Annotated in this window: 50 protein-coding genes, 1 tRNA gene and 1 pseudogene (1 of these 52 running past the window's edge); 46 read left to right on the top strand and 6 right to left on the bottom strand. The window is 65.6% G+C overall.

Annotated elements, in window-relative coordinates; translation table 11 throughout:
- A protein-coding gene (locus LU493_RS14910) for an NRDE family protein (protein ID WP_275288584.1) crosses the window boundary here: on the bottom strand, positions 1-194 show its 5' end (the start). Its footprint begins 571 nt before the window's first position; the window shows 194 of its 765 coding nt (coding positions 1-194); the start codon lies at positions 192-194; its stop codon lies off the left edge, out of view.
- Positions 195-301: 107 nt separating this feature from the next.
- On the opposite strand from LU493_RS14910, the gene LU493_RS14905 reads away from it, so the two are divergent.
- The 9 genes from LU493_RS14905 to LU493_RS14865 all read left to right on the top strand — a co-directional run bounded on the left by LU493_RS14905 (position 302) and on the right by LU493_RS14865 (position 10557).
- Complete coding sequence (locus tag LU493_RS14905; protein ID WP_275288583.1) at positions 302-1405, top strand: response regulator; 1104 nt, start codon at positions 302-304, stop codon at positions 1403-1405.
- Positions 1402-2196 carry a sulfite exporter TauE/SafE family protein gene (locus tag LU493_RS14900; RefSeq protein WP_275288582.1) on the top strand — a complete coding sequence of 265 codons (795 nt, stop codon included), beginning with the start codon at positions 1402-1404 and terminating at the stop codon, positions 2194-2196. Before LU493_RS14905 ends, LU493_RS14900 begins: the two co-directional genes overlap by 4 nt.
- Before the next feature lie 105 nt (positions 2197-2301).
- On the top strand, positions 2302-3099 hold the full coding sequence (gene lgt / locus LU493_RS14895; RefSeq protein ID WP_275288581.1) for a prolipoprotein diacylglyceryl transferase: 798 nt from the start codon (positions 2302-2304) through the stop codon (positions 3097-3099).
- 111 nt (positions 3100-3210) lie between these two features.
- Positions 3211-4059 (top strand): thymidylate synthase, encoded by an 849-nt coding sequence (locus tag LU493_RS14890; RefSeq protein ID WP_275288580.1) that lies wholly within the window; start codon positions 3211-3213, stop codon positions 4057-4059.
- Complete coding sequence (locus LU493_RS14885) at positions 4056-4595, top strand: dihydrofolate reductase (protein WP_275288579.1); 540 nt, start codon at positions 4056-4058, stop codon at positions 4593-4595. The genes LU493_RS14890 and LU493_RS14885 overlap by 4 nt, the downstream gene beginning before the upstream one ends.
- Before the next feature lie 27 nt (positions 4596-4622).
- Positions 4623-5702, top strand: coding sequence for a ProQ/FINO family protein (locus LU493_RS14880; RefSeq protein WP_275288578.1), 1080 nt, complete (start codon positions 4623-4625; stop codon positions 5700-5702).
- 403 nt (positions 5703-6105) lie between these two features.
- The gene (locus LU493_RS14875) at positions 6106-7182 is read left to right on the top strand and encodes a porin (protein WP_275288577.1); all 1077 of its coding nucleotides are present in this window, start codon (positions 6106-6108) and stop codon (positions 7180-7182) included.
- A gap of 101 nt (positions 7183-7283) precedes the next feature.
- The gene (locus LU493_RS14870; RefSeq protein WP_275288576.1) at positions 7284-8351 is read left to right on the top strand and encodes a hypothetical protein; all 1068 of its coding nucleotides are present in this window, start codon (positions 7284-7286) and stop codon (positions 8349-8351) included.
- Positions 8352-8574: 223 nt separating this feature from the next.
- Entirely contained in the window at positions 8575-10557 is a 1983-nt protein-coding gene (locus tag LU493_RS14865; protein ID WP_275288575.1) for a diguanylate cyclase domain-containing protein, read from the top strand.
- Between the two features lie 4 nt (positions 10558-10561).
- Here LU493_RS14865 and LU493_RS14860 read toward each other — a convergent pair.
- Positions 10562-10638: transfer RNA gene (locus LU493_RS14860), tRNA-Arg, on the bottom strand.
- Positions 10639-10800: 162 nt separating this feature from the next.
- Between LU493_RS14860 and LU493_RS14855 the strand changes: the two genes are divergently transcribed.
- Both LU493_RS14855 and LU493_RS14850 read left to right on the top strand, forming a co-directional pair.
- Positions 10801-11529 (top strand): methyltransferase domain-containing protein, encoded by a 729-nt coding sequence (locus tag LU493_RS14855; protein WP_275288574.1) that lies wholly within the window; start codon positions 10801-10803, stop codon positions 11527-11529.
- Between the two features lie 160 nt (positions 11530-11689).
- Complete coding sequence (locus LU493_RS14850) at positions 11690-12691, top strand: methyltransferase (RefSeq protein WP_275288573.1); 1002 nt, start codon at positions 11690-11692, stop codon at positions 12689-12691.
- Positions 12692-12805: 114 nt separating this feature from the next.
- Here LU493_RS14850 and greB read toward each other — a convergent pair whose 3' ends face one another.
- On the bottom strand, positions 12806-13351 hold the full coding sequence (greB, locus tag LU493_RS14845) for a transcription elongation factor GreB (RefSeq protein WP_275288572.1): 546 nt from the start codon (positions 13349-13351) through the stop codon (positions 12806-12808).
- A gap of 342 nt (positions 13352-13693) precedes the next feature.
- Here greB and LU493_RS14840 point away from each other — a divergent pair, with 342 nt between their 5' ends.
- From LU493_RS14840 to cysN, 7 genes and pseudogenes are all read left to right on the top strand, one after another.
- Positions 13694-14329 (top strand): hypothetical protein, encoded by a 636-nt coding sequence (locus LU493_RS14840; protein WP_275288571.1) that lies wholly within the window; start codon positions 13694-13696, stop codon positions 14327-14329.
- 80 nt (positions 14330-14409) lie between these two features.
- Positions 14410-15057: an NUDIX domain-containing protein gene (locus LU493_RS14835; RefSeq protein WP_275288570.1), complete on the top strand. Its 648-nt coding sequence runs from the start codon at positions 14410-14412 to the stop codon at positions 15055-15057.
- Between the two features lies 1 nt (position 15058).
- On the top strand, positions 15059-15505 hold the full coding sequence (locus LU493_RS14830) for a DUF1249 domain-containing protein (RefSeq protein WP_275288569.1): 447 nt from the start codon (positions 15059-15061) through the stop codon (positions 15503-15505).
- Positions 15505-16236, top strand: coding sequence for a metallophosphoesterase (locus LU493_RS14825; protein WP_275288587.1), 732 nt, complete (start codon positions 15505-15507; stop codon positions 16234-16236). The genes LU493_RS14830 and LU493_RS14825 overlap by 1 nt, the downstream gene beginning before the upstream one ends.
- A gap of 116 nt (positions 16237-16352) precedes the next feature.
- Positions 16353-17324 carry a sulfate adenylyltransferase subunit CysD gene (cysD, locus tag LU493_RS14820; protein WP_275288568.1) on the top strand — a complete coding sequence of 324 codons (972 nt, stop codon included), beginning with the start codon at positions 16353-16355 and terminating at the stop codon, positions 17322-17324.
- A gap of 82 nt (positions 17325-17406) precedes the next feature.
- A pseudogene (locus LU493_RS20065) lies at positions 17407-17610 on the top strand (four helix bundle protein); the annotation flags it as partial.
- A 75-nt stretch (positions 17611-17685) separates the two neighbouring features.
- Entirely contained in the window at positions 17686-19113 is a 1428-nt protein-coding gene (gene cysN, locus LU493_RS14815) for a sulfate adenylyltransferase subunit CysN (protein ID WP_275288567.1), read from the top strand.
- A 134-nt stretch (positions 19114-19247) separates the two neighbouring features.
- Here the strand turns inward: cysN and cmoB are convergent, their stop codons facing one another.
- Together cmoB and cmoA are read right to left on the bottom strand one after the other, a co-directional pair.
- Positions 19248-20240, bottom strand: a complete 993-nt coding sequence (cmoB, locus tag LU493_RS14810; protein ID WP_275288566.1) for a tRNA 5-methoxyuridine(34)/uridine 5-oxyacetic acid(34) synthase CmoB — start codon at positions 20238-20240, stop codon at positions 19248-19250.
- Between the two features lie 2 nt (positions 20241-20242).
- Positions 20243-20986: a carboxy-S-adenosyl-L-methionine synthase CmoA gene (gene cmoA / locus LU493_RS14805; protein WP_275288565.1), complete on the bottom strand. Its 744-nt coding sequence runs from the start codon at positions 20984-20986 to the stop codon at positions 20243-20245.
- 86 nt (positions 20987-21072) lie between these two features.
- Between cmoA and pgi the strand changes: the two genes are divergently transcribed.
- From pgi to leuA, 10 genes are all read left to right on the top strand, one after another.
- On the top strand, positions 21073-22758 hold the full coding sequence (pgi, locus tag LU493_RS14800; protein WP_275288564.1) for a glucose-6-phosphate isomerase: 1686 nt from the start codon (positions 21073-21075) through the stop codon (positions 22756-22758).
- A 66-nt stretch (positions 22759-22824) separates the two neighbouring features.
- Positions 22825-23439 (top strand): YqiA/YcfP family alpha/beta fold hydrolase, encoded by a 615-nt coding sequence (locus tag LU493_RS14795; RefSeq protein ID WP_275288563.1) that lies wholly within the window; start codon positions 22825-22827, stop codon positions 23437-23439.
- A 126-nt stretch (positions 23440-23565) separates the two neighbouring features.
- Positions 23566-25446, top strand: coding sequence for a DNA topoisomerase IV subunit B (gene parE / locus LU493_RS14790; protein ID WP_275288562.1), 1881 nt, complete (start codon positions 23566-23568; stop codon positions 25444-25446).
- A 143-nt stretch (positions 25447-25589) separates the two neighbouring features.
- A complete protein-coding gene (gene parC / locus LU493_RS14785) occupies positions 25590-27851 on the top strand; it encodes a DNA topoisomerase IV subunit A (protein ID WP_275288561.1) in 2262 nt (753 codons plus the stop codon).
- A 143-nt stretch (positions 27852-27994) separates the two neighbouring features.
- Positions 27995-29206, top strand: a complete 1212-nt coding sequence (gene serB, locus LU493_RS14780; RefSeq protein WP_275288560.1) for a phosphoserine phosphatase SerB — start codon at positions 27995-27997, stop codon at positions 29204-29206.
- Positions 29207-29216: 10 nt separating this feature from the next.
- Positions 29217-30077: an ion transporter gene (locus LU493_RS14775; RefSeq protein ID WP_275288559.1), complete on the top strand. Its 861-nt coding sequence runs from the start codon at positions 29217-29219 to the stop codon at positions 30075-30077.
- Positions 30078-30157: 80 nt separating this feature from the next.
- Positions 30158-31201, top strand: coding sequence for a M4 family metallopeptidase (locus LU493_RS14770; RefSeq protein ID WP_275288558.1), 1044 nt, complete (start codon positions 30158-30160; stop codon positions 31199-31201).
- Positions 31198-31554: a protealysin inhibitor emfourin gene (locus tag LU493_RS14765; protein WP_275288557.1), complete on the top strand. Its 357-nt coding sequence runs from the start codon at positions 31198-31200 to the stop codon at positions 31552-31554. Before LU493_RS14770 ends, LU493_RS14765 begins: the two co-directional genes overlap by 4 nt.
- Before the next feature lie 147 nt (positions 31555-31701).
- Positions 31702-31872 carry a hypothetical protein gene (locus LU493_RS14760; protein WP_275288556.1) on the top strand — a complete coding sequence of 57 codons (171 nt, stop codon included), beginning with the start codon at positions 31702-31704 and terminating at the stop codon, positions 31870-31872.
- Positions 31859-33565 carry a 2-isopropylmalate synthase gene (leuA, locus tag LU493_RS14755; protein ID WP_275288555.1) on the top strand — a complete coding sequence of 569 codons (1707 nt, stop codon included), beginning with the start codon at positions 31859-31861 and terminating at the stop codon, positions 33563-33565. The genes LU493_RS14760 and leuA overlap by 14 nt, the downstream gene beginning before the upstream one ends.
- A gap of 115 nt (positions 33566-33680) precedes the next feature.
- On the opposite strand, the gene epmB is transcribed toward leuA, so the two are convergent.
- Entirely contained in the window at positions 33681-34706 is a 1026-nt protein-coding gene (epmB, locus tag LU493_RS14750) for an EF-P beta-lysylation protein EpmB (RefSeq protein ID WP_275288554.1), read from the bottom strand.
- Positions 34707-34814: 108 nt separating this feature from the next.
- On the opposite strand from epmB, the gene efp reads away from it, so the two are divergent.
- From efp to LU493_RS14660, 18 genes are all read left to right on the top strand, one after another.
- Positions 34815-35381, top strand: coding sequence for an elongation factor P (efp, locus tag LU493_RS14745; protein WP_275288553.1), 567 nt, complete (start codon positions 34815-34817; stop codon positions 35379-35381).
- A gap of 239 nt (positions 35382-35620) precedes the next feature.
- Positions 35621-36595: an EF-P lysine aminoacylase EpmA gene (gene epmA, locus LU493_RS14740; RefSeq protein ID WP_275288552.1), complete on the top strand. Its 975-nt coding sequence runs from the start codon at positions 35621-35623 to the stop codon at positions 36593-36595.
- 676 nt (positions 36596-37271) lie between these two features.
- A complete protein-coding gene (gene tssB, locus LU493_RS14735; protein ID WP_275288551.1) occupies positions 37272-37784 on the top strand; it encodes a type VI secretion system contractile sheath small subunit in 513 nt (170 codons plus the stop codon).
- Positions 37785-37814: 30 nt separating this feature from the next.
- Positions 37815-39302 carry a type VI secretion system contractile sheath large subunit gene (gene tssC / locus LU493_RS14730; RefSeq protein ID WP_275288550.1) on the top strand — a complete coding sequence of 496 codons (1488 nt, stop codon included), beginning with the start codon at positions 37815-37817 and terminating at the stop codon, positions 39300-39302.
- 4 nt (positions 39303-39306) lie between these two features.
- The gene (tssE, locus tag LU493_RS14725) at positions 39307-39741 is read left to right on the top strand and encodes a type VI secretion system baseplate subunit TssE (protein WP_275288549.1); all 435 of its coding nucleotides are present in this window, start codon (positions 39307-39309) and stop codon (positions 39739-39741) included.
- A gap of 7 nt (positions 39742-39748) precedes the next feature.
- On the top strand, positions 39749-41512 hold the full coding sequence (gene tssF, locus LU493_RS14720; protein ID WP_275288548.1) for a type VI secretion system baseplate subunit TssF: 1764 nt from the start codon (positions 39749-39751) through the stop codon (positions 41510-41512).
- A complete protein-coding gene (gene tssG, locus LU493_RS14715) occupies positions 41476-42495 on the top strand; it encodes a type VI secretion system baseplate subunit TssG (RefSeq protein ID WP_275288547.1) in 1020 nt (339 codons plus the stop codon). Before tssF ends, tssG begins: the two co-directional genes overlap by 37 nt.
- 4 nt (positions 42496-42499) lie before the next feature.
- Positions 42500-43822: a type VI secretion system-associated FHA domain protein TagH gene (gene tagH, locus LU493_RS14710; RefSeq protein WP_275288546.1), complete on the top strand. Its 1323-nt coding sequence runs from the start codon at positions 42500-42502 to the stop codon at positions 43820-43822.
- Positions 43819-44373, top strand: a complete 555-nt coding sequence (gene tssJ, locus LU493_RS14705) for a type VI secretion system lipoprotein TssJ (protein ID WP_275288545.1) — start codon at positions 43819-43821, stop codon at positions 44371-44373. The genes tagH and tssJ overlap by 4 nt, the downstream gene beginning before the upstream one ends.
- Positions 44373-45707, top strand: coding sequence for a type VI secretion system baseplate subunit TssK (gene tssK, locus LU493_RS14700; RefSeq protein WP_275288544.1), 1335 nt, complete (start codon positions 44373-44375; stop codon positions 45705-45707). Before tssJ ends, tssK begins: the two co-directional genes overlap by 1 nt.
- Before the next feature lie 3 nt (positions 45708-45710).
- Positions 45711-46523 carry a type IVB secretion system protein IcmH/DotU gene (icmH, locus tag LU493_RS14695; RefSeq protein WP_275288543.1) on the top strand — a complete coding sequence of 271 codons (813 nt, stop codon included), beginning with the start codon at positions 45711-45713 and terminating at the stop codon, positions 46521-46523.
- Positions 46524-46560: 37 nt separating this feature from the next.
- Positions 46561-49200 (top strand): type VI secretion system ATPase TssH, encoded by a 2640-nt coding sequence (gene tssH, locus LU493_RS14690; protein ID WP_275288542.1) that lies wholly within the window; start codon positions 46561-46563, stop codon positions 49198-49200.
- A gap of 1 nt (position 49201) precedes the next feature.
- Positions 49202-50818, top strand: a complete 1617-nt coding sequence (locus LU493_RS14685; protein WP_275288541.1) for a sigma-54 interaction domain-containing protein — start codon at positions 49202-49204, stop codon at positions 50816-50818.
- Entirely contained in the window at positions 50815-51492 is a 678-nt protein-coding gene (vasI, locus tag LU493_RS14680) for a type VI secretion system-associated protein VasI (RefSeq protein WP_275288540.1), read from the top strand. The genes LU493_RS14685 and vasI overlap by 4 nt, the downstream gene beginning before the upstream one ends.
- 11 nt (positions 51493-51503) lie before the next feature.
- Positions 51504-52931, top strand: coding sequence for a type VI secretion system protein TssA (gene tssA / locus LU493_RS14675; protein WP_275288539.1), 1428 nt, complete (start codon positions 51504-51506; stop codon positions 52929-52931).
- A 46-nt stretch (positions 52932-52977) separates the two neighbouring features.
- A complete protein-coding gene (gene tssM / locus LU493_RS14670; protein WP_275288538.1) occupies positions 52978-56631 on the top strand; it encodes a type VI secretion system membrane subunit TssM in 3654 nt (1217 codons plus the stop codon).
- Positions 56615-57229: a GNAT family N-acetyltransferase gene (locus tag LU493_RS14665; RefSeq protein WP_275288537.1), complete on the top strand. Its 615-nt coding sequence runs from the start codon at positions 56615-56617 to the stop codon at positions 57227-57229. Before tssM ends, LU493_RS14665 begins: the two co-directional genes overlap by 17 nt.
- Positions 57230-57260: 31 nt before the next feature.
- A complete protein-coding gene (locus LU493_RS14660; protein ID WP_275288536.1) occupies positions 57261-57548 on the top strand; it encodes a type VI secretion system PAAR protein in 288 nt (95 codons plus the stop codon).
- The last annotated feature ends 123 nt before the right edge of the window (positions 57549-57671 follow it).

The raw sequence follows: 57671 nt of genomic DNA, 5'->3' as shown, positions 1-57671 counted from the left end.
GCGGCGAAGCGGCCTCGCTCGTGCATCGCCAGCCAGCCTCCGCCAGCGGTCAGGTCGCGTCCGCCGATGATCGAGGGGGCCCCTTCCCAGGCACCGAGTGGCGCCGTCGGACGGGCATGGAATTCGTCGCGGTTTGCCACCAGGCGTAGCGGCACCGCGCTCGAGGGGCGGAAGTCCAGAGCGATCAGACACATGGTCGTGAGCGTAACCCGCCCACGGCGCGCTGGGAAGCGAAGCCATGACAGGGGCGTCTTCCCGGCGTACACTCCCTCAACATCATCGACCCGTTACAGGGATGATCATGCGAGTCGAGACACGCAAGGAACGCTTCTGGTCACGGCTGGTTGCCCCCATTCTCTGGCCGGTATTGCTCGCCCAGTCGCTGCTCGTGGCACTGGGGCTGGCGGTAGGCCTGATCTGCTGGTGGCTGATGCCGACCCAGGCGTCCTGGAGTATCACGTTCTGGTTGCTGCTGGCGCTGCTGTCGGGGGGTGGCCTGAACGTGGCCGTCTTTCTGATGCTGCTGAAACAGCGCTTGCGTCGATGCGAACACGACATCGAGGCGCGTCTCGCCAACCTGGCCGATTGCCTGACCCGCCATGCCGACGCCACGGTCGTGCCCCGCGATACCTCACGTTCACCGATGACGCGACTCGATGACATGGTGTCGGCCATCGACGCACTGATCGAGCAGTGGCAGGGGGAGATGACCCGGACGCGCCAGTCGGAACGTCGCCTGGCCGAAGAGTCGCAATCGCAACGCGGCAGGGTGGAACGTCTGGAAGCCGAGCGTGAGCGGGCCAGGGAGGCCTCGCGCCTCAAGTCCGATTACCTCGTTCATCTGCAACAGGCGTTGATGCCCTCGCTGACGGCTCTGGAGGAGGCTCTCGATGACGAGCGTCGTCGCCCGGAAGCCGCCGAGACGTTGCGTGAACAGCTGGCCGATGCCATGGCGCTGCTGGAGACGCTGGGCGAGCCGACGTCTCCGGAGGGCGAGCCGGGTGCCAGGGTACTGATCGTCGACGACGGTCCGGTCAACCTGATGCTGGCGCGTCAGGTGCTGGAGCGCCAGGGGCTCCAGGTCATCACCGCCTCCAGCGGTGCGGAGGCCTTGCAGCAGCTGGACGAAATGCCGATCGACCTGATTTTCATGGATATTTTCATGGCCGATATGGATGGCGTCGAAACCTGTCGGGTCTGGCGCGAGCGCGAGGCTTCGATCCCCGAGCGCCCGCGCAGCGTGGTGGTGGCGTTGACCGCCAATGCCGGCGAGGCCGATCGTCGGCGCTTCGAGCAGGCCGGCATGGACGACTATCTGGCCAAGCCCTATCGACCCCAGGACCTGCTGCAGACCGTACGCCAGTGGCTGCCCGGGACACTGGAGGAAAGCGGGGACCGGTCTTGAGCATCCTGGCGCTATGGCTGGGGTACCTGGCTCTGGGAGGTCTCGCGGGCACCCTGGCCGGCCTGTTCGGTATTGGTGGCGGATTGATCATCGTGCCGGCCCTGGTGTTCGCTTTCGACCTCCAGAGCGTGGCGCCCGAGGTCAGCATGCATCTCGCGGTGGGGACGTCCCTGGCGACCATCGTGGTGACCGGGGCCTCCTCGGCCTGGGGGCACTACCGGCGGGGCAGCGTGTGTCGAGAGTGGTTTCTGGCGCTGCTGCCCGGCCTGATGCTGGGTGCCGTCACCGGCGTGTTCGTGGCCGGCAACCTGTCGGGCGGTCGGCTCGGGATGCTGTTCGGCATCTTCATGCTGCTGGTGGCGGCCAGGATGCTGCTGGGGATGCGCCCCAGGCCCGGCGGATTGGCGCCGGGGCGTGGCATCATGATGCTGGCCGGGGGCGTAATCGGTGGGGTGTCGGCGCTCTTTGGCATCGGCGGGGGAACCCTGAGCGTGCCCTGGCTGTCTCGGTGCGGGGCGACGATGACCCAGGCGGTGGGAACGTCCTCGGCCTGCGGGCTGCCGATCGCCCTGTTCGGTGCCGCGACCTTCATCATCGTGGGATGGCAGGCCCCGGGGCTGCCGTCGGGGGCGCTCGGCTATGTCATGTGGCCGGCCTTCCTCGGCATCGTGCTGGCGAGCGTGCCCTGCGCACGACTCGGGGTCTGGCTGGCGCATCGTATGCCGGGGCACCTGTTGCGGCTGGCGTTCGCCGCCCTGCTGATGGTGGTCGGGTTCAAGTTTTTGATTTAAAGCTTGAAGAAAGGCCTTGACCCCAAGGTGTCGGATGGGGAGCCTTTGGCTTCCAGCTTCCAGCTTCCAGCTTCCAGCTTCCAGCTTCCAGCTTCCGAGGATTCCATGCTGACTTATCCCTCCATCGACCCCGTTGCCGTCTCTCTGGGGCCTTTTCAGGTGCATTGGTATGGCCTGATGTACGTGATCGGTTTCATCGCTGCCTGGTGGTTGGGGAGGCAACGCGCCGAACGCATCGGCCTGACGCGCGACGACGTGGGGGACCTGTTGTTCTATGGGGCGCTGGGCGTGGTGCTGGGGGGGCGCCTGGGGTATGCACTCTTCTACGGCGTGGAGCAGTGGCTGGCCGACCCGTTATGGATCCTGCGTATCTGGGACGGCGGGATGAGCTTTCATGGTGGCTTGATCGGCGTGCTGCTGGCTACCTGGTTCTTCGCCCGCCGCAAGGGGCTGGCCTTCTTCACGCTGACCGATTTCGTCGCGCCTCTGGTTCCTGTTGGCCTGGGAGCGGGGCGCATCGGCAATTTCATCAACCATGAACTGCCCGGGCGCCTGACCGATCTCCCCTGGGGCATGCCGTTTCCGGGCCTGGGCCCCGAGCCGCGCCATCCCTCGTCGCTCTACGAGGCGCTGCTGGAAGGGCTGGTGCTGTTCGGTGTGCTGTGGTGGGTCTCGGCGCGTCCGCGCCGCCGTGGCCTGGTGTCCGGGCTCTTTCTGGTGCTCTACGGTCTCTTCCGCTTCGCGGTGGAATTCGTGCGGCGGCCGGATCCCCAGCTGGGTTTCATCGCCTTCGACTGGCTGACCATGGGCATGCTGTTGTCGCTGCCGATGATCGTCGCCGGGGGGCTGCTGATGCTCTGGTCGCGTCGTCAGCCGATCCCGGGCGCAGCCCGGGAGCTTTAAGCTGGAAGAGCGGCGCTTCGCGCCTGGAAGCTTGAAGCTGGAAGAAAAACCCTTGACCCCATGCCGTCGGGGGGCATGCTGCCTTCCAGCTTCCAGCTTAGCCTGTGTAGAATGAGTGTCCCATTTCCCAGCTTCGATGATGCCGTGGACACTCTTCCCCCCCTGGAACAGCCTTATCTCGACTTGATGCGCGCCGTGCTGGAGCATGGTGTCGAGCGCGATGACCGCACCGGCGTCGGTACCCGTTCGCTGTTCGGTCATCAGATGCGTTTCGATCTCTCGCGCGGGTTCCCGCTGATCACCACCAAGAAACTGCATCTGCGCTCGATCATCCATGAGCTGCTGTGGTTTCTGGCCGGTGACACCAATATCGCCTACCTCAAGGAAAACGGGGTGAAGATCTGGGACGAGTGGGCCGACGAGAACGGCGACCTGGGACCGGTATACGGCTACCAGTGGCGCAGCTGGCCCGACCCGCGTGGTGGGCATGTGGACCAGATCGTCGGCCTGCTCGAGCAACTGCAGCGCAATCCGCAATCGCGGCGATTGATTGTATCGGCCTGGAACCCTGCCCTGGTCGATGAGATGGCCTTGCCGCCTTGCCACTGCCTGTTCCAGTTCTATGTGGCCGAGGGGCGCCTGTCCTGCCAGCTCTATCAGCGCAGTGCCGATATCTTCCTCGGGGTGCCCTTCAACATCGCCAGCTACGCGCTCTTGACACGGATGATTGCCCAGGTGGCCGGCCTGGAGCCGGGCGATTTCGTGCATACCCTCGGTGATGCGCACCTGTATCTCAACCATCTCGAACAGGCCGAGCGCCAGTTGGCACGGACGCCGACTCCCGCGCCTCGACTGACGCTCGATCCGAGCATCGACGATCTCTTCGCCTTCCGCTTCGAGCACATCGCCATCGACGGTTATGACCCGCACCCGCACATCAAGGCGGAGGTGGCCGTATGATCGATACCACTCTGGTGCCGGTGGCGATGATCGCCGCCATGTCCAGCAATCGGGTGATCGGTGTGGACAACCAGCTCCCCTGGTACTTGCCTGAGGATCTCAAGTTTTTCAAGCGCATGACCCAGGCCAAGCCCCTGGTGATGGGGCGCAAGACCTTCGCGTCGATCGGTCGGCCGTTGCCTGGTCGACTCAATATCGTGGTCACGCGGGATACCGGTTTTCAGCCCGAAGGCGTGAGGGTCTGTCATGATCTGGCCTCGGCGCTGACGCTGGCGGATCAACAGGCGACCATCGATGGCGTCGACGAGATCATGGTGATGGGCGGCGCCCAGATCTATGCTCAAGCACTGGCGCATGCCAGCCGCCTTTACCTGACGGAAGTCGCGGTCGAACTGGACGGAGACGTGCACTTTCCGGTTCTGGACATGGCCGAATGGGAAGAGCAGCAGCGTGTGCCCGGCTCGCCCGGCGACGGGCAACCGGCCTATGATTTCGTGTCGTATCGGCGCCGGGGTTTGCCAGAGGCCGACGACTGACACAGACTGTCAGGATGGATGGCGCACTTGGAGGATCAGGACTTGATCGAGGAACGCTCAACGCGCCTGATGGTGGCGCTGGAGGGGCGCGCCGAGGCCTTGCTCGAAGCGTTGCGGGAAGCGCGCGTTCAGCGAGAGGCGATGTCCTCAAGGCTCGACGAGCTGGAACGTCAGCGGCAGTCGCTGGAGACACGCAATGCCGAGCTGACGGCCGAAGCCAGGGAAGGTGACGCCGAGCGCGAATCGCTGGAGCAGCGTGTGTCGGAGCTCCAGCGTCGCCTGGCCGACGTCGAGGCCTCCTGCCTGGAACTGCTCGAAGAGAATCGTGAACTCGACGAACAGAATCGCGAGCTCGAGGCCCATAATCGCCACCTGCGCGAAGACCGGGAGGTGACGGGCGAGCGGGACACCGCCTCGTTCTTCCAGCGTCGGGGACGGCCCGCCCAGGGACTTTCGGCCCTGATCGGGCACCGTCATCGGGATGACGAGCCCCCGAAAGACGACGCCGTGCCCGACGAGGCACCGGCGTCCGAGCCCGCCCCGACGTCGTCGCCCGAGAGCACAGAGGTGTCGTCGAGCCGGCAGGATGCCCTGCCGAGCATCGAGGAGGCGCCGTCTCCCCAGGCATTGCTCGAACAGTGGTATCAGCGTTATCCGGACGCCTTCTTCAAAGGGCATACGCGACCGCTTCAGGTGGGGATTCACGAGGCGCTGGCCGAACGCGAGTCCTGGCCCGAAAAACTGGTACGGCGAGCACTCGCCTGTTACGTGAATCTGCCGCGCTATCTCAAGTCCGTGCGCGAGGGGGCCGAGCGAATCGACCTGACCGGCGCGGCGGCGGGAGAGGTCGATGCGGGGGCCGCCGAGCATGCCCGCAAGAAGCTCGACCGACTGCAGTCGGATCGTCGCAAGAGCGCGAAATCCACACGCCGCATGCCGCGTTCGAACGGGAAGGGGCGCCATGCCGCGGGAGACGTGCGTCATGACAAGCCGGTGCGAGACGTGCCGGCCCCGTCGGTGGAGGCCGACGGAAACGATGATGAACCCGAGGATAGCCGTCTGCAGCGCAAGCTGGGCGAGCTGGTGGCGCGCCATAACCCGCGTTGAGAGCGAATATCTGGCCTGTTTCGCCTTTCGATTGACTTGAAAGCGTCATATCAGCGGTGCATGATGATCCGGCACCGCGCTGGCGGGGCGGGCCGTCAGGTATCGTCCCGGGGGCGACGGCGGCTCGCCGAGACGGCGCCCGGCCGCTACCGCAGGGCAATATGCGGTGATCGGAGCGCGAAATGAAGGAAAACAGTGTTTTTTTCTTGTTGCGCTCCCGAGAATCCCGGTATAGAGTTGCCCCTGCGAGCATTGGATTATAACAAGGCTTGGCCGTGGTCTGGCTCGCTCTGCCGCCTCCCGGGAGGGACGCGAGCAGCGACGAGAACCGGCACCTGACAGGCAAGCCGGCTGCAAGAGCAGCAACGATCGAAACAGCAAGCTAGTCATAAGGAAGATTGCAATGAAAAAGACACTGTTAGCGACTGCCATCGCCGGTGCCATGGCCGCCTCCGGCGCCCAGGCCGCCACCGTCTACAACCAGGACGGCACCAAGCTCGACGTCTACGGCAACATCCAGCTGGCCGTCTACAGCACCAAGGGTGCCAACGGCGAGTACGACACCGAGCTGACCGATAACGGCACCACCTTCGGCTTCGCCGCCGAGCATGTCATCTATGATGGCCTGACCGGCTACATGAAGCTGGAAATCGACGACATCCAGGCCGACGAGATGGCCACTGGCCCCCGTCAGAGCGGTGGCGACACCGCCTTCATCGGCATGAAGGGCAACTTCGGTGACGTCAAGATCGGTTCCTATGACGATCTGTTCGATGACTGGATCCAGGATCCCGTCACCAACAACGAAGGCTTCGATGTCAGCGACTCCACCAGCTATTCCGGCATCGGTGGTTCCATTCAGACCGACCAGCTGACCTATGTCTCGCCGTCCTTCAGCGGTGTCGAGCTGGCCATCGGTACCCAGTTCAAGGGTGACGCTGAAGCCGAGAATGTTTCCGGTGACGAGGGTGACGAGAACGCTTCCATCTTTGGTGGCGCCAAGTACACCGTCGGCAACTTCTCCGTGGCTGCCATGTACGACAACCTCGATAACTACGAGGTGACAGCCGCAGGCGTGGCCAACAACCAGGAGTTCGGTGACCGCTACGGTATCACTGGCCAGTACCAGTGGGAGAGCCTGCGCGTCGCCCTGAAGCTCGAGCGCTTCGATTCCGACGTGGGTGATGTCGACTCCACCAACTTCTATGGCCTGGGTGCTCGCTACGGCTATGGACACGGCGACATCTATGGTGCCTACCAGTATGTCGACGTGGGTGCGGAAGACTTCTCCGACACCGTTGCCGATGCTGCTGATGGCGATTTCCCGAACGAGAACAACGATGAAACCTATAATCAGGTCATCGTGGGTGCCACCTACAACATCTCCGATGCCATGTACACCTGGGCCGAAGCCGCCTTCTATGACAAGGCCGAGGACGAAGGTGACGGTGTCGGTGTCGGCGTGACCTACATGTTCTAAATCCCGGTCGCAGGGAGACCTGCCCGAAGGGTTGCACAACGAAAGCCGATCCCCAGGGGTCGGCTTTTTTCATTGGGCGTGAATGACGCAAGCGAGGTTCCATGAAACAGCCGATCGTAACCGCGGGTTTGCTGACCCTGGGCTTGAGCCTTGTGGTCGTGCCGGCGGTGGCCAGCGAGACACAGGACAGGTTCCGGGAAGAAGGGAAGAGCATGGACCTGACCGGCTTCTTCCAGGCGGAGACCGATGCCCATAGCCGCAGTTTCATGTTCGGTGGCGTCAACGAACATGATTTCAGCGTGGAACAGGCCGGTACCTACCGCTTCACCAGTGAGGTGACCGCCGGTCATTCCAATGACTACCGCATCGCTGCCGTGTTGCTGGACAGCCAGGGCCAGGAACTCGCGCGTTCCCAGGCCCTGGGGCAGAACGGTGGCCTGCAACTCCAGACGGACCTGGAGCCCGGCGACTATGTGCTGCGCGTCGAGGCCCAGCGTTTCGGTACCCGTGGCAAGGCGGGGGATACCTACTCCATCGATGTGGCAGGGCTGGACGAGCGGGGTCAGCGCGTCGAGGAGGCCGTCGACGACGGCGGAGATATCCAGTTCGTCGGCAAGAACCGCACCGGTGGTAGCTCGGTCTTCGTGCGCGGCGATGATGCCGTGGCCACGGTCCGTGCCGCCGGTGACTCGACGCAGAATGCCGCGACGGCAGGCACCAGAGCCGCGGCGGCAGCGTCTTCGGCCTCTCGCTCGGAAGACGCGTCGACGGCGACCGCCGGCCAGGCTCAACAGGCTTCCGAGCAGCCCTCTTCCGAGCGGCAGGCTGCCGAACAGGAAAGCTTCGAGACCATCGTCACCGATGTGAAGATTCGTGCCCGGGGCGAGGTGCTGACCTTCGATGTCGCCGAGGCCGGAACCGTCTCCATCGAGACGGCCACCTATCCGCCGGGTCATGAAGATACGTATCGCATTACCCTGGATGTGCTGGACGAGTCCGGACGTGTCGTGGCCGAAGGCGCCGGCGAGGGCTTCGATGGTGACGTCGACATGCAGACCGTACTTGAGCCGGGGCGCTACCGCATTCGGGTACAGGGTCAGAAGTTCGGCTCGGCGCATTCCGGCGTCAACAACTATGAGTTGAAGGTGGAGCAGCTCGACCGCCGTTGATGGAGGCTTCGGCCCCGTGGCGTGTGGTCACCGGCACCCCGGTCCGAGGCCGAGGTGCCGGGTGGAAAAAGCGCTCCCTGACGGGGCCGCGCCCCTGGCCACGGACAAGGGCGCGACGACATGCAGGAGGTGTCGGTTCGCCGGTTTCCGATAGGCGCTGAACGACCTGTTACGCTGTCGCTTGGCGTGATCGAGACGGACCTTGTCACTGAGAGGAGCTGTGGTGCCGACGCGTTTCTCCCGTTACCTTCACGGAGCCCTGTCACTCAAGGGACGGCTGCTGCTGGGCTTGCTCGCCACCTGGGCCGTGGTGGCGGCCTTGCTGCTGGTGTTCGGTTGGCGTGCCGGCGAGACTCTGGTCGGCGATTCCAGTCGTACCCATCTGCGTTACGAGGCCCGGCTGATCGCCGATGAGTTGACGCAGCAGGTGGACTCGAGGCTGTCGGCGCTGGAAGGCCTGGCAGACCGACTGGAAGCGTCGAGCAGCGAGGGTGGGATTCGTGACGCTCTGCGCCAGAGCGATGCGTTGCTCGAATGGTTCGATGGCCTGGTGGTCATCGATGCCGAGGGGCGGGTCGTATCCGATTGGCCGCGGGTCGAGAATCGAGTCGGGCTGGATACGGCGGATCGTGAATATTTCCAGCATGTCAGGGCCTTCAAAGGTCCCCATGTCAGCGAGCCTTTCCATGGGCGGGCCAGTGATGCTCCCCTGGTGATGTTCATGGCGCCGCGTCTCGATGACAACGGCGACTTCCAGGGGCTGGTCGGCGGTATCGTCGGTATCCCCGGCGGCAATCTCTTCCAGCGTTTGAGCCGCATTCGATTGGGGGCCCAGGGGTTCGCCACTGTCATTACATCATCCGGTCGCGTCCTCTATCACCCCGACGAATCGCTGATCCTCGAGCCCGTTCCCGATGAGCAGGCCAACCCCTGGGTGAATCTGTCGTTGTATGGCTGGGAAGGCGAGGCGCAGGGAACGCTGATCAACGGCGATATGGCCTACCAGGCGTATCGTCAGATCTGGCCGGCGAACTGGATCGTCGGCGTGGTGCTACCCCAGTCTCAGGCCATGTCGCCACTGCAGGAGCTGGTGAACCGGTTGGGGTGGTGGGCGCTGCTGGTGGCCAGCCTGGTGATGCCGATCATGGGATGGCTGGTGTGGCTGTCGCTGCGGCCCCTGTACCGGCTGGAGACCCAGATAGAAGAGGTCGGGCAGGGGCATCGGACCCGTGTGGCCCTGGCGACGCGGATGCAGGAGCTCCAGTGTGTCGCGGAGACGTTCAACCGGGTCGAGGTGGCGCGCGAGCAGGCAAACGCACGGCTACGTGAGCGTCAGGCCTTTCTCGATGCCACCCTGTCGTCATCGCCGGTCGGTATCTTCGTGACCGACGAGGGTGGAAACGTGTCCTACATGAACCCGGCACTGGTCGAGTTGACCGGGTATGGTGCCGGAGAACATCAGCTGTCGTCATGGGTGGAGCGCATCCACGTCGATGATCGACAGTCGGCGCTGGATCTCTGGAAGTACAGCCTGGAAAGCGGCGAGGACTTTCTCCAGCAGTACCGTTACTACCGGCAGGACGGCGAGGCGCTCTGGCTCGAAGTACACGCCAGGCGGGTTACTTCGGACGACACTTACCTGGGCTTCGTGGGGACGGTGAAGGATATCACCGAGCGTCGCGAGGAAGAGGCGCTACGCCAGTGGGAGGCGGAGCATGATCCGCTCACCGGCCTGCTCAACCGGCGTGGTCTGGAGCGTCGCCTGGAGGAAGCGCTGGCCGACTGGCGCAAGACCGGGACACCCTCGGTGCTGCTGCTCTTCGACATGGACCATTTCAAGCCGATCAATGATATCGGTGGCCATGCCCTGGGCGATGAGATGCTGTGTCGGGTCGCTCAGGTGCTCGCCTGGACGATTCGGCGCAGCGACCATGCCGCTCGCCAGGGCGGCGACGAATTCGCCGTGTTGTTGCCGAGCTGTACGCTCGAACAGGCACGGCGTATCGCCGAGTCGCTGCGCGATGTCATCGGCGAATTGAAAGTCGTTCACAAGGGACGGGAATTCCACGTGACCCTGAGCATCGGCGTGACCTGTTTCGAACATGGTGACCAACGCATCGGCAGCGTGATGCAGCGGGCGGATGCTGCCAGTTATCGTGCCAAACGCATGGGGCGTGACCGAGTGGTCATGCACGAGACGGGATGAGGCGTGGCGCCCTCTGCAGGATTCGAACCTGCGACCTGCCGCTTAGGAGGCGGCTGCTCTATCCTGCTGAGCTAAGAGGGCGAAACGGAGCGTAGTATAAGCATCTGACCGGGCAAGATAAACCCGCCAGGCCCATGAGTTGCTCATCATTTCCGGGTAGAATGCCTCCCATTCATCCAGACGACGGGAATCACCGCTATCGCGACACATCTCTCACCGGATGGCGATCGCTATTTCGATGGCATGGCCGACAAGTTCGCCGATAGCCTCTACGGGAGGCGACGTGGCGAGCTGCGTCTGGCCCTGCTCGATCGGCTGCTGCCCGAGATGCTCACCCTCGATGGTCAGCCGGCCCTGGATGTCGGTGGCGGCCTCGGCCAGCTGTCCGGCTGGCTGGCGGATCGAGGTCACGCCGTCACCCTGTGCGAGCCCGCCGTCGACATGCTCCAGCGGGCGCGCGAAACCCTTGCCGACACCTCGGTGACGTCGTTGCCGCTGCCGCTCCAGGCCTTGCCCGAACGCCTCCCCGGTCCCTGGTCGTTGATCACCTGTCATGCCGTGCTCGAGTGGATGGCCGATCCGCGTGCTGCCTTTGCCACTCTGGCGCGCCTGCTGGCGCCGCAGGGGCAATTGTCGTTGATGGTCTTCAATCATGATGCCCTGCGTTTTTCCAATGTGGTCAAGGGCAATCTCGACCGTGTACTGGCCGACCGCCTGGCCGGTCAGGGACGCCGCAAGCGCCTGACGCCCATCTCGCCGTTGCGCCATGACGAGATCCTCGCCTGGGCCGAGGAAAATGGCCTGGTCGTCACGCATTGCGCCGGGGTGAGGATCTTTCACGATTACCTGCAGCACCCGCCGGACAGTGACGAGGCGTATCGCAAGCTGCTCGAGCTGGAGTGGCGTCATAGCCGCGCCGAGCCGCATTGGCGGTTGGGGCGTTACTTGCTCTATACCCTACGCTTTGTCTAAAAACTGTCTGCGCTTGCCCATCCTGCGTTAAAAATCGGCTCAAAGTACTCATTTACACCGTGTAAACTCCGTCTTTTCGTCGATTTTTGTCTTGTCTGGCCATCGCTCGCCGACTTTTTAGACAAAGCTTGGTGCCTGCCAATGTCGAGGAGTCTTTTCCATGAGCGCCGAAACCCCCGTCTGCCAACTGCTCGAGCGCCAATCGACCGATTATCGTGGCTGGTTGTGGGTAGCGCCGCCTCGGGATCGCTGGCTGGAAGAGGAAGGAGGCCGCCTGCTGTCCGCCGATCGGGCCGCACTCTCGGCCTGGCGTGAGCGTGGCGGGGAGGCCAGTTCACCCTTCGCGGCGGATGAGCTGGCACCGGAAGGCGTGATGCTGTTCTGGCCCAAGGCACATGCCCAGGGCGAGTGGTGGCTGCTGTGGTTATGCTCGCGTCTGGCACCAGGCACGCCGCTGCACGTCGTCGGCGAGAACCAGGGGGGGATCAAGCGTGTGCTCAAGGTGCTGGCGGCGCTGGGGCTCGGGTGTCGCAAGGTGGACAGCGCTCGGCGATGCAGCCTGTTTGCCTCGCGCCTGGACAGGGTGGATATCGACCCGAACGCCGCCTGGACGACCTTCGAGGCCGAAGGCCTGGCGCTGGTCAGCCATCCCGGGGTGTTCGGTCACGGCAAGCTGGACGACGGCACCCGGTTGTTGCTGGCGCAGCTGGATTCATGCCTGCCGAGGCAGGGGGCGGTGCTGGATATGGGATGCGGCGACGGCATTCTCGCCGCCTGGTTGTCCCGGCGCGGACTCTCGATCACGGCGGTGGACGTCAATGGCTTCGCGGTGGAGGCGACCCGACGGACCCTGGCGGCGAATGATCTGGCGGGGGAGGTATGCCACTCCGATGTCTATGCCGGCCTGGCCGCACAGCGCTTCGCTGCCATCGTCAGCAACCCGCCGTTCCATCAGGAACGCGCCCTCGACTATGGCCCTGCCGGGCGGTTGATCGCCGGCGCGCCCGAGCGTCTCGAGCCGGGCGGTCAGCTCATTCTGGTCGCCAACGCCTTCCTGCCATATCCGGATCTGCTGGAGCGTGCCTTCGGAGGGTTCGAGATCCTCGCCGACGACCGTCGTTACCGGGTCTATCGGGCGGTGAAGCGCCGCGGGTCAAGCTGAAAGAGCGTCGCTTCGCTCCTGGAAGCTTGAAGCTGGAAGAAAAAACTTGGCTCCATGGTTCCGGGGATCATGCTGTCTTCCAGCTTCCAGCTTCCAGCTTCCAGCTTCCAGCTCTCAGCTACCCGCCTGAGGATCGCGATAGCCGATTTCGGTGATCAGATAGGTCGTTTCGCCGCCGGGGGCGGCGACGGTCGCCTCATCGTCCAGCCCTTTGCCGAGCAGGGCCTTGGCCAGCGGGGCGTCGACGCTGATCCAGTGCTTGCCGGTGTCGGTCTCGTCGTGGCCGACGATGCGCAGCCGTAGTTCTTCGCCCGCTTCGTCTTCCAGGGTGACGAAGGCGCCGAAGAAGACCCGGTCGGTATCCGCCGGCAGGCGGTCGACAATCTGCAGCTCGTCCAGTCGCTTGGTCAGGTAGCGGATGCGGGCGATGACGCGGTTGAGTTCCTTCTTGTTATAGGTGTAGTCGGCGTTCTCGCTGCGGTCGCCGAGTGCGGCGGCTTCGCCCACCTTGGTAGACAGGGCGGGGCGCTTGACCCGCGACAGGTGGTCGAGGATGCCGCGCAGGCGTTCGGCGCCCTCGGCGGTGATCAGGTTGCTCTTGGGTTCCTGGCGCGGGTCCTTGGCGGGATCGCGCCAACGGGTCATGTTGCGGCCTTTCATGGATCGCGCCTCTGGCTCGTCGAAGAGCCGCAACATACGTCATGCACCCGCCGGCAGGCAATTCCTCACTCATGATGGGCAGGGCTATCGCTTAAGCGTTGTCGCTGGGCTGATCCGTCGACAGGCCTGCGAGGGGGCGCTGTGAACCCCTCCCTGGGCGCTACCGATGCCATCCATGGCATCGGACCCCCTCTTCGGCCTGTCCCCGGCGCCCCTCGCCAGATCCAGTTGCAATAGCCCTATCATGATGGGCAGGGCGATTCGAGTGGAGAATAAATCAAACGTTCGTTACATTTTCAGGGTGAAGGGCCATTCCGACAACCACAACGCGAGGAAGCCATCATGTCGAGACGCCATCTGCTTGCCACCGTCCTGTGCCTGGGACTGGGGCTTGCGCCGGTTGCCCAGGCCTGGGAAAACGAGGTCTTCTCGCTGCGCAACCGCTGGGAGAACATCACCACCGCCATGGACGAGGCTCGCCGCGCCGATGCCTTGTCGTCGCTGGCAGAGGAAGCCGGCGCACTGGCCGAGACACATCCCGACACCAGCGAAGTGCTGGTCTGGCGAGGCATCATCCTGGCTTCCCTGGCCCGGGAAGTCGGCGGCCTGGATGCCCTGGGACCGGCCAAGGAAGCGCGCCGGGTGCTGGAGCGTGCCATCGAGCTCGATCCCGAAGGCCACCGGGGGTCCGCTTATGTCACCCTCGGTGCTCTGTACGACCGGGCGCCCGGCTGGCCGGTGGCCTTCGGCGATGATGACACGGCCGAGCGGATGTTCGAGCGCGCCCTGGAGATTCGACCCGAGGGCATCGATGTCCACTATTACTATGCTGCCTATCTGATGGACGAAGGACGTGACGACCTTGCCCTGAAACACGCGCGCCGGGCGATGGAAGGACAGGCCCGCGAAGGACGGCAGGCGTCCGATGAAGCACTTCGCCGGAAAGCGGGGGAGATGGTCGAGCGCCTGGCGCACTGAAACGGCCGTCGGCGGAGCTCCCATTGTGAACGCGTTCCGGGGTCACGATAATGGGGCTTTCGTGAATACCGGAGGTCCGCATGTCGGAGACCGATGCCGCCGATTCATCCCGTACGCTGGTCAGCGCCGATTTCGGTGCCGGCGATGTGGAGCTGATCGAACGTCGCTGCCTGCATGAGGGGTTCTTTCGCCTGGATGCGTTGTATCTGCGCCACCGTCTCTTCGACGGCGGCTGGAGCGCGGCCATGACCCGCGAGGTGCATCATCGCCATGACGCCGTGGGCGTGTTGCTCTACGATGTGGAGCGAGATGCCGTGGTCCTGGTGGAACAGTTTCGCGCCGGGGCCATCGACGATCCCGCTTCGCCGTGGAAGCTGGAAATTGTCGCGGGCCTGGTGGAGCATGGGGAGAGTGCCGCCGAGGTTGCGCGTCGCGAGGCCATGGAGGAAGCGGGCTGCCCGGTCGGCGACTTGATCGAGTTGCACACCTACTACCCCAGCCCCGGTGCCTGCGACGAGCGGGTCTCGCTGTTCTGTGGCCTGGTCGACAGCCGAGGCCTGGGGGGCGTGCACGGTCTCGCCGAGGAGAACGAGGATATTCGCGTGCATGTGTTATCGTTCGGCCGAGCCTGGGAACTCCTGCAGGCCGGGCGACTCGACAATGCCATGTGTCTGATCGCCTTCCACTGGCTGGCCGCGGAGCGGGCCTCACTGAGAGCAAGGAGGTAGCGTGTCGAGAAACGCCTATGTCACCGACTTGAAAGGCCTCCAGGGCGAGTGCACCGCCAACTATGTGCGCCTGGTCCGCCTGCTGGGCGACCTGGAAGCCGGCGAGTCCCGTGAGGTGGAGCTGGTCAGCCATGGCCGGCGTCTCGGCGTGCTGTGCCTCAAGCTCCAGGAACGAGCCCCTTATACCAGCATCGTGCGTGTCTCCCAGCGAGGCGTGCTCGACTCGGTGCTGGAGACACCGCGCATGCGCGTCCATCTCTACCATGACGTGCGCATGGCCGAGGTGACCGACTTCCAGCGCCAGCGGCACTTCGACGGTCGCTACCGCTATCCCAATTCCCGCATGCACCAGCCCGACGAGAAGCTCCAGCTCAATCGTTTCCTCGGCGAGTGGCTGGACCACGGCCTGGCGCATGGCCATTCCATCGACCTGCCCGAACTGCCTTGATGCGGCTGATCCAGCTTTCCGATTGCCACTTGCACGCCGATCCCAGTGCCCGTTCCCGAACCGGGATTCCCCATCGCCAGTTCGTCCGCGTGATCGAAGCGGTCGAATCCTGTCGCCCCGACATGGTGCTGGTGACCGGCGATGTCAGCCAGGACGAGACGGCGGCTTCCTATGCATTGGCCGAGCGAGAGCTGGCGCGGCTCGGCTGCCCCTGGTTCTGGTTGCCCGGCAACCATGACGAGCCGGGCCTGATGAACGAGTGTCGTGCCTTTCAGGAAACGGTGGATCTGGGGCGGCGACGCCTGTTGCTGCTAAATACCCGGATTCCCGGCCAGACCCATGGCGCCCTGGGTGAGGCTCGTCTCGGGGCGCTGGCCAGGCGCCTGGCGGAAGACGACCGGCCAACCCTGATCGCGATGCACCATCCTCCGATCAGTGTCGGGTCGCGCTGGGTGGATGCGCTGGGGCTGGCCGACGCCGAGGCGTTCTGGGAGGTGCTGGCGGCGCATGAGCGGATCGAGGCGATCCTGTGTGGCCATATCCACCAGGCCTTCGAGCACCGCCGGGTGACGCCATACGGTGACGTGCCTGTCTATGCCTGCCCCGCCACCTCCGATCAATTCCTGCCCGGTGCCGAGACGTTTGCCGTGGACGAGGCCGCCTTGCCGGGGTTCCGAGTGTTCGATCTGGATGACGACATGAGGACCCGCGTGGAACGGGTAGCGATCTGATATCTTTTTAGAGAATAAAAAGATAGATATTAATTCTTTTACGTTATTATATTCGGCACGATAAGCTGCCCCGCATGATGCGTTTTCCTCCCAATTCATGCGAGGTAGTCGGGCCCATGACCAGTCTTGATGCCCCCACACGCCAGAGCGCCCCGCAGACCGACGAGCATGCCTCGGGTCTGACGCCGCGTCGGATGACGCACCTGCAGCAGCTCGAGGCCGAGTCGATCCATATCATCCGCGAGGTGGCCGCCGAGTTTTCCAATCCGGTGATGCTCTACTCCATCGGCAAGGACTCCTCGGTGATGCTCCACCTGGCGCGCAAGGCCTTCTATCCCGGGCCGCCGCCGTTTCCCCTGATGCACGTCAATACCACCTGGAAATTCCGGGAGATGATCGAGTTCCGCGACCGCATGGCAGCGGAATCCGGCATGGAGCTGATCGAGCACATCAACCAGGAAGGGGTCGAGGCGGGTATCAATCCCTTCGATCACGGCTCGAGCGGATACACCGATGTGATGAAGACCCAGTCGCTCAAGCAGGCGCTGGACAAGTACGGCTTCGATGCCGCCTTCGGCGGTGCGCGGCGTGACGAGGAAGCCACCCGTGCCAAGGAGCGGGTCTTTTCCTTCCGCGACAAGCATCACCGCTGGGATCCCAAGAACCAGCGCCCTGAGTTGTGGAACCTCTACAACGCCCGAGTCAACAAGGGCGAATCCATCCGTGCCTTCCCGCTCTCCAACTGGACCGAGCTGGATATCTGGCAGTACATCTACCTGGAGTCCATTCCCATCGTCCCGCTCTACCACGCCGCCCCGCGTCCGGTGGTGGAGCGCGACGGCATGCTGGTGATGGTCGATGACGACCGCATGCCGCTGGAGCCAGGCGAAGTGCCCGAGGAAAAGTGGGTCCGCTTCCGCACCCTGGGCTGCTATCCGCTGACCGGCGCGGTGGAATCCCGGGCCGCCACCCTGCCCGAGATCATCCAGGAAATGCTGCTGACCCGCACCAGCGAGCGCAGCGGCCGCGCCATCGACCACGACCAGGCCGGCTCCATGGAGAAGAAGAAGCGGGAGGGGTACTTCTGAGGCGCGAAGCGCCTCAGGTAGCCGTAAGCTTTAAGCTGTAAGAAAGAGCGGCACGCTTGCAGTACCGGGAGGGAACCTCGCCGAGGGAATGTCCAGACGCATGAAAAAAGGACAAGAGCCATTTCTGGTGGTCGCCAGAGGCTCATGTTCAGAGTTACGAACCCAAATTTATATTGGCATGGATATCGACTACATCGGTGAGCAGCAAGGTCGGCAGTGGATACAGGAAACCCGTGAAATTTCCTCGATGCTTCATGGGTTACTGAGTACTCTGGATAACGAATGAATCGATAGCTGGAAGCCGGGGGTGTGGGGTGACTTACAGCTTACGGCTTACAGCTTACAGCTATTAAGGTGTGTCATGGCACATGCATCGGAATTGATTGCAGACGATATCGAAGCGTATTTGAAAGAGCACGAGAACAAGGATCTGCTGCGCTTCATCACCTGCGGCAGCGTCGATGACGGCAAGTCGACCCTGATCGGTCGGTTGCTGCATGATTCCAAGATGATCTTCGACGACCAGCTGGCGGCGATCACCCAGGCGTCGAAGACCAGCGGGACCACCGGGGACGAGGTGGATCTGGCGCTGCTGGTGGATGGCCTGCAGTCCGAGCGGGAGCAGGGCATCACCATCGATGTGGCGTATCGCTTCTTCTCGACCGACAAGCGCAAGTTCATCATCGCCGATACGCCGGGGCACGAGCAGTACACCCGCAACATGGCCACCGGCGCCTCGACGGCGGGGCTCGCGGTGATTCTAGTCGATGCGCGTCATGGCGTGCAGACCCAGACCCGACGGCACAGCTTCATCGCCGATCTGGTCGGTATTCGCCACCTGGTCATCGCGGTCAACAAGATGGACCTGGTCGACTACAGCGAGTCGCGCTTCGAGGAGATCGTCGCCGAGTATCGCGCGTTCGCCGAGCAACTCGGCGCCGAGAACATCCACTTCGTGCCGCTTTCGGCGTTGAAGGGCGACAACGTGGTCGACAAGAGCACGTCGATGCCCTGGTACGAGGGACCGGCGTTGCTGTCGTTGCTCGAGACCGTCGAGGTGCGTCGCGACCAGAACCTGAGCGATCTGCGCTTGCCGGTCCAGTACGTCAACCGACCCAACCTGGACTTCCGGGGGTACGCCGGAACGCTGGAGGCGGGCATTCTGCGCCCCGGACAGGCCGTGCGTGCGTTGCCCTCCGGCAAGCATTCCAGGATCGAGCGTATCGTCACCTTCGACGGCGATCTCGAGGTCGCTTGGCCCGGTCAGGCGATCACCGTGACCCTGGAAGACGAGATCGACATTTCCCGCGGTGACTGGATCGTCGCCGAGGATGCCGAGGTGATCCGTTCCAATGCCTTCGATGCCGATATCGTGTGGATGCACGAGCAGCCGCTCGAACCGGGGCGGCAGGTCGACATTCGCCTCGCCGGGCGCTCCGTGGCGGGACGGGTCGAGGCCATTGAGCACCAGGTCGACGTCAATACGCTGGCACACCACCCGGCCGAGCGGCTCGAACTCAACGCCATCGCGCGTTGCCGAGTGGCCCTGACCGAGGACATCGCCCTGGATGACTATGCGGTCAGTCCGGGCACGGGCAGCTTCATCGTCATCGACCGCCTGTCCAACGTCACCGTGGGTGCCGGCATGATCCGCGGCGCGGCCGAAGCGCGGGATACGACGCCGGGCGAGGTCGACTGGGCCGGTTTCGAGGTCGAGCTCAATGCCCTGGTACGCAAGTACTTTCCGCATTGGGAAGCCAAGGATATCAGCCAGCTGTTGAATCGCTGATCGCCGGTGCCGCTCCCGCTCTCGGGGGAGCGGCACCGGCAGCGTCGAGACAGAGCGCATTGAGGTAGCCACCAGGGCCCCGTCGCGTCGGTTCGCGGCGGGGCCCTGTCGTTTTATCGAGGCGTTCGAGTGGCTCAGGCGGGACGATTGGCGAGTATCACGGCGCGGCGTGGCGCGGGGTAACCCTCGCGGGTCCGAGTCGCATCTTCGGGATCGAGGAAGTCGGCCAGGGACTGGAAGGTCATCCAGTCGGTGGCACGCTGCTCGTCGAGGCTGGTGTCGGCCTCGTCGACCACGCGGGCATTCTCGAAGCCGCAACGTTCGAGCCAGCCGACCAGCGCCGCGGAAGAGGGCAGGAAATAGACATTGGGCATGGCGGCGTAACGCTCGCCTGGCAGCAGCACCGTGGTGTCATCGCCGCGTACCACCAGGGTCTCCAGCACCAGTTCCCCGCCCGGCCGCAAGGCGGCCTTGAGCTGGGCCAGGTGTTCCAGCGGCGAAGGGCGGTGGTAGAGCACGCCCATGGAGAAGACGGTGTCGAAGGCAGCCAGGTCGTCGGGTACGTCTTCGATGCCAGCCGGGAGGAAGTGGGTGCGTCCGCCGTCGGCGTCGCCGACGAAGTGACGCACGGCCTGGAACTGCCAGAAGAAACGTGGCGACGGATCGATGACCAGCGTGAAGGTGGCGCCGGCACCGGCCATGCGCCAGGCGTGATAGCCGTTGCCGCCGCCCACGTCGAGCACCCGGCGTCCGTGCAGCGGCGCCAGGTAGGGGGCGACGCGCTGCCATTTCCAGTCGGAACGCCACTCGGTGTCGATAGTCACGTCGCCGAGCCGGTAGGGGCCCTTGCGCCAGGGGGACAGGGCACGCAGCAGACTTTCGCACTGGCGGCGCCGGGCGTCGTCCAGCGCGCATTCCACCGTCACGCTGTCGGTGTCGAGCCTGACCCGGCGCGACTCGGGCAATGGCGGCAGCTTGGCCACGGCCTTCTCCCAGGCCGGCAGGTCGCCATGTCGCTTGCGGTCGAGTCCTCGGCCGAGCTGCTCGGGAAGCCGGGCCAGCCAGGTGTCCAGGCCCTGGTCGAGGAAGGCTTGATAGAGGGGGCGATGAGCGTCGGGAATACTCAACGTCAGGCCTCCTTGAAGGCGATCAACGAAGCGAAGTTAAGGTACTGGAACCAGGTCAGCGAGCGGCTGAAACCGGCGCGTTCGAGCCGCGCATGATGGGCCGCCAGGGTATCCGGTACCAGGACGTTTTCCAGGGCCGTGCGTTTCTGGCTGATCTCCAGGTCGCTGTAGCCGTTGGCACGCTTGAAGTCGTGGTAGCGCTCGACCAGCCAGGCGTTGTCCTGTTCGTCGTCGGCGATGATCTTCTCGGACAGGATCAGCACGCCGCCGGGCTCCAGGGCTTCGAAGAGACGCGCGATCACGGCGTCGCGATCCGCCGGGGCGAGAAACTGCAGGGTGAAGTTGAGCAGGATCATGCCCGAGGCATCGTAGGTCTGGTAGCGGATGTCGCCTTCGATCACCGCCATGTCGTGTTCGGGGCATTCTTCGTGCAGTGTCTGGCGAGCGCGCTCGACCATCGTCGGCGAGAGGTCGACGCCGGTGTAGCGAAAGGCCGCCACCGGCAACTGGCCGGCCAGCGCCAGGCCTGCGGCACCCAGGGAGCATCCCAGGTCATAGACATGGCCGCCATGGCGCAGGTGGCGGCGGGCGAGGGGGCCAAGCATGGCGAGAATCTGGCCATATCCCGGCACCGAGCGGCGGATCATGTCGGGGAAACAGGCCACCACGCGTTCGTCGAAGGAGAAACGCGCCACCCGGTCCAGGGGTGTCGTAAAGATGGCGTCACGGTAAGATGCGTCACTCATGGGCAGGTCGAGGCGTTGGGCTGGAAGCCCGCCATTCTACGCCTCCCTGCCTCGGGCTGCACGACAGGATCACCAGGAGGGCATCCATGAGCCAATCCCCCGTCGAACAGCGGGGTGCCTGGCGCGCCCTGGCCGAACATGCCGACGACATGGGCCGACGACACCTGCGCGAGCTCTTCGTCGAGCACCAGGGACGCTTCGCCGATTTCAGCCGGTACGCCGCCGGCCTGACACTCGATCTTTCCAAGCAGCGCTGGGACGAGCGGACGCTTGCGTTGCTGCTGGCGCTGGCCCGTGACGCCGGCGTGCCGGATGCCATCCATGGGTTGCTGGCCGGCGAGCGGCTCAACCTCAGCGAGAATCGGCCGGCGCTGCATACGGCGCTTCGCTTGCCGCCCGATGCCAGCCTCGAGGTGGAAGGCGAGGATCTGGTGGCCTCGGTGCACGATACCCTGGATCGCATGGCGGGCATGGTCGAACGCTTCCACGCGGGCCAGTGGCGCGGAGCCACGGGCAAGCCCATTCGTGATGTGGTCAATCTCGGTGTCGGTGGCTCGGACCTCGGCCCCTTGATGGTCACTCATGCCCTGGCCGATTATCGGCCCGAGGGGATCCATCGCATCGATGTGCACTTCGCCTCGACCATGGACGGCTCGCAGCTCGCCGATTACCTGGCGCGGCTCAATCCCGAGACGACATTGTTCGTGTTGTCCTCGAAGTCCTTCACCACCATCGACACCCTGACCAATGCCCGTACCGCACGGAATTGGTTGAAGGCCAGGCTGCTTGGCGGCGACCGGGAGGAGGGCGTCGATGAGTCGCTGGTCATGCGTCAGCACTTCATCGGCGTCTCGGCCAGTCCCGACAAGATGCGCGAATGGGGCATCGATGACGCACACCAGCTCGAGTTCTGGGAGTGGGTCGGCGGACGTTACTCCTTGTGGGGCGGGATCGGCCTGCCGATTGCCCTGGTGGTGGGCATGCAGCACTTCCGCGAACTGCTGGCCGGCGCTCATGATATGGATCGTCACTTCAGCGAGGCCGAACTGGGCGACAACCTGCCCGTGCTGCTGGCGCTGGCGGGGATATGGAACGTCAACTTCCTGGATATCCGGGCGCATTCCATCCTGCCCTATGACGGACGCCTCGAATATTTCGCCGCCTACCTCGAGCAACTCGAGATGGAGTCCAACGGCAAGTCGGTCAATCATGATGGCGAACCGGTGGGCTATTCCACCTGTCCGGTGCTGTGGGGGCAGCTCGGCCCGAATGCCCAGCATGCCTTCTATCAGCTGTTGCACCAGGGCACGCAGTCCGTGGAGTGCGACTTCATCGCGCCCCGGGTGCGCTATGATGACGTGGTCGATCCGGCCACCCGCGATCATCTGATGAGCCAACATCGCCTGACGCTGGCCAATTGCTTCGCCCAGTCTCGCGCCCTGATGCTGGGCGATGCGGCGCTCGAGGACGAGGGGCCGCGTCCCGGCCACAAGCGCTATGCCGGTAACCAGCCTTCCAGTACCCTGTTGCTGGATCGCCTGACGCCCCGAACCCTGGGGGCCCTGGTCGCGCTGTACGAGCACAAGGTCTTCGTTCAGGCGACCATCTGGGACATCAACCCCTTCGATCAATGGGGCGTGGAGCTCGGCAAGACGCTGGCCGGCGAGACGCGACGCATCCTCGAGCACGAAAGCGGACTCGAGGGGATGGATGACTCCACCCGGGGCCTCATCCAGGCCGTCTGGAGGGCCGAATCACGAGAGTCGAGCTGAGGCGGGGAACGTCGTCAAGATGACGATGCTGGCCATATATACAGGGGTTCGGGTATGCTGAGTGCCATGCGATCGCCAAAGCCAGCCAGTGGCGTACTCTATCTGCACGGTTTCAACAGCGGCAGCGCCTCCCCGAAGGCGACGCTGATGCGCGTGGCCTGCGAGCGACTGTCGCTGCCCTGCGCGACGCCTCAGTTGCCGCATCGACCCGAACAGGCGCTGGCGGAGGCCGAGGCGTGTCTGGACGAGCTGGGACGGGCACCGATGGTGGTGGGAAGTTCGATGGGCGGCTTTCTGGCGACCCTGATCGCCGAACGCCACGATCTGCCGGCGGTCCTGATCAATCCGGCCGTGTCCCCTGCCCGGCTGGTGATGTCCTGGATCGGTGAAGCCTTCGTCAACCCATACAACGGCGAGCATTTTCGGGTCGAGGAGGCACACCATCAAGCGCTGGAGGCACTCACCCCCGAGCGAGTCGAAGCGAGGCGCTATCTGTTGTTGCTGGGCACGGCCGACGAGACCCTGGGCGCTCGCGATGCCTGGGCATTCTATCGGGGCGCGACCAGCATCCTGCACCCCGGGGGCGACCATGGGTTTTCCGCCCTGGCCGACTATCTTCCGGCGATCCTGGCCCATGGCGGCCATGCGCTGCCGTCGGGGGCGGTGGCGACGCAGCGTTGAGTGATGGTGTCGGGCCCCAGGGCGGGGCAGGTGAGACACGATCGAACATTCACGGACACGTATTCACGGAAAGGGCAGCCCGCGTTCAGGAGACAACCGAATGACCGTAACCAGTCTGGGTGACGCATGACACAGTACAGTGCCAGTTCGATCGAGGTGCTTGCCGGGCTAGAGCCCGTACGCAAGCGCCCCGGCATGTACACCGACACTTCTCGGCCCAACCATCTGATTCAGGAAGTCATCGACAACAGTGTCGACGAGGCGCTGGGTGGCCATGCCAAGGCGATCGCCGTGCGCTTGTTCGAGGACGGTGGCGTCGAGGTCAGTGATGACGGGCGCGGGATGCCCATCGATATCCATCCCGAACATGGCGTCTCCGGGATCGAGCTGATCATGACCAAGCTGCATGCCGGCGGCAAGTTTTCGGCATCCAGCTACCGCTTTTCCGGGGGGTTGCACGGTGTCGGGGTCTCGGTGGTCAACGCCCTGTCCCGGCGCCTCGAGGTGGAGGTCGTCAAGGATGGCAGTCGCCATCACATGGCCTTCGAGCATGGCGAGCGTGCCTCCGACCTGACGGTGGTTGGCTCTGCCGCCAAGCGCGCCACGGGTACCCTGGTACGCTTCTGGCCCGAGGTGAGCTATTTCGACTCGCCGAAGCTGTCGCTGACGCGACTCAAGCATTTGCTGCGGGCCAAGGCGGTACTCTGCCCGGGGCTTCAAGTGACTCTCGTCGAGGCCGATGGCACCGAGAGCGTCTGGCAGTTCGAGGATGGCCTGCGCGACTACCTCGCCCAGGCCACCGACGGTTTCGAGGTGTTGCCGGCGTCGCCCTTCGTGGGGCATTTCGCCGATGATGAACAGGCGGTGGACTGGGCGATCCAATGGCTCCCCGAGGGCGGCGAGCCGTTGCTCGAGAGCTACGTCAACCTGATTCCCACGCCACTGGGCGGGACGCACGTGAATGGCCTGCGGGCCGGCATGCTGGAGGCGCTGCGGGAATTCTGCGAGTACCGCAGCCTGTTGCCGCGAGGGGTCAAGCTGACCGCCGAAGATCTCTGGGAACGGGTTTCCTATGTGCTGTCGGTGAAGATGCTGGAACCGCAGTTCGCCGGCCAGACCAAGGAGCGTCTGTCGTCGCGTACCGTGGCCGGCTTCGTGTCGGGGGTGGTCAAGGATGCCTTCTCGCTGTGGCTCAACCATCACGTCGATCAGGGCGAGGCGCTCGCCGAGCTGGTGATCAGCGCCGCCCAGCGCCGCCAGAAGAGCGCCAGGAAAGTGGCGCGAAAGAAGGTCACCTCCGGCCCGGCGCTGCCCGGCAAGCTGGCCGATTGCAGCGGTCAGGATCCGGCGGGTAGCGAACTCTTCCTGGTCGAGGGCGACAGTGCCGGCGGTAGCGCCAAGCAGGCACGCCAGCGCGAGACCCAGGCGATCCTGCCGCTGCGCGGCAAGATCCTCAATACCTGGGAAGTCGACGCCCACGACATCTACGGCTCCCAGGAAGTCCACGACATCGCCGTGGCCATCGGCATGGAGCCTGGCAGCGACGATCTCTCCAAGCTGCGCTATCACAAGATCTGCATCCTGGCCGATGCCGACTCCGACGGCCTGCACATCGCGACACTGCTGTGCGCGCTCTTCGTGCGCCACTTCCCGGTGCTGGTCGATGCCGGTCATGTCTTCGTGGCGATGCCTCCGCTGTATCGCATCGACCTCGGCAAGGAGGTCTTCTATGCCCTGGACGAGAGCGAGAAGGCGGCCATCCTGCGTCGACTCGAGGGCAAGCGCGGCACGCCCAATGTCCAGCGTTTCAAGGGCCTCGGCGAGATGAGCCCGCTGCAGCTGCGCGAGACCACCATGGCGGCCGAGACCCGACGCCTGGTGCAACTGACCCGCGAAGTCGGCGACGGCACTCTGGAGATGATGGACATGCTGCTGGCCAAGAAACGCGCCTCCGATCGCAAGAACTGGCTGGAAGACTACGGCAACCTCGCGGAGATAGAGGTATGAGCTGGAAGCTCGAAGCCGGAAGCTGGAAGAAAACCCGCGATGGCCAGGGGTAACTTCAAGCTTCCGGCTTACAGCTCATCACAGAGGTTGAAGAGGGCACTTTCCTCAAAGATCCCACGATCGCATAAAAAGGTCACCGTGCTATGACCATGGATATCCAGGTGGCGGAGGGCGACGTCGAGCGTCTGTCCCTTCGCGAGTATACCGAGAAGGCGTATCTCGATTATTCGATGTACGTCATCCTCGACCGGGCGTTGCCGCACATCGGCGATGGCATGAAGCCGGTACAGCGGCGCATCGTCTATGCCATGCGCGAGCTGGCGCTCAGCGCCAATGCCAAGTACAAGAAGTCGGCGCGTACCGTCGGCGACGTGCTGGGCAAGTTCCATCCCCACGGCGACAGCGCCTGCTACGAGGCCATGGTGCTGATGGCCCAGCCTTTCAGCTATCGCTACCCGCTGGTGGATGGGCAAGGCAACTGGGGCAGCCCCGACGATCCCAAGTCCTTTGCCGCCATGCGCTACACCGAGGCGCGGTTGTCGAAGTTCTCCGAGGTGTTGCTCAGCGAGCTCGGTCAGGGCACCGTCGACTGGGCGCCCAATTTCGACGGCACCATGAATGAGCCGGTGGTACTGCCCGCCCGTCTGCCTCATGTGCTGCTCAACGGCGGCACCGGCATTGCCGTGGGCATGGCCACCGACATTCCACCGCACAACGTGGGCGAAGTCGTCGAGGCGACCTGCCATCTACTTCGCCAGCCCGAGACGACCACCGCCGATCTGATGGCCTACCTGCCCGGGCCGGATTTCCCCTCCGAGGCCGAGATCATCACGCCGGCCTCCGACCTGCGCAAGATCTACGAGAGCGGCCGGGGCTCGGTGAAGGTGCGGGCTCGCTTCGTGCGGGAAGAGAGCAACGTGGTGATCACCGCCCTGCCTTATCAGGTGAGTGGCGCCAAGGTGCTGGAGCAGATCGCCGCCCAGATGCAGGCCAAAAAGCTGCCGATGGTCGCCGATCTGCGTGATGAATCCACCCACGAGGAGCCGACTCGGCTGGTGATCGAGCCGCGCTCCAGCCGGGTGGATGTCGAATCGCTGATGGCACACCTGTTCGCCACCACCGATCTCGAGAAGAATATCCGCGTCAACATGAACGTGATCGGCCTGGACGGTCGACCCCGGGTGCTGTCGCTGGCCGGGCTGCTCGGCGAGTGGCTGGACTTCCGCCGTAGCACGGTACGGCGACGCCTCGAACACCGTCTCGGCAAGGTAGAGGACCGGCTGCATATCCTCGAGGGGTTGCTGGCCGCCTACCTCAACATCGACGAGGTGATCCGCATCATCCGAGAAGAGGATGAACCCAAGCCTGCGCTCATCGAGGCCTTCGGTCTCAGCGAACGCCAGGCCGAGGCGATCCTCGAGCTGCGCCTGCGTCACCTGGCCAAGCTCGAGGAGATGAAGATCCGTGGCGAGCAGGACGAGCTGGAAGAAGAGCGCAAGCACCTGAAGGAATTGCTCGGCAATGAGGCGGCCTTGACCGACCTGATCGAGCGCGAGCTGCGCACCGCCGCCGAGGAATATGGCGATCCGCGTCGTGCGCCGATGGTCGAGCGCGAGGAAGCCCGGGCCCTGTCCGAGGTGGAGCTCGTCGGTGCCGATCCCGTCACCGTCGTGCTCTCCGAAAAGGGCTGGATCCGCAGCGCCAAGGGACATGACATCGACCCAGCCGGGCTTTCCTACAAGGCCGGCGATCGTTTTGCGCTGGCTGCCCGGGGCAAGACCAATCAGCCCCTGGTGCTGCTCGACGACACCGGACGCGCCTACACCCTGACCGCCCACAACCTGCCCAGTGCGCGTAGCCAGGGCGAGCCGGTCACCGGCCGTGTCAATGTGGCGGCCGGGGCCCACATGGCCGGCGTGATGCTGGCGCCGCCCACGACGCGTTACCTGCTGGCTTCGGACGGAGGCTATGGCTTCATCGCGCCGCTCGAGGCGCTGACCGGCAAGAACAAGGCAGGCAAGGGCGTGCTGTCGGTGCCCAGGGGCTGCAATGTACTGGCGCCGACGATAGTGCCCGACGGCGAAGGAATCAGCGTGGCGGCGGTGTCCAACGAGGGACGCCTGTTGGTCTTTCCCCTCGATCAGTTGCCCGAAATGGCCAAGGGCAAGGGCAACAAGATGATCGATATCCCCGGCGCCCGTGCCGCCCGTCGCGAGGAATTCCTGCGCGATCTGACGCTGCTGGGGCCCGGACAGGCTCTGGTGGTGCATGCCGGCAAGCGCAAGTTGACGCTCAAGGCCAGCGAGCTCGATTACTATCGAGGAGAACGTGGCCGGCGCGGCAGCAAGCTGCCGCGAGGGCTGCAGAAGGTCGACCGCCTGGAAAGCTCGAAGCCGGAAGCTTGAAGCTTGAAGAAAACCAAGCATCGCTGTGAGTTTCGAGGCAGTGGGATGAGCCTGGAACATCGAGCTTCCTTCCAAGGCTGGGGACCCCCTGTGACCTTGGGGTTCTTTCAGCTTCCAGCTTCTAGCTTAAGACTGGGGTTAACATGACACGACGAGTTTTGATTCGCGCGACCGGCAGTGCCCGCCCCGGTCAGTTGGCGGGGCTGGGCCGGGCCTTGGCGAGAAGCGGTGCCCGGCTGCTGGACATCAACCAGAGCGTCACCTTCGGGATTCTGTCCCTGGAGGCGCTGGTGGGGCTGGATCGCGAGGCCGATCTCGAAGGCGCCTTGTCGGCGGCGGGGGACGAGCTGGGGCTGGATGTCCAGGCGATCCAGGTCAGTGCCGAGGATTACCATCGCTGGAGCCTGCAGGCCGGCCAACCGCGCTTGATCATGACGTTGCTGGCGCCGCATCTACCGGCCGGGATCCTGGCGGAGGTCGGGGCGTTGACCGCCGAACATGGATTGACCGTGGAGTTGATTCATCGATTGTCCGGACGTGAATCCCTCGATGGTGCGATGCCGCAGCACGGTGCCTGTGTCGAGTGCTGGCTGCGTGGCGACGACGTGGATATCGAAGCATTACGCGAGAAGGCCCTGGCACTGGGGGCGGTCCATGGTATCGATATCGCCCTGCAGGAAGATTCGATCTGGCGTCGGCATCGTCGCCTGGTGTGCTTCGACATGGATTCGACGTTGATCCAGACCGAAGTGATCGACGAGCTGGCGCGTCGCCATGGCGTTTTCGATGAGGTGGCGGAGATCACCGAGCGTGCCATGCGCGGCGAGCTGGATTTCCAGCAAAGCTTCCGAGAGCGCATGGCGAAGCTCCGTGGCCTCGACGAATCGGTGCTGGCCGAGATCGCCGAACAGCTACCGTTGATGGATGGCGTGGAGCGCCTGATGGGCCACCTCAAGCGGCTCGGTTATCGCACCGCTATTCTCTCCGGTGGCTTTACCTATTTTGCCGAGCATCTCCAGCAACGGCTTGGTTTCGACGAGATTCACGCCAATGAACTGGTGATCGAGAACGGCAAGGTGACCGGCGAGGTCCGCGAGCCGATCGTCGACGCCGAACGCAAGGCACGATTGCTTCACGAGATCGCCGAGCGCGAGGGCCTGGCCATGGAGCAGACCATCGCCGTCGGCGATGGTGCCAATGACCTCAAGATGCTGGCCGCCGCCGGCCTGGGCATCGCCTTTCGTGCCAAGCCCCTGGTGCGGCAGCAGGCCAGGCAGAGTATCTCGACGCTCGGCCTCGACGCCGTGCTTTACCTGATCGGCTATCGGCAGGTGGACCTGGAAGAGCGAGGGTGAGGGGGCACGCGTGAATACGCACATACTGACCTGGCGCGACCGATTCGAGCGCATTCGGGCGAACAAGCTCTTCGAGGCGGTGGTCATTGCCATCATCGTCATCTCGGCCTTGCTGATCGGTGCCAAGACCTACGAGGAAACCAGCCGTTTTCACTATTGGCTGCTGGCAATGGACCTGGCGGTCACGGTGTTCTTCCTGGTGGAAATCCTGATCCGCATGGCGGCGGAGAAGCGCCTGCGTGACTTCTTCAAGCAGGGCTGGAACGTCTTCGACTTTCTGATCGTCACGGCGAGCCTGATTCCGATGGGTGAGTCGGATATGGTCCTGCTGGCGCGGCTGCTGCGGATATTCCGTGTGCTGCGACTGGTCTCGATGATCCCCGAGTTGCGCATGCTGATGACGGCGCTCGTCAAGTCGATTCCGCGGATGGGGTACGTGGCGCTGTTGATGTTCATCATCTTCTATATCTACGCCGCGGTCGGCAGCTTCCTGTTTGCCGGGGTCGACGACTACCTCTGGGGCAATATCGCCGTCGCCATGCTGACCCTGTTTCGTATCGCGACCTTCGAAGACTGGACCGACATCATGTATGCCACCCAGGAAGACTTCGCCTGGAGCTGGCTGTATTACCTGACCTTCATCTTCCTCACCGCCTTCATCTTCCTGAACATGATGATTGGCATCGTGCTGGATGTGATGCAGAAGGAAAGCGTGGCGATCGAGCTGGAAAGCGGCGAAGGAGAAGCGGCCGAGATGCAGGGGCTGCGTGGTGATGTGCGCGAATTGCATGAACAGGTGGCGAGGCTGGAGACCCTGTTGATTCAACAGAATGGGAGCCCGCCATCCAGCAGGCAGATGGACGAGTCCTGACCTTTCATGGAACGGATTCGATCGGCCGGCTCTCCAAGGGGCAGTGACCGAGGCCGGATTGACCGCCAAGGAGGATGATAGTGAGGACTGACCGACACCCGCCGATTCGCCCCTTTCTGCCCCCCTACTTGCTCGAGCGCCTCGCCGGCTCGAGCGACGCCAGGCAGCGTGATCGTGCCTACCGAACGCTCCATGACGACCGGGGATTCCGCGCCCGGGCCGGCACCGCCGAGTTGCCGGAAGGCAGTCGGCGACGCGGTGAGCCCGTACGGCATGTGCATTCCGCGAATCAGACCCGCGACTTGCCTGGCGAACGGGTTCGCAGCGAAGGCGAGGCGGCCAGCGGCGACCCCGCCGTGGACGAGGCCTACCGAGGCCTGGGCGCGACCTATGCACTGTACTGGGAAGCGTTCCAGCGCCATTCCCTGGACGATCGCGGGATGGCGTTGCTGGCCACCGTGCATTACGGCCAGGAGTACGAGAACGCCTTCTGGGACGGTCAGCAGATGGTATTCGGCGATGGGGACGGCGAGCTCTTCCATCGGTTCACCATCGCGCTGGATATCATCGCCCACGAATTGACCCATGGCGTGATCCAGCACGAAGCGGCGCTGGTCTATGCGGATCAGGCCGGCGCCCTCAACGAGTCCCTGGCGGACGTGTTCGGTAGCCTCGTCAAACAGCATCGGCTGGGGCAGGACGTCGAGAGCGCCGACTGGTTGATCGGCGCGGGTCTGTTCACCGAGCGGGTCGAGGGGCGTGCGCTGCGTTCCATGGCCGCACCGGGCACCGCCTACGACGATCCGGTCCTCGGCCGTGACCCGCAGCCGGGCCACATGCGGGATTTCGTCGAGACCCGCGACGACAATGGCGGTGTGCACATCAACTCGGGGATCCCCAATCGGGCCTTCCATCTCGCCGCCATGGCGCTGGGTGGGCATGCCTGGGAAGAAGCGGGGCAGGTCTGGTATGACACGCTCATCGACGAGCGGCTGGCCCGGGACAGTGACTTTGCGGCCTTCGCCGAGCTGACCCTGGACAATGCCGGTCGGCGTTTCGGCATCGACGGTCGTGTGGCGCATGCGGTGCGGGAGGCCTGGCGCGAGGCAGGCGTGCTGTCGTGAGAACGGACGATGTTGCCCCGCGCCTGACTGCCGCCAGTGTGCTGAGGCTGAGCCGCGAGGGGGGGGTGGCGCATATGCCGGGACTGGCCCGTCCGCGCTGGATCCGCTGTGATCGTTGCAGCGAAGCGCAGCGTGCCGAATTGCAGGCGCTGCTGGACGAGGCGGTGCGGTGTGGGGAGCGCCGGATACCCGGCGCCGATCGGCGGTTGCTGCACCTGGGGGTTGAAGAGGGCGGCGAGGCTCCGATCTGGACCCTGACCGTCGCCGAGGACACCGTGCCCGAGACCTTGCTGCGCTGGTGGCGACTCGCCGCCAGTGATCCATTTTCGTCGGATGAAGGGGGCCCCGCTTGACACCGGGCACGAGTCCTGATTTTCTAGAGGCATGAATACGACATTGTACAACCTCGTTCTCGACCTACGACTACTAGCCCGCCGCTGAGCGCGCCGGGCGACGGCGCTTGCGTCGCCCATTCGTAACGTCGACAACGAGGTTGTTCCATGTCCACCGCCATCATCACCACCGATATCGCCATTTCTCGCGACACCGTCGTCCGTCGTTCCGAGAGGCGATCCGAATTTTTCGGCGCCCCGCTTGCCTTCCGGCAGGCGGGGCGTCGTCGTTTGTACCCGTCACTGCCCCAGGGAGAACGCCGCCATGATGCTCGATAACCCCTCCACCAAGTACCGCCCCTTCGTGGCCGTCGACCTGCCGGATCGGCAGTGGCCGAGTCGTCGCATCGAGAAGCCGCCCCAGTGGTGCGCCGTCGATCTGCGCGACGGTAACCAGGCGCTGATCGATCCCATGGACCAGGAGCGCAAGCAGCGCTTCTTCGACCTGCTGGTGAAGATCGGTTTCAAGCAGATCGAGGTCGGCTTCCCTTCGGCCTCCCAGACCGATTTCGACTTCGTGCGCTCGCTGATCGAGGACGACAAGGTGCCGGATGACGTCACCATCCAGGTACTCACCCAGGCTCGCCCGCACCTGATCGATCGCACCTTCGAGGCGCTGAAGGGCGCGAAGAATGCCATTGTCCACGTCTACAACGCTACCGACCCGGTGTTCCGCCGCGTGGTGTTCAACGTCGATCAGGCCGAGTGCATCCAGATCGCCGTGGATGCCACCACCCGCATCCGCGAGCACATGGTGGCCGCACCGGAGACGAACTGGACCTTCCAGTATTCCCCGGAGCTGTTCTCCACCACCGAGATGGACTTCGCGGTGGAGATCGTCGACGCCGTGGAGTCCACCTATGGCGGCAGCGTCGACAAGCCGATGATCGTCAACCTGCCGGCCACCGTGGAGTGTGCAACGCCCAACAACTATGCCGATCAGATCGAGTGGTTCTGTCGCCACGTCGCTCACCGCGATCATCTGATCGTCAGTGTCCATCCCCACAACGACCGCGGCACCGGCGTCGCCGCCGCCGAGCTCGCGGTGATGGCCGGCGCCGACCGGGTCGAGGGCTGCCTGTTCGGCAACGGCGAGCGCACCGGCAATGTCGACTTGGTCACCCTGGCCATGAACCTCTACACCCAGGGGGTGCATCCCGGGCTCGACTTCTCGAACATCACGCCGATCATGCGCGAGGTGGAATACTGCAACCAGTTGCCGGTGCACCCGCGCCACCCCTATGTCGGCGACCTGGTGTTCACTGCCTTCTCCGGCTCCCACCAGGACGCCATCAAGAAAGGCATGGCGGCGCGCCGCGAGAACCCGGACGACGTCTGGGCGGTGCCCTACCTGCCCATCGACCCGCTCGATGTGGGCCGCAGCTACGAGGCGGTGATCCGCGTCAACAGCCAGTCCGGCAAGGGGGGCGTGTCCTATCTGCTGGAAGAAGAGCACGGCATCGAACTGCCGCGCCGGCTGTCCATCGAATTCAGCCAGGTGGTCCAGGAAGTGGCCGACCGGCTGGGCAAGGAGATCACCTCCGAGATGATCTACCAGGCCTTCCGCGACGAATACCTGGAGAAGGACCAGCCCTTCGCCCTGGCCAGTCACCGCATGTCCTCGGAGCCCGATAGCCCGGTGGTGAATCTCGAGGCGACCATCGAGGAGGGCGGCGCACGGCGGACCATTCAGGGACAAGGCAACGGGCCGCTGGCCGCCTTCATCAAGTCGCTGGCCGCCGAAGGACACGACGTGGAAATCATCGATTACCACGAGCATTCCCGGGGACAGGGAGCGGACGCCGAGGCGATCGCCTATGTCGAGGTACGCATCAACGGCGAAGCCGTGTTCGGCGTCGGCACCGACGAGAGCATCACCAGTGCCTCGATCAAGGGCGTGCTGAGCGCCATCAACCGGCAACTCTCCACCGAAGCACCGGCACCCAACGTCACGGCCGAGACATTAGCTTGAAGCCTGAAGCTTGAAGCTTGAAGAAAGAACAACCCCATCGGGACGTCCTGAACTGCATCCCCGGTGGGGTTGTTTCTGTCTGGCCCACTACCATGCTGGTCTTCCAGCTTCCGGCTTACAGGGGCGTCTTGCTGGTTTCGCCGGGCACCTCGCGGACCAGGGTCGGCATCAGGAAGCCGGGTAGCCGCTTGCGCAGCTCGGCGACCAGTATGCGGGCCGCGTCGTCGGGGACGTCGAAGTGGGCGGCGCCGCTCACCGGGTCGAGCACGTGCAGGTAGTAAGGCAGGATACCGGCCTCGAACAGCCGCTCGGAGAGCGCAGCCAGGGTGTCGACATCATCGTTGATGCCGGCCAGCAAGACGCTCTGGTTGAGCAGGGTCACGCCGGCATCATGCAGTCGGCGGCAGGCATCGATCACCGTCTCGTCGATCTCGTTGGGATGGTTGATGTGCAACACCATCACCTTCTGCAGTCGTGTATGGCCCAGCCAGTCGAGCAGGGCGTCGTCGATGCGGTCGGGGATCACCACCGGCAGACGGGTATGGATGCGCAGTCGCTTGAGGTGAGGAATCGCCTCCAGTCGTTCCACCAGCCAGGCCAGTTGGCGGTCGCTGGCTGCCAGTGGATCGCCGCCCGAGAAGATGGCCTCGTGGATCGAATCGTCGGCGCGCAGGTAGTCAAGGGTATCGGTCCATTGGGCGCGGGACGGGGCATTCTCCTCATAAGGGAAATGCCGGCGAAAACAGTAGCGGCAGTTGATCGCGCAGGCGGGGCTGGCGATCAGCAGTACCCGGCCGGCGTACTTGTGGATCAGCCCGCGCCGCGGCGTGTGGTCGGCTTCCTCGAGGGGGTCGGCCACATAGCCGGGCGCCGCCTCGGCCTCCTCGCCGAGCGGCAGCACCTGGCGCAGCAGCGGATCGTGCGGGTCGCCGGGGCGGATGCGGGCGAGATAGGCCTCGGGCACCCGCACCTCGAACAGCGCATGACCGGTTTCGGCACCGGGCCACCAGCGTTCGTCCAGTGCCAGGCGCCGGCACAATTCCTGCGGGTCGCGGATCGCACCGGCGAGCTGTGCCTGCCAGGCGCCGGTGGCGGGTGTCGAGGCCTGGCGCTGCAAAGGGATGGGGCTTCGGGTTATCATGCGCGGCACCAGTCGATACGTGCGAGGGATAGGCCCTCGAGACATGTCTCTTGCTTGTGCGCGCCCTCGACCCCGGTCGGCGGCGCGCTCGAATATGGGTAAAACATCATGGCGAACTATTCTACCAACGAATTCAAGGGCGGTCTGAAGGTCATGCTGGATGGCGATCCCTGTGCCATCCTCGAAAATGACTACGTCAAGCCGGGCAAGGGCCAGGCCTTCAATCGGGTCAAGCTGCGCAACCTGATGACCGGGCGTGTCTGGGAGCGAACCTTCAAGTCCGGCGAATCCCTGGAAGGCGCCGATGTCCTCGAGCTGGACATGGAGTATCTCTATACCGACGGCGACATGTGGTACTTCATGCTCAATGACGGTTCCTTCGAGCAGTATCCGGTGGAGCGGAAGGCCCTTGGCGAGACCGAAAAGTGGCTCAAGGAGCAGGTGGTCTATACCGTGACCCTGTGGAACGACAACGTCATCAACGTGACGCCGCCGAACTTCATCGAGCTGGAAGTGACCGAGACCGATCCCGGCCTCAAGGGCGACACCGCCCAGGGTGGCTCCAAGCCGGCCACCATGTCCTCCGGGGCGGTGGTCCGCGTGCCGCTGTTCATCAACGAGGGGGAAGTGCTGAAGGTTGATACGCGGACGGGCGAGTATGTCTCCCGCGCTTGATGCCGGGCTTCGCCCGGGCTAGAGCTTGAAGCTGGAAGAGCGGCGCTTCGTGCCTGGAAGCTGGAAGAAAAGCCGACTCGGCTTCGCCTGGAGCTTGAAGCAATAAGCTTGAAGCGCGAAGAAGCACCCTTGACTCAAAGGTTGGGCGACAAGCTTTTTTCCAGCTTCCAGCTTCCAGCTTCCAGCTCCGAAGGCCACGTGTGTATGCGTGGCCTTCGTCGTTTGTGGAGGACACTTCGATGACCATCGATTGGCGGCCCACGGCCGATATCGAGACGTTGCGCGATCGCGCGCGGTTGATCGCCGAGGTGCGGGCCTTCTTCGCCGAGCGCGGTGTATGGGAGGTGGAGACGCCGGTGCTCGGTCATGGCGGCAGCACTGACCTGCATCTGGTTTCGCTGTCCTGCGAGGCCACGACGCCGGCGGGGCGCGAGCGGTTGTGGCTGCAGACCTCGCCGGAATTCCATATGAAGCGATTGCTGGCCGCGGGCAGCGGGCCGATCTTCCAGGTCGCCCGCAGCTTCCGCGACGGAGAGGTGGGTGGTCGCCACAACCTCGAGTTCAGCATGCTGGAGTGGTATCGCCCCGGGCTCGACCTGGACGGCCTGATCACGGAGACCGACGCGCTGATCCGTCGAGTGCTGTCGAGCGATCCCGGCTCGCTGCGTCGCCGTCGCTATCGTGAGCTGTTCCGCGAGAGCCTGGAACTCGATCCCTTCCACGAGCCTCTCGAGGCCCTGCGCCGCCTGGCCACCGAGCGGGGTGGGCTCGATATGGCCGCGGCCTGTCGCGACGACTGCCTCGATCTGCTGATCAGCCTCGTCATCGAACCTCGGCTGGGCCGGGGCGGCATCGACGTCGTGGTGGACTACCCAGCCAGTCAGGCGGCGCTCGCCCGTCGCCATCGCGATCCGGAAGATGGCGAGTGGGTTGCCTCGCGCTTCGAGGTCTACTTGGACGGACTCGAGCTCGCCAACGGCTACGACGAGCTCACCGACGCCGAGGAACAGCGTGCCCGCTTCAAGGAAGACAACGCGGCCCGACGCGTGGAGGGTCTGCCCGAGGTGGAGGCGGACGAGCGCCTGCTGGTCGCGCTCGAGGCCGGCATGCCAGCGGGCAGCGGCGTGGCCCTGGGGCTCGATCGTCTCCTCCAGCTGGCGCTGGACAAGGACCGCGTGGCCGAAGTGATGGCGTTCTCCACGCCGCGGGCCTGATGGGAGCGGGCACGTCTGAGCCCCACGCCCGGGACTCGGCCAGGTCCGAATTCACCCAGTCGATGGGCGTTCCCCGGTCTATCGCAAGATCGACCGGGAGCACACTGCCGCCGGTATCGTCGGTGGCGCGCGTCATCTCATCTCTTCAACGAATCTCCGAGACAGGACACAAGGTCTGCCTGGGCGTGGCACTGTGCACACCTCCATCCCTGGGGGGCGTAAACGCCTGGCCCGGTGGATGCCATCAATGCGAATGCAACGGTTTATTGTTTCCAGTTTTTTGTCATCCAGGCCGGTCTGCTTGTGTAAGCTGATTGCGTTTTTTGATGTAAGACATTTCTTACATTTTGCTGAATGTAAATAATGACTTGTAAGTTTGCTGAATTTTTTCGGTAGATGAGAACTTTTTCAAGTATTTTTCGGGCTGGAGTGGGATGAGAAACGTTTTGCAACATTTTGCCGATTTCTTGTCGGCGCCCTGTTTCGATTGGTGATGAGTGTTAGCCTCGCGCACCCTTGAAGGTCCGCTGGATGGTGCATCCTTGCCATTTGGCGGGTCGAGGGCTTCTGCTGTGGCTCGATCATTCAGGTGCGGCTCGATGCTGCATAGGGAATAGACCGGCCATCGCCACTGCCACTACAAACTTGAGTCGTCATCCCAAGGAGAAGGTTCGCCATGTCCAAGGAAGGGTCCGTTGCGCCCAAAGAGCGCATCAATATCAAGTACGTTCCCGCCACCGGTGATCAGCAGGCCGAAACCGAGCTGCCCCAGAAGCTGCTGGTGGTCGGCGACTTCAAGGGCGGCAGCGAGGAGGCCCCCATCGAGGAGCGTGAAGCCGTCTCGGTGGACAAGAACAACTTTCAGTCCGTGATGCGCGAGGCCGGCCTCGGCCTGCAGACCAGCGTGCCGAACCGCCTCGAGGGCGAAGAAGAAGGTCGCGAACTGAGTGTCGAGCTGCAGTTCAACTCCTTGCAGGACTTCGCGCCGGACAGCGTGGCCCGTCAGGTGCCCGAGCTGCGCAAGCTGGTCGAGCTGCGCGAGGCCCTGGTGGCGCTCAAGGGGCCGCTCGGCAACGTGCCGGCGTTTCGCGAGCGCCTGCAGGCCCTGATCGAGAACCCGGAAGCTCGGGATCAGCTGTTGAGCGAGCTTGAACTGCTCGACGACGAATCTCCCGCGAGCGATTCCTGATTTTCCACGCACGGAGGCGAGGCACGCATCATGACTGAATCTAACCAGTCCCAATCCCAGTCCCAGGCTACCGAGAGCGCCGAGGATACCTCACTGCTCGATCAGGTAATGGCCCAGACACGCATGGCCCCCGCCGACGAGGGCTACGACGTGGCCAAGCAGGGCGTGGCGGCCTTCATCGGCGAGCTTCTCAAGGGCGATGACGGCCAGCAGCAGGTCAACAAGTCGGTCGTCGACCGCATGATCGTCGAGCTGGATCGCAAGATCGGTCACCAGGTCGACGAAATCCTGCACGACCAGGAGTTCCAGCATCTGGAATCGGCCTGGCGCGGCCTCAAGCTGCTGGTCGATCGCACCGATTTCCGCGAAAACATCAAGCTCAACGTGCTGCATGCCACCAAGGAAGAGCTGCTCGAGGACTTCGAGTTTGCCCCGGAGATCAGCCAGAGCGGGCTCTACCAGCACGTCTATGCCGCCGAGTATGGCCAATTCGGCGGCGAGCCGGTGGCGGCGATGATCGGTCACTACGACTTCACGCCCTCGACGGCGGACATCAAGCTGCTGCAGTACACCGCCTCGGTGGGGGCCATGTCCCATGCGCCTTTCCTGTCCTCGGTGGCGCCGAGCTTCTTCGGCATTGACAGCTTCGAGGAACTGCCCAACATCAAGGACTTCAAGGCGATCTTCGAGGGACCCAAGTACGTTCGCTGGCGCAGCCTGCGCGAGTCCGAGGACGCCCGTTACCTGGGCCTGACCGCGCCGCGTTTCCTGCTGCGCACCCCCTATGATCCGGTGGAGAACCCGGTCAAGTCCTTCCACTACGAAGAGTCGGTCAGCGAGAGCCACGACGACTACCTGTGGGGCAATACCGCCTACCTGCTTGCCGAGCGCCTGAACGACAGCTTCGCCAAGTATCGCTGGTGCCCGAATATCATCGGCCCGCAGAGCGGCGGGGCGGTGGAGAACCTGCCGGTGCACACCTACGAGGCGTTGGGCCAGCTGCAGAGCAAGATTCCCACCGAGGTGTTGATCACCGACCGGCGCGAGTTCGAGATGGCCGAGGAAGGCTTCATCTCGCTGACCATGCGCAAGGGCAGCGACAACGCCGCCTTCTTCTCCGCCAACTCGGTGCAGAAGCCCAGGTCCTTCCCCAATACCCCCGAAGGGCGCGAGGCCGAGACCAACTACAAGCTTGGCACCCAGCTGCCCTACATGTTCATCGTCAATCGCCTGGCCCACTACATCAAGGTGTTGCAGCGCGAGCAGATCGGCTCCTGGAAGGAGCGTCAGGATCTCGAGCGCGAACTCAATACCTGGATTCGCCAGTATGTCGCCGACCAGGAGAACCCGCCGGCCGACGTGCGTAGCCGCCGTCCGCTGCGCGCCGCCTCGGTGCAGGTCTCCGACGTCGAGGGCGACCCGGGCTGGTATCAGGTGTCGCTGGCGGTACGCCCACACTTCAAGTACATGGGCGCCAACTTCGAGCTGTCGCTGGTGGGACGCCTCGACAAGGACTGAGCCCATGACCGCCTTCAGGGATCGAAGCGGACCACATGGCGCCCGACTGTTCGAGCGTCTGTCGGCACCGGCACGTCCGGCGCCGACAGGCGACGAAGCGATCGAGGCCACCCTGGCTTCCATCAAGCGCCATCTGGTCGACCTGCTCAACAGCCACCCGGGGCACAGCGAGTGTGCGCCGGCACTGGGTCTGCTCGACTTCAACGACGCCACGCTCGGGGTGCTGGACCTCGAGCTCAAGGTCGAGCGTGCCATTCGTGAGTGCATCGAACGTTTCGAGCCGCGCGTGAGTCGTGTCCAGGTCGAGACGCAGCCCAACGAGGGGGCGCCGCTGCAGCTGCGCTTCCAGGTCCAGGCCACCCTCGACATGGGCCGCGATTCGACCCAGACCACCATCGACTTGCTGCTCAATGACAAGCGCTACCAGTGCCTGAACTGAGACCGACATGCTGAACCGCTACTACCGGGACGAACTGGACTTTCTGAAGCGTCAGGGCCGGGAGTTTGCCGAGGGCAATCCCGGGCTCAGCCGCTTTTTGTCCGAGCAGAGTACCGACCCCGATGTCGAGCGCCTGCTCGAGGGCTTTGCCTTCCTGTCCGGGCGGTTGCGCGAGAAGGTCGATGATGAGTTCCCCGAGCTGACCCACTCGCTGATCGGCATGCTGTGGCCCAACTACCTGCGCCCCGTGCCGAGCATGACGGTGGTGCAGTTCACTCCCCACTGGCACGGCCTGAGCGGGGCCCAGACGGTGCCTCGTGGCACCACCCTGACCAGCCGCGAAGTGGAGGGCACGGCCTGCGACTTTCGTACCTGCCACGAACTGACGCTCTACCCGTTGGCCCACGATGGGGTCTCGGTACACCATTCCCGGGAAGCCTCGGTGGTGGAGCTGGACCTGGCGGTTCATAGCGACCAGCCCCTCGATACCCTGGGCGTGGGCGACCTGCGTCTGCACCTGGGGGGCAACGGCTATACGGCTCGTACCCTCTACCTGTGGTTGAGCCACTACCTGACGAGCCTCGAGCTGGAGGTCGATGGCCAGCGCCTGGCGCTGCCCGCACGCTTGCTGGCGCCGGTGGGTTTCGCCGCCGAGGACGCCCTGCTGCCGTATCCGCGCAATGTCTATCAGGGCTATCGCATCCTGCAGGAATACCTGTGCTTCCCCGAGGCCTTTCAGTTCTTCGACCTGCAGCGGCTGGGCGACTACCTGCCGCCGCGCCTGGCCGATCGGATGACGCTGCGCTTCACCTTCTCGCGTACCCTGCCGGCGGATGCCCGGGTGGGTGACGCCAGCCTGGCGCTGTACTGCACTCCGGCGATCAACCTCTTCGCCCACGATGCCGACCCGGTGGACCTTAGCGGCGAGCGCAGTGAATACCGCATCCGACCGAGCAGTCGCTTCCCGTCGCACTACGAGGTGTTCAGCGTCGACGGCGTGGAGGGTTGGCTGGAGAGCGAGAGCGGGCGCATTCGCGGCGAGCCGCGCCGCTACGTGCCCTTCGAGAGCTTCGAGCACCAGATCGAGCGCGATCGGGGGCGCGAAGCCCGTTACTACCGAGTGAGGGTCCGCGACAGCCTGCGTGGTGACGGCTTCGATCATGACATCGCCTTCGTGCGTGGCGATGAGCAGGCCTGCCTGGGGCTGCGCGAGACCATCTCGCTGCGTCTGACCTGCAGCAATCGCGAGCTGCCCGAGCGGCTGACCGTGGGCGATATCTGCGTGCCTACCGAGGACAGCCCGGCCTTCGCCGAGTTCCGCAACATCACCCGGCCGACGCCGGCCATGCGACCGACGCTGGACGGCAGCCTGCTGTGGACTCTGATCTCCAACCTGTCGCTGAATTACCTGTCGTTGCTCGACCGCGACGCCCTGTGTTCGGTGCTGCGGGTCTACGATTTCCGCGCGCTGGTCGATCGCCAGGCGGAACGCATCGCCCAGAAGCGCCTGGCCGGCATCGTCGATATCCAGACTCAGCCGGTGGACCGGCTTTACCGTGGCCTGCCGGTGCGCGGGCTTCGCTCCGAGATGACCCTGGACCAGGAGGCCTTCGGCGATGAAGGCAGCCTGTTCCTGTTCGCCAGTGTACTGTCCCGGTTCTTTTCGCTGTACGCCAGTATCAACTCCTTTCACGAGTTGCACGTCATCAATCTCCATAACCGCGAGCGCTACGCATGGACCTTGCAGTCGGGCCAGCAACCCCTGATGTAGCGCTCGCGCCCCTGATCGACAGGGCTCGGCGCTACGACTTCTATCAACTGGTGGAACTGCTCCACCGGCACCACGGCGACAACCTGGAGGGCGACCGCGAGGCGGACCCCGCCGCCGAGCGGGTGCGCTTCCAGTCCTCGGCCTCGCTGGGCTTCCCGGGCAGCGACATCGTCGCCCTGGAGCCTCGTGATGCCGGGCGCTATGCCATGCGGGTCAGTTTCCTGGGGCTGCAGGGGGCCCAGTCGCCGCTGCCGGGCTACTACCTGGAAGCCATGGCCCATGCCGAGGCCCATCGCGAGGGGGCGGCCGGCGACTTCCTGGGCCTCTTCAACCATCGGGTGCTCTCGCTGCTGCATCGTGGCTGGCGCAAGTATCGTCATCACGTGCGCTACCAGGATGAGGCCGAAGATGGCTTTTCGGCGGCGGTCTTCGCCCTGGTGGGGCTGGCCGATGAACGGCTGCGCGGCGAGACGCCAATCAACTGGAGCAAGATGCTGGCCTACGCTGGCCTGCTGGCGGGTCGCTCTCGCTCGCCGGACGTGGTGGCGGGCATCGTCGGCCACTGCTTCGATCTCGACGGGGTCGAGGTCGAGTCCTGGGTGCATCGGTGGGTCGAGATTCCCCCCGACCAGCGCAGCCGCACCGGGCTGGGCTGTTCCACTCTGGGCCAGGACATGGTCGCCGGAAGCCGGGTCGACGACATCAGCGGAAAGTTCGCGCTCCGTCTGCGCGGATTGGACCTGGAGCGTTTTCGCGACTTCCTGCCCGACGGTCGTGATCACCAGGCGCTGCGCACCCTGATGGAATTCGTGTTGCGCGAGCCCCTGGCCTATGACCTGGAGCTCGAACTCCAGGAACGCGAAGTGAGCCCCATGTGCCTGGGCGAGGGAGGCAGCAGCCAGCTGGGCTGGACCACCTTCGTCAAGCCCGAGGCTGACGCGGCAGCCCGGCGCCGCCGGGTGCGCATTCAGATGACACGGTGAACCCATGAACGCGACGCTCTCCCAGCAGCAGGCCATCACCCTGGTGGTCACCAACAGCGAACGGCTCGAGGGCCGTTCCACCAGCAGCCACGTCTTCCCGGCCGCGGGCGGCACCCTGGGCAGTGCAGTGGCCGACGACTGGCTGCTGCAGGATCACGCCGGCCGGGTACGTCCCGGCCACGCCGAGATCCAACGCCTCGATGGGCGCTTCTGCCTGGTCGACCGCAGCGGTCAGACCTTCGTCAACCGCGCGACCCTGCCGATCGGTCGCGAGCGCCGCGTGGCGCTGCGCGATGGCGACGAGCTGCAGGTCGGCGAATACCGGTTGCGGGTTCACCTGGGTGACCGCCAGGCCGATGCCGCCGGGGTGCAGCCGCTGGCGACCCTGGTCGATGAAGAGCACGAAACGCTCGAGGGCGCCGAGCCGGCGCCGGCCACCGCCATTGTGCCGCGGCCTCAGCATGACCCGCTGGAGGCGCTGGGCGATGCCTCGACGGCCCAGCGCCTCCAGGACCCCATGACCGCGCTGGCCGATGAGTCGGCCGCCAGCGAGGACGATCACCACCCACTGCTCGATGCCCTGGAAGGGCAGGGCGCTATCGCCGGCGCGCCGGCCGCGCCGAGGAACCGACGCTATGAGGACTCTGACATGGACGAACGCCTGTTGAACGATCTGGAACGCTCGGTCGGCGAGCAGCTCGAGGAGCGCTGGCAGGAGCCGGCGACGGGGGAGGGCGGCCACATCGGCGCCTCGCCGCTGCTGCAGACCCTGGGCGGTGAGCTGCGCTTTCGCGACAGCGCCGAGCAGCACGCTTTTCTCGAGGAGGCGGGGCGCACCCTGAAGGCCACCGTGGATGGCCTGCTGGCGCTTCACCAGGCCCATGACGGAAGCCGCTACCCACTGCGCGACCGCCGCCTGCAACCCATCGAGGACAACCCGCTGCGCCTCGGCCAGTCCTATGAGCAGACCCTGACCACCCTGTTCGCCGCCCAACGCAGCCCGGTGCATCTTTCGGCGCCGGCAGCGGTGGCGGAATGCCTCGAGCATCAGCAGCAGCACCAGGCCGCGGTGGAGGAGGCCATCGGCACGGCCCTCAAGTCGATCCTCGATGCCTTCTCGCCGGATGCCCTGCTCAAGCGCTTCCATGCCTATCGCGGCGCCGGCCACCAGGGCGAGGAAGAAGGCGGCTGGGCCTGGGAGATGTATCGCCACTATTACCAGGAACTCAACTCCGGCCGTCAGCAGGGCTTCGAGAAGCTGTTCTGGGAGGTCTTCGAACAGGCCTATGATCATTCGGTGCGCCGTCAGCAGCGGGAGGGCGCATGATTGCCCGGCGCGCCGGGCCCGCGTCGCTGGCGCGGTGTCTGGTGCTCGGCGGCATGCTGATGGCGCTGACCGGCTGCGCCTCCACCTTCGAGGCTGCCGGCAAGACCTATCAGGTGATCAAGGATCCTTCGATCCCGGTGGGCTATCCGGAGGATCGTCCGTCACGGGTCGACCTGAGCATGCTGGCCGCGTCCAATATCAATCCCAACGTCGAGGGGGAGGGCACGCCGCTGCGCTTCCAGATCCTGCAGCTCAAGGACGACTCGATGCTGATGTCGGCCGACCATCGACAACTCCGGAAGGACCTCGAGGAAGCGCTGGGCACCAACTACCTGACCCATGACGACTTCACCCTGCTGCCCGGCCAGTTCAAGTTCTACGAGCCTTTCGAGGTCGAGGAAGACACGCGTTACATCGGCATCATCGCCTTCTACGCCGACCCCAATCAGGCGCAATGGAAAAAGGTGGTGAAAGTCGATGCCCGTGGGCGTGACTACCACTTGCTGGTGCACCTGCTGGAGCGCGAAGCCGCGCTGAGGAAGGAGACCTGATGGCCAGTCGCAATCCAGTGGTCTGGAGCGAGGGGCTGTTCATCAAGCCCCAGCATTTCCAGCAGCAACGACGCAGCCTGGAAGGGCTGGTCGACACCCGTCTGCGCGGCGTCGGCGGCTACCTGCACGGCTTCCTGACCCTGACGCTCAACGCCGAGTACCTGAGCTTCGGTCGCATCGCCCTGAGCGAGGCCAGCGGCGTGCTCCCCGACGGTACCCCCTTCCGATTGCCCGACGACGACCTGGAACCCCCGGCGCTGGAAATCGATGACGCCTCGGTGGCCAACCAGGTGGTCTATCTGGGCGTGCCGCTGGCCACCGACGGCGTGGCCGAGGTGAACTGGGAGGCCTCTTCGCTGCCTTCACGCTACCGCGCCGAAGCGCGCGGCGTGCGCGACCTGCACTCCCGGGTCGGCGACCTGGCCGATCTGGACCTGGCGCGCGTCGCCCCGCGCCTGCTGCTCGAGCAGGAGGATCGCAGTGCCTATGCCTGCCTGGCGGTGGCACGCATCCTGGAGCGACGCCCGGACGGCAGCCTGGTGCTCGACGAGGAGTTCCTGCCGACTCTGCTCAACGTCCAGGCGGCACCGGTGCTGCAGCGCTTCGTCGGCGAAATGGCGGGACTGATGCGCGAGCGGGCCCGCAATCTGGCCCAGCGCCTGGCCACCCCCAACCAGTCCGGGGTCGCCGATGTGGCCGACTTCATGCTGCTGCAGTCGCTCAACCGCGCGCAGCCGCGCTTCCAGCACCTGGCCAGGCTCGGTCACCTGCATCCCGAGCGGCTCTACGCCGACATGCTCGAGACCTGCTGCGAGCTGACCACCTTCACTGCCGAGTCGCGGCTGCCGCCGGAGTTTCCGGCCTATGACCACGATCGCCCCGAGGCCGCCTTCCGGCCGCTGATGCAGAGCCTGCGCCAGTCGCTGTCCACGGTGCTCGAACCACGCGCCATGGCCATCCAGCTGCAGTCCCGCCGTTTCGGGCTCAAGGTCGCCACCCTGGCCGATCGCAGCCTGCTCGACGACGCCGACTTCATCCTGGCAGTGCGCGCGGACCTGCCGCCGGAGCGCCTGCGCAAGCTGTTCGTGCAACAGACCAAGGTGGCCAGCGTCGAGCGCATCCGCGACCTCATCAGCCTGCAACTGCCGGGCATCCCGCTCGAACCGTTGCCGGTGGCGCCGCGCCAGTTGCCGTTCCACGCCGGCTACACCTACTTCCGTCTCGACCGCCAGAGCGAGGCCTGGAGCATGCTGAACGGGGCCAGCGGCTTCGCCTTCCACGTCGCCGGCGACTTCCCGGGGCTGGAAATGCAGTTCTGGGCGATCAGGAGCTAAGCCATGAACGAACTCGCCACCCACGACGACGCCCGTCGCCACGAGGACAGCATCGACGTCCAGGGCCTGGAGCGGCTGATCCACAGTCACGCCGATCATCTGGATGCCGACGAGGACTACTGGTTCCGCCTGCGTGGCCATAATCTCAACCCGCTGGTGGATGCCTCCAGCTCGCTGCTCGGCATGGTGGTGCGGGTTCGCCAGCTCGATCGGCTCGACGACATCGAGCGCCTCTATCGCCAGGTGGTCGACGAGATCGCCGCCATCGAGGTCGAACTCACCGAGCAGGGCTATGACCGGCCGACCCTGCTGGCCTACCGCTATGTGCTGTGTTCCTTCATCGACGAAGCGGTGATGAGCACCGACTGGGGCCAGCAGAGCCAGTGGGCCGGTCACTCGCTGCTGACGCGCTTCCACAACGAGACCTGGGGCGGCGAGAAGGTGTTCTCGATCCTCGCTCGCTTGCGCCAGGAGCCTCGTCGCTACCGCGACCTGCTGGCCTTCATCTATCTGTGCCTGTGCCTGGGCTTCGAGGGCCGTTACAAGGTCATGCCCCATGGCCGCGAGGAGTACGAACAGGTGCTGCGCGAGCTCGGGGACCAGCTGGTGGCCCTCGACGAGCCCGGCGAGGAAGGACTGACCCGCCCGCTGGACAACGTGCTCGACGCCGCGCGCCGCCAGGGCGATGGCCTGCCGTTGTGGGGCATCTTTGCGATCTTCGCCCTGGCCGTGACGGCGGTCTATGCCGGTTTCTCGTTATCGCTGGAGCAGCAGTCCGACCAGGTCGGCCTGCTGCTGGAACGCATCATCAACTAGCCACACAAGATTTTCGGACAACATCCAGGGAGAGACCATGCTCAGGGTAGAGCTACCGGCACTGATCGGCCGACTCAACGCCATCACCCGCCAGGGATTGGAAGGGGCCGCGGCGCTGTGCGCCGAGCAGCAGGCGCCCGAAGTGGGGGTGTCCCACCTGATGCTGGCCTTTCTCGACCAGCCGCTGTGCGACCTGCGGGTACTGCTCGACGTCGAGGAGGTCGACCCGGAAGCGCTGCGCCGAGCGCTCGGCGAGGATGCCCGGCCGCCTCGCGATCTGGAGGTGGCCACGCCGAGCTTCTCGCCGTTGCTGGTCGAGCTGCTTCAGGACGCCTGGCTGCTGGCGAGCGCCGAGCTCGAACATCGCGAACTGCGCACCGGGGTGATCTTCACCGCCCTGTTGCACCATGCCGGTCGCTACCTGGGGCCGCGCGGTGAGCGGCTGCTGGCGGGCATCAATCGCGAGCGGCTGCGCCGCGACTTTACCCGGCTGACCCGCGACTCCGCCGAGGCTTCCGTGGCCGAGGACGAACGGCCGTCGCCCGCCCGGCGCGCGGCCGGTGACGATAGCGCACTTTCGCGCTTCGCCACCTCGCTGACCGAGCAGGCGCGCCGCGGCGAGCTCGACCCGGTGTTGTGCCGTGACCCCGAGATTGACCAGATGCTCGATATCCTCGGGCGCCGCCGCAAGAACAATCCCATCGTGGTGGGCGATGCCGGGGTCGGCAAGAGTGCCGTGGTAGAGGGCCTGGCGACGCGCATCGTCGAGGGCAGGGTGCCCGAAGCGCTGGCCGGCGTCGAGCTGCTGTCGCTGGACCTCGGCGCCCTGCAGGCCGGAGCCTCGGTCAAGGGCGAGTTCGAAAAGCGCCTCAAGGCGGTGATCGAGGAGGTCAAGGAAGCTACCGTCCCGACGCTGCTGTTCATCGACGAGGCCCACACCCTGATCGGTGCCGGCAATCCCGAGGGCGGCGCCGACGCTGCCAACCTGCTCAAGCCGGCGCTGGCCCGCGGCGAGCTGCGCACCATCGCCGCCACCACCTGGCGCGAGTACAAGAAGCACATCGAAAAGGACCCGGCGCTGTCGCGGCGCTTCCAGCCGGTCGCCCTGGGCGAGCCGGACGTCGAGCAGGCGCTGGTGATCCTGCGCGGCCTGCGCGACGTCTACGAGTCGACCCACGGCGTGCTGATCGGCGACAGCGGCCTGCGTGCCGCCGCCGAGCTCTCGGCGCGCTACCTGGCCGGGCGCCAGTTGCCCGACAAGGCCATCGACGTGCTCGACACCGCCGGTACCCGCCTGGCCCAGGCCCTGGACACGCCGCCGCGCCGGCTCAGTCACCTGATGAGCGATCAGTTGGCCGCCCAGCGCGAACACGACCAGCTTGAGCGCGAGGCGCTGCTGGGTCGCCATCCCGATGCCGCTCACCGCGATGCCCTGGCCGAGCGATTGACCCGGCTGGGCGAAGAGCGCGAGACCCTGGAAGCCGCCTGGCGCGAGCAGCGCGACGTCGTCGACGCCATCCTGGCCCTGCATCGCGAGCTGCTCGACGGCGAGGTCGAGAGGGCAGAGGACGACAAGGTTGAAGACGAGGATGCCGACGAGGCCCGCGAGCGGCGCACGACCGAGCTGGCCGGACACGAAGCGCGCCTCGCCGAGCTGCAGAGCGAGTTCGCGCTGGTCAACGCCAGCGTCGAGGAAGCTCAGATCGCGCAGGTGATCGGCGACTGGACCGGCGTGCCGGTGGAACGCATGACCCGCGACGAGCTGGCACGCCTCACCGAGCTGCCGGAGGAACTGGGCCGACTGATCAAGGGCCAGGACCTGGCCATCGAACGCCTGCACCGCCACCTGCTCACCGCGCGTGCCGATCTGCGCCGTCCTGGACGTCCGCTGGGGGCCTTCCTGCTGGTCGGCCCCAGCGGGGTCGGCAAGACCGAGACCGTGTTGCAGATCGCCGAGAGCCTCTATGGCGGCCGCCAGTTCCTGACCACCATCAACATGTCCGAGTACCAGGAGAAGCACACCGTCTCGCGGCTGATCGGCTCGCCGCCCGGCTATGTGGGCTTCGGCGAGGGTGGTCTGCTGACCGAGGCGATCCGCCAGCGGCCCTACTCGGTGGTGCTGCTCGACGAGGTCGAGAAAGCCCACCCGGACGTGCTCAACCTCTTCTACCAGGCCTTCGACAAGGGCGAACTGGCCGACGGTGAGGGGCGTGCCATCGATTGCCGCAACGTGCTGTTCTTCATGACCTCGAACCTCGGCTTCGAGGCCGTGGTGCGTCATGCCGATGACCCTGAAGCGATGGATGAAGCGCTCTACCCGGTGCTGGCCGACTTCTTCAAGCCGGCGCTGCTGGCGCGCATGGAGGTGGTGCCCTACCTGCCGCTGTCCCGCGAGGTCCTCCACGACATCGTCGGTGCCAAGCTCGAGACCCTGGCCGGGCGCATCCGCGACCGCCATCGCCAGGCCGAGGTGGCACTGGCGCCGGCGCTGGCCGAGGCCATCTGCGCCCGGGCCACGCGCAGCGAGAACGGCGCACGGATGCTCGAGTCGGTGATCGACGGCGAGCTGCTGCCGCCGGTGTCGCGGGCGATGCTCGAGCGCCTGGCGCGCCGCGAGCCGATAACCCGCGTCACGCTCGGCGTGGACGAGCACGGCTTCACCGCGGAGGTGGACTGAGGTGAGCGACGACGGCGTGCTCGTCACGGCCCGGACCGAGGCCCCGGCACTGGCCGGCATGGCCGAGGCGCTGCGGCTGGTCGAAGGCCATTCGCCCGCCGAGCTGCGCCGGCGCGGCCTGGCGCTGCTGCGCGAGCGGCTGGCGCTGCCCTGGGCACGCTGCCTCGCTCTGGACGCCAGCGGTCGCTGGCTGGTCGAGGACGGGAGAGAGTCACGCCTGGCCTGTGACGATTTTCGCCATCCCTATGCCCATGCCATTCGCAGTGGCCGGCCACTCGAGCTTGGCCTCGGCGAGGCCCGCACGCGGCTGGACCACGAAGCTTTCCAGGCGGCCACTGTCGAGCTGCCCGCGGCCTGGTGTCTGGCGGTGCGGCCGCTGCGCGCTCGCGACGGCAAGCGCGAGTGGCTCGGTGTGCTGGCCTTCGCCGGCCCTGCCGAGTGCATCGAGACGCTGACCGAGCGTGATGACTTCCTGGCCTTCGAGGCCTTGCTGTGTCGCCTCTGGGCCTGGCTGGCCCGTCAGCACGACGAACGACGCGACCAGGCGCGATTGCGCGACTCCCTGGCCGAACTCAACGACGGCGCGCGGCGACGCACCCTCAGCGAACGGCTGGGACGACGCATCCTCGGTGGCTCGCCGGCCATCCGCACACTGCGCGACCAACTGGTGCGCGCCGCCGAGACCCATCTGGCGGTGCTGCTGCAGGGCGAGACCGGTACCGGCAAGGAACTGGTGGCGCGCGGCATTCATGAGGTTTCGGCGCGCCACGACGGTCCTTTCCTGGCGATCAATTGCGCGGCGATCCCCGAGAGCCTGCTCGAGGCCGAGCTGTTCGGTCACGTGCGGGGCGCCTTCTCCGGCGCCGAACGCAGCCGCGAGGGGCTGTTCGGTGAGGCCGATGGCGGCACCCTGTTTCTCGACGAGATCGGCGACATGCCGCTGGCTCTGCAGGCCAAGCTGTTGCGCGTGCTGGAGTCGGGGTGCTATCGCCCGCTGGGCGGCGACCGCGAGCGACGGGTCGACCTGCGTCTGGTGGCGGCCACCCATCAGCCGTTGCATCGCCGCATCCGCGAAGGGGCCTTCCGGGCCGACCTCTACTACCGGCTCGGTCAGTTCCCACTCACGCTGCCCGCACTGCGCGAACGCCGCGAGGACATCCCTGCGCTGGCCCAGGCCTTCATCGACGACTTCTGTCGACGCGAGGGCCGCGAGGACATCGGCCTTGGCCGCGCCACGCTGCGCTCGCTCGCCGGTCGCGACTTCCCCGGCAACGTGCGCGAGCTCAGAAACCTCATCGACTATGCCTGCGCCATGACCCACGACGGCGAGAACATCGTGCCCGAGGCATTGCCTGCCAAGGGCACATTCCCGGATGTCGACGAGAGCGCATCACGGGATGCCGCAACCGAGCCGGTTTCGACGAGCGACGCCAGCCTCGGCTCCAGGCCCGAAGACGTCTTCGACCTGCGCCGAGCATTGCGTGACTACGAGGCGACGCTGATCCGCCAGCGCCTGGCCCGTTTCGACGGCAATCGCACCCTGGCCGCCGAGAGCCTGGGGCTGCCCAAGCGGACCCTGGCCCACAAGTGCCGACAGCTGCAACTGGATAGCCCATGAACGTGATCGACATTCTTCCCGGCCTGCGCCGCCGCCGGTGCTGTCTGACCGGCCTGGCCCTGATGCTGGCGGCCGGGCTGCCTCCGGCCCAGTCTCTGGCCCAGGACCGTGACTCTCGTCTGCAGGCGGCCGAGGCCTGTGCCGAGAAGCCCTCCCGTCTGGGGCGGCTCGAGTGCTACGACGGCCTGTTTCGCGACCGTCCCGGGGCCTCCGAATCGTCGGGAACCCGCTCGCCGCTGTGGCAGGCGGTGGCCGACCAGGAGACCGAGCGCAGTGACGACGACGTCGGCGTGCTGGTACGCGAGAGCACCGACAGGGTGCTGATGAGTGCCCCGGCGCTGGGAACGGTGCCGCCGCGCCCGCTGCTGGTGACCAGTTGCGATGACGCCATCACCCGCTTCCAGCTGCATCTGCACGAGCCCGTCGAGGCGTCGCGGGTGCCGGTCAAGCTGAGCGGCGATGGGGCCACCCTCGACCAGACCTGGCGGGTGCTGGACGACGGCCACGTGGTCAGCGGCGGGCGGGGGCTACCGGCCATCGGTACCCTGAAGCGCCTGCTGGGCGGCGAGCGGCTGCAGTTGGAGAGCGAGCTCTCCGCTATCGACGGGCTGCGATTCGATCTCGACGGCTGGCGCACGGCCATCGAGCCGCTGCGTGCCATGTGCCGCTGGTAACGGGGAGAGTCATGCGCATCACCCAGCTTCCACAGCTCGAGCCGTTGCTTGCCCCCCTCGCCGAGGGCGTCGGCGATCCGGTCACTGACCGGGAAGACTACGACTGGCTCGACGAGGAAATGATGAAGGTCGGTTCGCTGCAGCACGGCGAGGTCGACTGGGCGGGCGCCGAGACGCGGGCCGCGCGGCTGCTCGCCGAGACCGGCAAGGACCTCAAGGTGCTCGGCCACCTGCTGCATTGCCTGCAGCACGACGCCGACCCGGCGCGCTTCGCGCTGTCGCTGGAGCTGCTGGCCGGCGCCCTGGACGCCTGGTGGGCCGAGGCTCACCCATTCGCGGGGCCGCGTGGCAAGCGGGCTCGGCCCAAGATGTTCCAGCAGTTCGCTCAGCGCGCGCTGAAACTGGCCGGTGCCCTGGACTTTCTGGGCGCCGCCGAGGAGCACGCCGCCTGTCGCGAGGGATTGGCCCGGCTGCGCGACCGGGCGGCCGGCCAGGACCTGCCGGATGAGCCGCTGGCGGACCTGGCTCGCCTGCTGGAGCAGGCCACACCCTCGGCGACTTCGACACCAGCCGCCTCGGACACGGCGTCGGCCGACGACGATGCAGCGCCGCCGACGGCGCCTCCCCGAGAGGTCGAAGCGCCCAGGGCCCCGGAAGCGCGGCTCGAGTCCGGCAACGAACGGGGCAATCGCCAGGCCCTGCTCAAGATGGCCGACTTTCTCAACGAGCAGTCGCCGGGCGAGGCACTCGGCTATCGGCTGCGGCGCCATGCGGTCTGGCACGCCATCCAGGGGCTGCCGATGACGCGCGACGGCCAGCGTACCGAGCTGGCGCCGGTCTCCGGCGACCGGGTCGCCGACTATCGCGAGGCCGCGGCGGGCCGGCCGACGCTGGAGGATTGGCAACGCATCGAGAACAGCCTGGCGCTCGCCCCTTATTGGCTGGAAGGCCATCGGCTGAGTGCCGAGGTGGCCCGGCGGCTCGATCATCCGCGCTGCGCCGAGGCGATCCGCGACGAGGCGGTACGTTTCGTCGACCGGCTGCCGGGTATCGAGGCGCTGACCTTCAGCGACGGTACCGCCTTCCTCGATCCGGAGACCCAGGGGTGGCTCGCGGATACGCCGGGCCCCGGAGCCCCGGTGGCGGCGATGGGCGATGGCGATCCCTGGCAGGCCGGCCTGGAAACGGCTCGGGAGCGGCTTGCCGAGGAGGGGCTGGCGCCAGCGCTGGCGGTGCTCGACGAGGGGCTGGCGGCGGCCGGCTCGCCCCGCGAGGCCGTCTACTGGCGCCTGGCCAGCGCCGATCTGCTGCATGAAGCCGGGCTCGCTGCCCTGGCCCGGCAGCACTATCAGGCATTGCACGATGCCGTGGCGAACCTCGAGCTGGAGCGCTGGGAACCGGCGCTGCCGGCACGGCTGACGGCGGCGCTCGAGGCATGAATCACGGCGATCCGATGGAATCGACAGGGACGAGGGAGCAAGGCTCATGTGGAAACGAGTGAAGGCCAGGCTGAGCCGCTGGGTGCCGGGCATGTCCCGGGCGGACAGCCAGCTCAACCAGGCACGCGGGCACGCCAACAAGGCCAAGGGCCTCAAGCGCCTGGGCATCTGGCTATGGTGGCTGCTAGTGATCGCCCTGCTGGTGGTGATCTGGTGGCTGGGGCCGCAGTGGCAGGCCTTCGGCGGCCGTCCGCTGGGGCCCTGGGTCAATCGCCTGCTGGCCAGCCTGGCGTTGGCCGGGGTGGTGGCGGTGGTATGGGGCATCCGCCTGGCGCGGCGCCTGCGTACCCTGGACGAGCAGCGTCGTGATGAGGAGCTGCGTCAGCACGACCCGGTGCTTGGTCAGCTCGAGCGACAGGAAGAGAGCCTCGATGCCACCCTGCATGAGCTGACCGACAGCCTTGGCGGCGGCGCCAATGCCCGCTACAAGTTGCCCTGGTACCTGGTGATGGGCGTCGAGAACGCCGGCAAGACCAGTCTGGTCAATCGCTCGGGACAGAACTTCGCCCTGACGCATGTGATGAAGGCCTCCGGGCAGGGCAAGCGCGGCCGGCTGGGCTTCGACTGGTGGATCGGCGACAAGGCGGTGCTGATCGATCCCGACGGCGAGCTGCTGACCCAGGGCGCCCTGCAGGGCGGTGAGCCGGCGGAGCTGGAGAGCCGGCTGTGGGATCACTTCGTCGACTGGCTGGAGCGTCACCGCTCGCGTCGCCCCCTGGACGGCGTGGTGCTGGTGCTCGACCTGGCGCGGCTCAGCGATGCCCAGGTGGCGGTACGCAAGGCCTATGCCTCGCTGCTGCGGGCGCGGCTGCGCGAGCTGATGGAACGCCACGGCAGTCGGCTGCCGGTCTATGTCACCTTCAGCAAGATGGACCTGCTGCACGGCTTCGACGATTTCTTCCGTCACTACTCGCGAGCCGCTCGGCGGGCGCCGCTCGGCTTCACCTTCTCTGCCGCCTCCCTCGAGCGTCCGGGGCGCTGGGAGGAGGAGTTTGCCGACGCCTATGACGGCATGCTCGAGCGGCTCAACCAGACGCTGCCGACCCTGCTTGCCGAGTGCCGCGACCGTGACGAGCGGGAAGCGGTGTTCCGCTTCGTGCGCCAGCTCGCCGGGCTGCGTGACGTGTTGCTGGGCTTTCTCGGCGAGGCGCTGTCCAGCGATCGCTTCTCCACCGCGGCGCTGGTGCGCGGTGCCTACTTTACTTCGGTCTACCAGCAGGGTGTGCCGGAGGATCCCTTCGTCGATGCCGCCGCACGGCGCTACGGCATGACTGACGGCGTGCAGCTCGCCCATCGGGCGACCCGCTCGGCACTCTACTTCACCGAGGAACTGTTCGAGCGCATCATCTATCCCGAGTCGGGGCTGGCCGGGGACAATGCCCGGGCGGCGCGCCGCCGACACCGGATCCGGCGTGCCTGTGCCCTGGCCTGCCTGTTTGTCGGCGCGGCCCTGGTCGGTGGCTGGTATCACTTCTACGAGAAGAATGCCCAGGCCCTCGCGGCGGTGGAAGGCAAGGCCGAGGCCTTCCTCGCCGTGCGACCGGGCCACTGGCAGAACGACGATCCTACCGGCTACGCGTTGCTCGAGCCGCTGGACCGGCTGCTCGGTGCCACCCAGGAGTTCGGCGACTACCGCTCGCGGTCCTGGCTGCTGGCCGACATGGGGCTCTACCAGGGACACGAGTTGGGTGTCGAGGTCGACAATGCCTATCTGCGGCTGCTCGAGGAGCAGTTCCTGCCGGCATTGATGATCGGCATCATGGACGACATGAATCGCGCGCCGGACGGCAGCAACGACAAGCTGGCGCTGCTGCGGATCCTGCGCATGATGTCCGATGCCAGCGGCCGCCAGGCCCAGCGTGTCCACGACTTCATGGCGGATCGCTGGCAGGAGGCCTTCCCGGGCCGCGGCGACGTCCAGCGCCGGCTGCTCGATCACCTCGACTACGCCCTGGCCTACACCGACCTGGCCGGTCACGCCGCGGCCGGTGAGCCCGGTGCCCGCCAGGCCATGGCGCCGCTCGAGGGCAGCATCGAGGCCGCCCAGCAGGAGATCGCCCGCCAGCCCATGGCCGAGCGGGTCTATGCCTCGCTCAAGGCCGGCCTTGCCCAACACGGCGCCTCTCAGCTGGATCTGCGCTCGAGCGTCGGTCCCGCCTTCAACCTGGTGTTCATGGCGCGCGACGATGACCCCGAGCGGGTCCGCATCCCCGGTCTGTTGACCCGTGACGGTTTCGAGGGTTACTTCCTCGACAAGCTGGATCAGGCCACCGAGCTGGCGCTGATCGATACCTGGGTGCTCGGCCAACGGGACGACATCGACTTCAGCGATGCCGATCGCCGCCGCCTGCAGGATGCCCTGCGCGAGCGCTACATCAGCGACTACCACGTCACCTGGCGCGAGGCGCTGTCCGATGTCCGCCTGGTACCGCTACCCGACCTCCACCAGGCGGTGGTGGTCGCCGATGGCCTGCTCGGTGCCAGCCGCCCGCTGGATCGCCTGCTCGGCGAGGTCGCCGACCAGACTCGGCTCTACCCGGAGCTGCCGGCCGACGACGAGGCCGCCCGCCAGGCCCTGGAGCAATCGCCGCGCTACCGTCTGGCCAGCGAGATCGAACGCCACTTCGCCGCGCTCAACGAGCTCAGCGAGGCGCGGGATGACAATCCGTCCAACCTCGACGAGATCAAGACCGTCATCGGTGACCTGCGCGACTACCTGCGCCAGGTCGACGAGGCCAGTGACCGTGGTCAACAGGCCTTCCTGCTGGCTCGTGATCGCCTCTCCCTGAAGGGCGAGGACCCCATCGCGCGACTGCAACGTATCGCCGAGGACGCCCCGGCGCCGGTGGGCGACATGCTCGACAGCCTGGCCGACCAGAGCTGGCAGTTGCTGATGGCCAGCGCGGTACGACACCTGGAGCGCCAGTGGATGGACGAGGTGGTGCAGCCCTTCCAGCAGCGCCTGGCCGGCCGTTATCCGCTGGCGCCTGAGGCTTCCCGGGAGGTGGCCCTGTCCGACTTCGAGGCCTTCTTTGCCCCGGACGGCATCCTGGATGCCTTCTACCAGCGCAACCTTGAGCCCTTCATCGAGGGGGCGCCGGAGGCCTTGCGCAACGCCGAGGGCGACTCGTTGCTGCGCCAGGGGGTGCTCGATGCCGTGCAGCGCGCCGAGCGCATCCGCGAGGCTTATCTCAACCGCGATGGTGTGCTCGACGTGGCCTTCAGCCTGGAGCCGTTGAGCCTCAGTTCCAGCAAGCGTCGCGGGGTGATCAGCGTCGATGGTCAGTTGATCGACTACGCTCATGGTGCCAGCCGCCGGGTGCCGATGATCTGGCCCAACGGCCTGCGCGACAGCAACGAGAGCCGGGTCACCCTGGTGCCGGGCGAGGTCAACCGCTCGCCGCGCACCCTTCGCCGCGACGGCCCCTGGGCCTGGTTCCGCCTGCTCGACGAGGCCCAGTTGACCGGTGCCGGTGAACGCGAGCTGGAGCTCAGCTTCCAGGTCGATGGTGGCAGCATGCGCTATCGGCTGATCGCCGACGGGCCCCGCAATCCCTTTACCCGGTCGATAGTGGCGGGCTTCCGCCTGCCCACGGCCCTCTACGCCGAAGGAGAGCAGGACGATGCTGGCGACGCTTAAACGTTGGCTGGGCGCGGCAACGACCAATCCCGCCGAGGCGCCCGACGTCGAATCGGCGCGGGGTAAAGCGGTGCCGGGGCTGGTGGCTGCCGGCGAGGAGGATATCGCGCTGCTGCTCGAGGCCGCCCGACGTGCCGAGGGGGAGGGGCTTTCCCCCTGGGTGCTGCGTGACGAGGCGCGCCTCGAGACCCTTCGTCGCTCGCTGGAGTTCGTGGTCCATCGTGGCCTCTGGCTGCAGCGCGAGGGCGATCAGGTGGTCCACTGGCAGGGCCGGCTGCTGGCGCTTCGCCATGGCGACGGGCCGGTGCTCGGCATGCTGCTGGTGTGCCGGCGTGACGACGAGGCCGCCTGGCAGCTGCGTTTCTTCTTCGTCGCTCCGGAGTGGCAGGGCCGCGGCCACGGCGCCCGCTTGCTGCAGGCCGCTCGCCGCGAGCTGCGGGGCACGCCGCTGCAGACGCGGCTGCCGCTAACCGGGGCCGCCCCGGCCAGCCTCGAGGCAGCAGGCTTCCGGCGCATGCACGTGGACGCCGGCGGTGTGGCCAGCTTCGAAGCCCCGGCGCAGTGGAACGATCAACGCGAACGCACAAGCGTCGCCTGAGCGGCGACGTGCATCGGCAGGAGGATGACGCATGGGACGCAAGTTCGTATTGCTGGGGGATATCGGCACCGACCACGAGGGCTTTCCCCCCACGCCGGTGACTGCCGGCAGCCCCACAGTGATGATCGATGGCAAGCCGGTGGCTCGCCAGGGCGACCCCCTGGCCCCTCACGACAAGCCGGACCACGGTCCCCACCCGCGCGCCATCGCCGGCGGCTCGGGGAGTATTCTGATCGACGGCAAGCCAGCCGCCCTGACCGGGGATGCCGTGGACTGCGGCGGCGTGGTGATCGGGTCTGCCACCGGGGAGGGTAGCTGACATGGCCGACCGTAGCGGACTGCAGTTCACCCTGAGCCTGACCGGCGCCGATGAGGCCGATCTGGCGGTGATCGACTTCACCCATGAAGAGGCGCTGTCGTCGCCGTTTCATCTTCACGTGCG

This window comes from Halomonas elongata (assembly GCF_029081005.1).
Lineage (GTDB): Bacteria > Pseudomonadota > Gammaproteobacteria > Pseudomonadales > Halomonadaceae > Halomonas > Halomonas elongata_B.
Note: the sequence above shows the minus strand (reverse complement) of the source record. Positions and strands in the feature narration are given on the sequence as shown.

Bases quoted from the DNA above. Each gene is read 5' to 3' on its own strand.
- LU493_RS14905 (WP_275288583.1), top strand. From the start codon at position 302: ATGCGAGTCGAGACACGCAAGGAACGCTTCTGGTCACGGCTGGTTGCC.
- lgt (WP_275288581.1), top strand. From the start codon at position 2,302: ATGCTGACTTATCCCTCCATCGACCCCGTTGCCGTCTCTCTGGGGCCT.
- LU493_RS14890 (WP_275288580.1), top strand. From the start codon at position 3,211: ATGAGTGTCCCATTTCCCAGCTTCGATGATGCCGTGGACACTCTTCCC.
- LU493_RS14885 (WP_275288579.1), top strand. From the start codon at position 4,056: ATGATCGATACCACTCTGGTGCCGGTGGCGATGATCGCCGCCATGTCC.
- LU493_RS14875 (WP_275288577.1), top strand. From the start codon at position 6,106: ATGAAAAAGACACTGTTAGCGACTGCCATCGCCGGTGCCATGGCCGCC.
- LU493_RS14870 (WP_275288576.1), top strand. From the start codon at position 7,284: ATGAAACAGCCGATCGTAACCGCGGGTTTGCTGACCCTGGGCTTGAGC.
- LU493_RS14855 (WP_275288574.1), top strand. From the start codon at position 10,801: ATGGCCGACAAGTTCGCCGATAGCCTCTACGGGAGGCGACGTGGCGAG.
- LU493_RS14850 (WP_275288573.1), top strand. From the start codon at position 11,690: ATGAGCGCCGAAACCCCCGTCTGCCAACTGCTCGAGCGCCAATCGACC.
- greB (WP_275288572.1), bottom strand. From the start codon at position 13,351: ATGAAAGGCCGCAACATGACCCGTTGGCGCGATCCCGCCAAGGACCCG.
- LU493_RS14840 (WP_275288571.1), top strand. From the start codon at position 13,694: ATGTCGAGACGCCATCTGCTTGCCACCGTCCTGTGCCTGGGACTGGGG.
- LU493_RS14835 (WP_275288570.1), top strand. From the start codon at position 14,410: ATGTCGGAGACCGATGCCGCCGATTCATCCCGTACGCTGGTCAGCGCC.
- LU493_RS14825 (WP_275288587.1), top strand. From the start codon at position 15,505: ATGCGGCTGATCCAGCTTTCCGATTGCCACTTGCACGCCGATCCCAGT.
- cysD (WP_275288568.1), top strand. From the start codon at position 16,353: ATGACCAGTCTTGATGCCCCCACACGCCAGAGCGCCCCGCAGACCGAC.
- cysN (WP_275288567.1), top strand. From the start codon at position 17,686: ATGGCACATGCATCGGAATTGATTGCAGACGATATCGAAGCGTATTTG.
- cmoA (WP_275288565.1), bottom strand. From the start codon at position 20,986: ATGAGTGACGCATCTTACCGTGACGCCATCTTTACGACACCCCTGGAC.
- pgi (WP_275288564.1), top strand. From the start codon at position 21,073: ATGAGCCAATCCCCCGTCGAACAGCGGGGTGCCTGGCGCGCCCTGGCC.
- LU493_RS14795 (WP_275288563.1), top strand. From the start codon at position 22,825: ATGCGATCGCCAAAGCCAGCCAGTGGCGTACTCTATCTGCACGGTTTC.
- parE (WP_275288562.1), top strand. From the start codon at position 23,566: ATGACACAGTACAGTGCCAGTTCGATCGAGGTGCTTGCCGGGCTAGAG.
- parC (WP_275288561.1), top strand. From the start codon at position 25,590: ATGACCATGGATATCCAGGTGGCGGAGGGCGACGTCGAGCGTCTGTCC.
- serB (WP_275288560.1), top strand. From the start codon at position 27,995: ATGACACGACGAGTTTTGATTCGCGCGACCGGCAGTGCCCGCCCCGGT.
- LU493_RS14760 (WP_275288556.1), top strand. From the start codon at position 31,702: ATGTCCACCGCCATCATCACCACCGATATCGCCATTTCTCGCGACACC.
- leuA (WP_275288555.1), top strand. From the start codon at position 31,859: ATGATGCTCGATAACCCCTCCACCAAGTACCGCCCCTTCGTGGCCGTC.
- epmB (WP_275288554.1), bottom strand. From the start codon at position 34,706: ATGATAACCCGAAGCCCCATCCCTTTGCAGCGCCAGGCCTCGACACCC.
- efp (WP_275288553.1), top strand. From the start codon at position 34,815: ATGGCGAACTATTCTACCAACGAATTCAAGGGCGGTCTGAAGGTCATG.
- epmA (WP_275288552.1), top strand. From the start codon at position 35,621: ATGACCATCGATTGGCGGCCCACGGCCGATATCGAGACGTTGCGCGAT.
- tssB (WP_275288551.1), top strand. From the start codon at position 37,272: ATGTCCAAGGAAGGGTCCGTTGCGCCCAAAGAGCGCATCAATATCAAG.
- tssC (WP_275288550.1), top strand. From the start codon at position 37,815: ATGACTGAATCTAACCAGTCCCAATCCCAGTCCCAGGCTACCGAGAGC.
- tssE (WP_275288549.1), top strand. From the start codon at position 39,307: ATGACCGCCTTCAGGGATCGAAGCGGACCACATGGCGCCCGACTGTTC.
- tssF (WP_275288548.1), top strand. From the start codon at position 39,749: ATGCTGAACCGCTACTACCGGGACGAACTGGACTTTCTGAAGCGTCAG.
- tssG (WP_275288547.1), top strand. From the start codon at position 41,476: ATGGACCTTGCAGTCGGGCCAGCAACCCCTGATGTAGCGCTCGCGCCC.
- tagH (WP_275288546.1), top strand. From the start codon at position 42,500: ATGAACGCGACGCTCTCCCAGCAGCAGGCCATCACCCTGGTGGTCACC.
- tssJ (WP_275288545.1), top strand. From the start codon at position 43,819: ATGATTGCCCGGCGCGCCGGGCCCGCGTCGCTGGCGCGGTGTCTGGTG.
- tssK (WP_275288544.1), top strand. From the start codon at position 44,373: ATGGCCAGTCGCAATCCAGTGGTCTGGAGCGAGGGGCTGTTCATCAAG.
- icmH (WP_275288543.1), top strand. From the start codon at position 45,711: ATGAACGAACTCGCCACCCACGACGACGCCCGTCGCCACGAGGACAGC.
- tssH (WP_275288542.1), top strand. From the start codon at position 46,561: ATGCTCAGGGTAGAGCTACCGGCACTGATCGGCCGACTCAACGCCATC.
- vasI (WP_275288540.1), top strand. From the start codon at position 50,815: ATGAACGTGATCGACATTCTTCCCGGCCTGCGCCGCCGCCGGTGCTGT.
- tssA (WP_275288539.1), top strand. From the start codon at position 51,504: ATGCGCATCACCCAGCTTCCACAGCTCGAGCCGTTGCTTGCCCCCCTC.
- tssM (WP_275288538.1), top strand. From the start codon at position 52,978: ATGTGGAAACGAGTGAAGGCCAGGCTGAGCCGCTGGGTGCCGGGCATG.
- LU493_RS14665 (WP_275288537.1), top strand. From the start codon at position 56,615: ATGCTGGCGACGCTTAAACGTTGGCTGGGCGCGGCAACGACCAATCCC.
- LU493_RS14660 (WP_275288536.1), top strand. From the start codon at position 57,261: ATGGGACGCAAGTTCGTATTGCTGGGGGATATCGGCACCGACCACGAG.